The organism is Nocardia otitidiscaviarum (assembly GCF_007362295.1).
Classification (GTDB): Bacteria; Actinomycetota; Actinomycetes; order Mycobacteriales; family Mycobacteriaceae; genus Nocardia; species Nocardia otitidiscaviarum.
This window is the reverse complement of the sequence record NZ_CP041695.1, coordinates 744,609-802,279: the sequence shown is the minus strand read 5'-3', so window position 1 is coordinate 802,279 and position 57,671 is coordinate 744,609. Positions and strand designations below refer to the sequence as shown.

The 57,671-nt window shown below is 70.5% G+C and carries 41 protein-coding genes, 1 tRNA gene and 2 pseudogenes (2 of these 44 cut by a window edge); 22 read left to right on the top strand and 22 right to left on the bottom strand.

Annotated elements, in window-relative coordinates; translation table 11 throughout:
• Positions 1-31, bottom strand: the 5' portion of a protein-coding gene (locus FOH10_RS03515) for a carboxylesterase/lipase family protein (protein ID WP_143983837.1). 1,511 nt of this gene lie to the left of the window's left edge; 31 of the gene's 1,542 nt are visible here — the first part of the coding sequence; the start codon lies at positions 29-31; the stop codon falls past the left edge of the window.
• Positions 32-160: 129 nt separating this feature from the next.
• Between FOH10_RS03515 and FOH10_RS03510 the strand changes: the two genes are divergently transcribed.
• Positions 161-385: an FmdB family zinc ribbon protein gene (locus FOH10_RS03510; protein WP_143979605.1), complete on the top strand. Its 225-nt coding sequence runs from the start codon at positions 161-163 to the stop codon at positions 383-385.
• A gap of 103 nt (positions 386-488) precedes the next feature.
• On the opposite strand, the gene FOH10_RS03505 is transcribed toward FOH10_RS03510, so the two are convergent.
• Entirely contained in the window at positions 489-776 is a 288-nt protein-coding gene (locus tag FOH10_RS03505; RefSeq protein WP_143979604.1) for an Rdx family protein, read from the bottom strand.
• Positions 777-879: 103 nt separating this feature from the next.
• Here FOH10_RS03505 and FOH10_RS03500 point away from each other — a divergent pair, with 103 nt between their 5' ends.
• From FOH10_RS03500 to FOH10_RS03480, 5 genes are all read left to right on the top strand, one after another.
• Positions 880-3,762, top strand: coding sequence for a DUF5691 domain-containing protein (locus tag FOH10_RS03500; protein ID WP_143979603.1), 2,883 nt, complete (start codon positions 880-882; stop codon positions 3,760-3,762).
• The gene (locus tag FOH10_RS03495) at positions 3,759-4,859 is read left to right on the top strand and encodes an ATP-binding protein (RefSeq protein ID WP_143979602.1); all 1,101 of its coding nucleotides are present in this window, start codon (positions 3,759-3,761) and stop codon (positions 4,857-4,859) included. The genes FOH10_RS03500 and FOH10_RS03495 overlap by 4 nt, the downstream gene beginning before the upstream one ends.
• Positions 4,856-7,219 (top strand): DUF5682 family protein, encoded by a 2,364-nt coding sequence (locus FOH10_RS03490; RefSeq protein ID WP_143979601.1) that lies wholly within the window; start codon positions 4,856-4,858, stop codon positions 7,217-7,219. Before FOH10_RS03495 ends, FOH10_RS03490 begins: the two co-directional genes overlap by 4 nt.
• Before the next feature lie 231 nt (positions 7,220-7,450).
• Entirely contained in the window at positions 7,451-8,623 is a 1,173-nt protein-coding gene (locus tag FOH10_RS03485; protein WP_143979600.1) for a vWA domain-containing protein, read from the top strand.
• 94 nt (positions 8,624-8,717) lie between these two features.
• Positions 8,718-10,205, top strand: a complete 1,488-nt coding sequence (locus tag FOH10_RS03480; RefSeq protein ID WP_143979599.1) for a serine/threonine-protein kinase — start codon at positions 8,718-8,720, stop codon at positions 10,203-10,205.
• 54 nt (positions 10,206-10,259) lie between these two features.
• On the opposite strand, the gene FOH10_RS03475 is transcribed toward FOH10_RS03480, so the two are convergent.
• The 3 genes and pseudogenes from FOH10_RS03475 to FOH10_RS03465 form a co-directional block, all read right to left on the bottom strand.
• Positions 10,260-12,776: an ABC transporter permease gene (locus FOH10_RS03475; RefSeq protein WP_143979598.1), complete on the bottom strand. Its 2,517-nt coding sequence runs from the start codon at positions 12,774-12,776 to the stop codon at positions 10,260-10,262.
• A gap of 14 nt (positions 12,777-12,790) precedes the next feature.
• Positions 12,791-13,566: pseudogene (locus FOH10_RS03470) on the bottom strand (ABC transporter ATP-binding protein).
• A gap of 121 nt (positions 13,567-13,687) precedes the next feature.
• On the bottom strand, positions 13,688-15,472 hold the full coding sequence (locus tag FOH10_RS03465; RefSeq protein WP_143979597.1) for a serine/threonine-protein kinase: 1,785 nt from the start codon (positions 15,470-15,472) through the stop codon (positions 13,688-13,690).
• 229 nt (positions 15,473-15,701) lie between these two features.
• Here FOH10_RS03465 and FOH10_RS03460 point away from each other — a divergent pair, with 229 nt between their 5' ends.
• Positions 15,702-16,472 carry a deoxyribonuclease IV gene (locus FOH10_RS03460; protein WP_143979596.1) on the top strand — a complete coding sequence of 257 codons (771 nt, stop codon included), beginning with the start codon at positions 15,702-15,704 and terminating at the stop codon, positions 16,470-16,472.
• Between the two features lie 116 nt (positions 16,473-16,588).
• On the opposite strand, the gene FOH10_RS03455 is transcribed toward FOH10_RS03460, so the two are convergent.
• Positions 16,589-17,908 (bottom strand): FAD-dependent oxidoreductase, encoded by a 1,320-nt coding sequence (locus FOH10_RS03455; RefSeq protein ID WP_221937921.1) that lies wholly within the window; start codon positions 17,906-17,908, stop codon positions 16,589-16,591.
• 45 nt (positions 17,909-17,953) lie between these two features.
• Between FOH10_RS03455 and FOH10_RS03450 the strand changes: the two genes are divergently transcribed.
• Genes FOH10_RS03450 through FOH10_RS03440 form a run of 3 tightly spaced genes read left to right on the top strand, consistent with a single transcriptional unit; the run spans position 17,954 to position 20,773 of the window.
• Entirely contained in the window at positions 17,954-18,574 is a 621-nt protein-coding gene (locus FOH10_RS03450; RefSeq protein ID WP_143979595.1) for a TetR/AcrR family transcriptional regulator, read from the top strand.
• Between the two features lie 58 nt (positions 18,575-18,632).
• Positions 18,633-19,844, top strand: a complete 1,212-nt coding sequence (locus FOH10_RS03445) for a CaiB/BaiF CoA transferase family protein (RefSeq protein WP_143983835.1) — start codon at positions 18,633-18,635, stop codon at positions 19,842-19,844.
• Positions 19,841-20,773, top strand: a complete 933-nt coding sequence (locus FOH10_RS03440) for a beta/alpha barrel domain-containing protein (protein WP_143979594.1) — start codon at positions 19,841-19,843, stop codon at positions 20,771-20,773. The genes FOH10_RS03445 and FOH10_RS03440 overlap by 4 nt, the downstream gene beginning before the upstream one ends.
• Here FOH10_RS03440 and FOH10_RS03435 read toward each other — a convergent pair.
• On the bottom strand, positions 20,760-21,020 hold the full coding sequence (locus FOH10_RS03435; protein ID WP_143979593.1) for a hypothetical protein: 261 nt from the start codon (positions 21,018-21,020) through the stop codon (positions 20,760-20,762). The two genes, FOH10_RS03440 and FOH10_RS03435, sit on opposite strands and share 14 nt — an antisense overlap.
• A 314-nt stretch (positions 21,021-21,334) precedes the next feature.
• Between FOH10_RS03435 and FOH10_RS03430 the strand changes: the two genes are divergently transcribed.
• Positions 21,335-21,874, top strand: a complete 540-nt coding sequence (locus FOH10_RS03430) for a hypothetical protein (protein ID WP_186000700.1) — start codon at positions 21,335-21,337, stop codon at positions 21,872-21,874.
• A gap of 324 nt (positions 21,875-22,198) precedes the next feature.
• Here FOH10_RS03430 and FOH10_RS03425 read toward each other — a convergent pair whose 3' ends face one another.
• Entirely contained in the window at positions 22,199-23,320 is a 1,122-nt protein-coding gene (locus FOH10_RS03425) for an acyl-CoA dehydrogenase family protein (RefSeq protein ID WP_143979592.1), read from the bottom strand.
• A 9-nt stretch (positions 23,321-23,329) separates the two neighbouring features.
• Positions 23,330-24,499 (bottom strand): acyl-CoA dehydrogenase family protein, encoded by a 1,170-nt coding sequence (locus FOH10_RS03420; RefSeq protein ID WP_143979591.1) that lies wholly within the window; start codon positions 24,497-24,499, stop codon positions 23,330-23,332.
• 232 nt (positions 24,500-24,731) lie between these two features.
• On the opposite strand from FOH10_RS03420, the gene FOH10_RS03415 reads away from it, so the two are divergent.
• On the top strand, positions 24,732-25,487 hold the full coding sequence (locus tag FOH10_RS03415) for a hypothetical protein (protein ID WP_143979590.1): 756 nt from the start codon (positions 24,732-24,734) through the stop codon (positions 25,485-25,487).
• Positions 25,488-25,867: 380 nt separating this feature from the next.
• Here FOH10_RS03415 and FOH10_RS03410 read toward each other — a convergent pair whose 3' ends face one another.
• Complete coding sequence (locus tag FOH10_RS03410; RefSeq protein WP_029931532.1) at positions 25,868-27,643, bottom strand: DEAD/DEAH box helicase; 1,776 nt, start codon at positions 27,641-27,643, stop codon at positions 25,868-25,870.
• Between the two features lie 732 nt (positions 27,644-28,375).
• On the opposite strand from FOH10_RS03410, the gene FOH10_RS03405 reads away from it, so the two are divergent.
• Entirely contained in the window at positions 28,376-29,248 is an 873-nt protein-coding gene (locus FOH10_RS03405) for a carbon-nitrogen hydrolase family protein (RefSeq protein WP_143979589.1), read from the top strand.
• A 304-nt stretch (positions 29,249-29,552) separates the two neighbouring features.
• Positions 29,553-30,197 carry a phosphoribosyltransferase gene (locus tag FOH10_RS03400; RefSeq protein ID WP_143979588.1) on the top strand — a complete coding sequence of 215 codons (645 nt, stop codon included), beginning with the start codon at positions 29,553-29,555 and terminating at the stop codon, positions 30,195-30,197.
• Between the two features lie 42 nt (positions 30,198-30,239).
• On the opposite strand, the gene FOH10_RS03395 is transcribed toward FOH10_RS03400, so the two are convergent.
• The 3 genes and pseudogenes from FOH10_RS03395 to FOH10_RS03385 form a co-directional block, all read right to left on the bottom strand.
• Positions 30,240-30,773, bottom strand: a complete 534-nt coding sequence (locus tag FOH10_RS03395; RefSeq protein ID WP_143979587.1) for a gamma carbonic anhydrase family protein — start codon at positions 30,771-30,773, stop codon at positions 30,240-30,242.
• 431 nt (positions 30,774-31,204) lie between these two features.
• A complete protein-coding gene (locus tag FOH10_RS35410) occupies positions 31,205-31,717 on the bottom strand; it encodes an alpha/beta hydrolase (RefSeq protein ID WP_244962037.1) in 513 nt (170 codons plus the stop codon).
• 342 nt (positions 31,718-32,059) lie between these two features.
• Positions 32,060-32,287: pseudogene (locus FOH10_RS03385) on the bottom strand (serine aminopeptidase domain-containing protein); the annotation flags it as partial.
• Positions 32,288-32,664: 377 nt separating this feature from the next.
• Here FOH10_RS03385 and FOH10_RS03380 point away from each other — a divergent pair.
• Entirely contained in the window at positions 32,665-36,636 is a 3,972-nt protein-coding gene (locus tag FOH10_RS03380) for an AAA domain-containing protein (RefSeq protein ID WP_244961571.1), read from the top strand.
• On the opposite strand, the gene FOH10_RS03375 is transcribed toward FOH10_RS03380, so the two are convergent.
• Together FOH10_RS03375 and FOH10_RS03370 are read right to left on the bottom strand one after the other, a co-directional pair.
• On the bottom strand, positions 36,633-37,808 hold the full coding sequence (locus FOH10_RS03375; protein ID WP_425326128.1) for an amino acid deaminase/aldolase: 1,176 nt from the start codon (positions 37,806-37,808) through the stop codon (positions 36,633-36,635). The two genes, FOH10_RS03380 and FOH10_RS03375, sit on opposite strands and share 4 nt — an antisense overlap.
• 117 nt (positions 37,809-37,925) lie before the next feature.
• Positions 37,926-38,363 carry a TetR family transcriptional regulator gene (locus tag FOH10_RS03370; RefSeq protein WP_081592674.1) on the bottom strand — a complete coding sequence of 146 codons (438 nt, stop codon included), beginning with the start codon at positions 38,361-38,363 and terminating at the stop codon, positions 37,926-37,928.
• Between the two features lie 470 nt (positions 38,364-38,833).
• Here FOH10_RS03370 and FOH10_RS03365 point away from each other — a divergent pair, with 470 nt between their 5' ends.
• On the top strand, positions 38,834-39,568 hold the full coding sequence (locus FOH10_RS03365; RefSeq protein ID WP_143979585.1) for a tyrosine-protein phosphatase: 735 nt from the start codon (positions 38,834-38,836) through the stop codon (positions 39,566-39,568).
• A 1-nt stretch (position 39,569) separates the two neighbouring features.
• Here FOH10_RS03365 and FOH10_RS03360 read toward each other — a convergent pair.
• The 3 genes from FOH10_RS03360 to FOH10_RS03350 all read right to left on the bottom strand — a co-directional run bounded on the left by FOH10_RS03360 (position 39,570) and on the right by FOH10_RS03350 (position 41,918).
• Positions 39,570-39,641 (bottom strand) — tRNA-Gln (locus FOH10_RS03360).
• 123 nt (positions 39,642-39,764) lie between these two features.
• Positions 39,765-41,009 (bottom strand): class I adenylate-forming enzyme family protein, encoded by a 1,245-nt coding sequence (locus FOH10_RS03355; RefSeq protein WP_143979584.1) that lies wholly within the window; start codon positions 41,007-41,009, stop codon positions 39,765-39,767.
• 114 nt (positions 41,010-41,123) lie between these two features.
• The gene (locus tag FOH10_RS03350) at positions 41,124-41,918 is read right to left on the bottom strand and encodes an enoyl-CoA hydratase/isomerase family protein (protein ID WP_143979583.1); all 795 of its coding nucleotides are present in this window, start codon (positions 41,916-41,918) and stop codon (positions 41,124-41,126) included.
• A 98-nt stretch (positions 41,919-42,016) separates the two neighbouring features.
• On the opposite strand from FOH10_RS03350, the gene FOH10_RS03345 reads away from it, so the two are divergent.
• Entirely contained in the window at positions 42,017-43,051 is a 1,035-nt protein-coding gene (locus FOH10_RS03345) for a glutathione S-transferase family protein (protein ID WP_143979582.1), read from the top strand.
• A gap of 173 nt (positions 43,052-43,224) precedes the next feature.
• On the opposite strand, the gene FOH10_RS03340 is transcribed toward FOH10_RS03345, so the two are convergent.
• A complete protein-coding gene (locus tag FOH10_RS03340; protein ID WP_186000880.1) occupies positions 43,225-43,605 on the bottom strand; it encodes a VOC family protein in 381 nt (126 codons plus the stop codon).
• A 115-nt stretch (positions 43,606-43,720) separates the two neighbouring features.
• Entirely contained in the window at positions 43,721-44,572 is an 852-nt protein-coding gene (locus FOH10_RS03335; protein WP_143979580.1) for a helix-turn-helix domain-containing protein, read from the bottom strand.
• A 358-nt stretch (positions 44,573-44,930) separates the two neighbouring features.
• Here FOH10_RS03335 and FOH10_RS03330 point away from each other — a divergent pair, with 358 nt between their 5' ends.
• From FOH10_RS03330 to FOH10_RS03305, 5 genes are all read left to right on the top strand, one after another.
• On the top strand, positions 44,931-45,644 hold the full coding sequence (locus tag FOH10_RS03330) for a hypothetical protein (RefSeq protein ID WP_143983833.1): 714 nt from the start codon (positions 44,931-44,933) through the stop codon (positions 45,642-45,644).
• On the top strand, positions 45,641-46,582 hold the full coding sequence (locus FOH10_RS03325; protein ID WP_143979579.1) for an ATP-binding cassette domain-containing protein: 942 nt from the start codon (positions 45,641-45,643) through the stop codon (positions 46,580-46,582). Before FOH10_RS03330 ends, FOH10_RS03325 begins: the two co-directional genes overlap by 4 nt.
• 41 nt (positions 46,583-46,623) lie before the next feature.
• Complete coding sequence (locus tag FOH10_RS03320; RefSeq protein ID WP_143979578.1) at positions 46,624-47,415, top strand: ABC transporter permease; 792 nt, start codon at positions 46,624-46,626, stop codon at positions 47,413-47,415.
• 368 nt (positions 47,416-47,783) lie between these two features.
• On the top strand, positions 47,784-51,974 hold the full coding sequence (locus tag FOH10_RS35405; protein WP_244961569.1) for an ABC transporter ATP-binding protein: 4,191 nt from the start codon (positions 47,784-47,786) through the stop codon (positions 51,972-51,974).
• Positions 51,975-52,088: 114 nt separating this feature from the next.
• Entirely contained in the window at positions 52,089-55,844 is a 3,756-nt protein-coding gene (locus tag FOH10_RS03305; RefSeq protein ID WP_143979577.1) for a multifunctional oxoglutarate decarboxylase/oxoglutarate dehydrogenase thiamine pyrophosphate-binding subunit/dihydrolipoyllysine-residue succinyltransferase subunit, read from the top strand.
• A 78-nt stretch (positions 55,845-55,922) separates the two neighbouring features.
• Here the strand turns inward: FOH10_RS03305 and FOH10_RS03300 are convergent, their stop codons facing one another.
• Complete coding sequence (locus FOH10_RS03300) at positions 55,923-56,549, bottom strand: Uma2 family endonuclease (RefSeq protein ID WP_143979576.1); 627 nt, start codon at positions 56,547-56,549, stop codon at positions 55,923-55,925.
• Between the two features lie 57 nt (positions 56,550-56,606).
• On the bottom strand, positions 56,607-57,671 hold the 3' portion of the coding sequence (locus tag FOH10_RS03295; RefSeq protein WP_228812457.1) for a GGDEF domain-containing protein. It continues 96 nt past the right edge of the window; 1,065 of the gene's 1,161 nt are visible here — the last part of the coding sequence; the start codon falls outside the window, past its right edge — the gene reads right to left on this strand; it ends in the stop codon at positions 56,607-56,609.

Genomic DNA, 57,671 nt, shown 5'->3' with positions numbered 1-57,671 from the left:
CGGCCACCGGGCCGTTCGCGAGAACGTCCACCTCGGGGGCATCGAAGGATTCCGCAGCGCTCACACCAGACCTCCTCGTACTCCGTATTCGAGGGTACTGGCTGATACGACCGCGCTATCGACACCGCCGACCAGCGTGCCGTTGGTCTACCCTGACGTCGTGCCGAGTTATGCGTACCGTTGCCGCGGCTGCGGCGACACCTTCGAACTGACGCGCCCCATGGCCGAGGCGTCCGCCCCGGCCACCTGCCCGCACGGGCACGCCGACACCGTGAAACTGCTGACCACCTTCGCGGCGGTCACCCGCGGCGGCGGCAACCCGGCCCCCGCCGCTCCCAGCGCCCCCGCCGGTGGCGGGTGCTGCGGAGGCGGCTGCTGCGGCTGAGGCCGCGGCACTGGACGGGCGGAGCACGCGGCGGCGACCTCCGCGAGCGCGCTGCGGCTGACGTGCCCACGGCCCGAGCGGCGGGCCGGTGGGACGGTCGCGGTCAGTCCGCGCTCTCCTGACGTTTGTCGGTGTGGCCCAGGGAGCGACCCGGGGCCACCTTGTCGCGGACGCGTTGTTTGAGCACGGCTATGTCGGGAAAGCCGCCGTCGGCCTTGCGTTCCCAGATCTGATCGCCGTCGACGCTGATCCGGAAGATGCCACCCGCACCCGGGATGAGCGCCACCTCGGAGAGGTCGGTGCCGAAGGTGCTCAGCAGTTCCTGCGCCATCCACCCGGCACGCAGCAGCCAGCGGCATTGCGTGCAGTACTCGATCGCGACGCGGGACATGGTGCGCACCCTACCGGTCCGGCGCAGAACGCCGATCGTGCGGGCGACCGCACATGTCGGTGGTCTGCGATAGAACTCGGGGCGACAGTGGAAGGGGGAAACAATGCGTACGCGAGAGACCGCGGCGGTGCCCGGTGCCCCGTCAGCGGTGGCCGGACGGCGGTCGGCGGCGGACACGCGGCATGCGCGGGTGAGCGCGGGGTTGGCGGAGTTGGATATGTGGCTGGCCGATCAGGTGCGGACCGGCCTGGCTCAGATGGATCGGTCACACCAGGTGTTCGAGGCGGTGGCGGCGCGGATGGTCGACGCGCAGGCGCCCGGTGTGGCGCGGGCGCTGCGTGAACTCGCGCGCGTCGGCACGCGGGCCGACTGGCCGCAGCGACTGCTGCGGGAATTCGGCCGCCTGCATCTGCTGATCGCCGCCCACCAGCGCCTCGACCACCTCTCCCCCGCCCTCCGCGCCAGCGTGCGAACCCACATCGGCTACCCCACCCCCGTGGATTCGGTGCGCGAACAACCCGCGGTGCGCGACATCTGGCAGGTGCTCGCCACCCGCACCACCGTCGAAGACGGCCTGTACTCCCGCCGAACCTGGTTGCGCGGCACCACGACCGCCCGCTGGGCACTCCTGCTCGACCACCACTACGGCAGCCCCACCTTCCCCCAGGACACCCCCGCCCCCGGCGTCCACATCGACGCCGACCTGCACTACTACCCCACCGCCGCACCACTGCGCGCGATCTGGGGCGAGCGCTACGGCGAACCCGCCTCCCACACCGAACGACCGAACGCCGACATCTCCTCGGCCGCACCACCACCTGCCCCGCTCCCCGCCCCCGAACTAGGCACGGCCGACACTCGGCCACCCGGCACCACCACCGTGGTCGAACACCGCGATCCGAACACCACTCCGGACTTCACCAGCACCACAGCACCTCCGCCCGACCCCGCCGCCACCGCTCATTCGGCCGCCACCGCAGCCGGACTCGCAACCTCCGCGGCACCATCTGCCGCCGCGAGCGCGGGGACCGGGCGCGATTCGGTCACCGGGCCACCGGGCTCCATCGACGCGGCCGGACTCGGCATTTTCGCCGCGCTGGGCGCGCATGCCGCGGCGGTGGGTGCGGATCCGTTCCTGCGCTCGTGGCCGATGATGCTGGTCGATGTGGTGCCGGTGCGGTCCGAAAGTGGTTGGTATGTGGTCGAAGCCACGGGGGATTCGCTTCCGGTCACCGTCGAGGACGGCGAACCGTGGCGCATGTTGGGCGTATCCGGCGGCCATCCGGTGACCGTGGTCGGCGAGTGGACCACGGACGGGCTGGTGCCGCTCGCCGTGCACGCCGCGGGGACGGTCGTGGCTGCCGTGGCGGCGGACGGGATTTCGGTCGCCACGCCGCCGGTCGCCAGTGCCCTGGGTGGCCGGCCGGGTACCGCGGCCGACGCCGAGCCGGGTATCGCGGAGCTCGTCTCCACGGCCCTGGTCGGAACGGCTAGGCGGACCGTCGATACTGCCGCGCTTCCGGCACCCGTCGCGGCGGCGTCCCGGTCCGGCGCGGCGGCGTCCCGGTCCGGCGCGGATCCGGCCGTCGCCCTGCTCGAAGCCATTGCCCTGCAGGACTGTTTCGTGCGCGGGGCGGTATCGCCGAGTGCGGCGGAGAAGTCAGATACCGCCGAAGACGATCCGCGCCCGCTGCTGCCGCCCGCCGCCGCGGCACGGCTGGGAAGCCTGCTGACCGGTACCTCGTCCTTCCTGGCGGAGTGGTTCGCGGCGGCCGAGCCGTTCGACTACCGCGCCCCGGACCCCATGTGCAGCCGACTGCTGGAGCGCGCCAAATCGGTTGCCGTCCATCGGGAAGCCCTGCTGCGCCTGGCCGGTGCGCGTGGTCGCTGGCTGGCGGCGCGGCATCCCGGCTGGCGCGGTCTGATCCGCGCCGCCGCGGACGACGACTCGGTGTGGTCGCACGGCCGCCCGGCGGAGCGCCGGGCCTGGCTGGCCCGGCTGCGGCGCACCGATCCCGGCGCGGCGCGCACCGCACTCGCGGCCTCCTGGCCCACCGAATCCGGACCGGGCAAGGTGGAGCTGCTGGCGGTACTGGCCGACGCCCTGTCGACGGCCGACGCACCGCTGCTGGAATCCGGCCTGGACGATCGCCGGGCCGAGGTCCGCAGACTGGCCGCGGATCTACTGGCCCGCCTGCCTGATTCGGCTTTCGCCGGGCGGATGGCGCGGCGCGCGAGCGCATGGCTCACCATGGGCGCGCACCCCGACGGTCCGCGCCTGACCACCACCGGTCCGGGTGTGCTCGACGACGCCGCCCGCCGCGACGGCGTCGCGGATCCGTTCCCCTTCACCGCCTACCGGGCCGACGGCGCACCGGACCTGGCCGCCGAATGGCTGCACCGGGTGGTGGCCGCGACCCCGCTGCGGCACTGGGAACCGCTGGGCCCGCCCGAGGAGGCGGTGCGGGTGCCCATGGCCGAGGGACTGCGCGGCCCGATGCTGCACGGCTGGGCCGATGCCGCCCTGGCACAACGTGATCCGGCCTGGGCGCGAGCGCTGTTCGCGATCATCGCCGCACCGGCGGCGGGCGATCCGGATATGGAGCAGCTGCGCGAACTGTTCGCCATGCAGCCGCTCGACGATCAGGTGCGGCATCTGCGCCGCCTGGACAGCAGTTGGCTGGCCGAGATCGAATCGCTGCTGCGGGCGCTCCCACATCCCTGGCCGGAACCGGTGGCCGAGCACGTGCTGCGCCTGCTCCTGGAGCGGGCGCGGCTGAGCGCGGACCGGCCGGGCGCGCCCAGTCTGGTGCCGGGGTCGTACCGGACGCTGTTCCGGGCGGCCGCCACCCATTTCCCGGTGACGACCGCGCCCGCCGTCACCACCACCGCCCGACACTGCGGAGAACCGTACTGGGAGCAGGCATTCGACCAGCTCGCCGCGGATCTCGTGGAACGTCGGACCATGCTCGAGGAGTTGCAGTGACCAGCACCGCGGATCGGGACGCCCTGCTGCGCCCGCACGCCGAACAGTCCTATGCCGACGAATTGGCCGCCCTGGCCGCCGCCGACGACCGCCCGCGGCCACCGTCGTGGCGGCTCTCGCCGTGGGCGGTGGTCACCTATCTGCTCGGCGGCACACTGGCCGACGGCACCGTCATCACACCCAAGTACGTGGGGCCGCGACGGCTCATGGAGGTCGCGGTCGCCACCCTGGCCACCGATCGCGCACTGCTGCTGCTCGGCGTGCCCGGCACCGCCAAAACCTGGGTGTCGGAACATCTCTCGGCCGCCATCTCGGGTGCGTCGACCCTGCTGGTGCAGGGCACCTCGGGGACGACGGAGGAGGCGGTGCGCTACGGCTGGAACTACGCCCGCCTGCTGGCGGAGGGGCCGAGCGCGGCGGCGCTGGTGCCGTCGCCGGTCATGACGGCCATGCGGACCGGGTCCGTCGCCCGCATCGAGGAACTCACCCGCATCCCCTCGGATGTGCAGGATGCGCTGATCACCGTGCTGTCGGAGAAGACGCTGCCGATACCGGAACTGGGCATGGAGGTGCAGGCGGCCAAGGGCTTCACGGTGATCGCGACGGCCAACGACCGCGACCGCGGCGTCAACGAGCTGTCCTCGGCGCTGCGGCGACGCTTCAATACCGTGGTGCTGCCGCTGCCCGCCGGCGAGGACGACGAGGTGGCCATTGTGACCCGGCGGGTCGAACAGCTCGGCGCGGCACTGGAATTGCCCGCCGTGCCCGCCGCCGCGGAGGAGATCCGGCGGGTGGTCCGGGTCTTCCGGGAGCTGCGTTCGGGGATGACGGTGGACGGGCGCACCAAGCTCAAGTCGCCGTCGGGCACACTGTCCACCGCCGAGGCCATCTCGGTGATCACCAGTGGGCTGGCGCTGGCCGCGCATTTCGGTGACGGCGTGCTGCGCGCCGAGGATGTGGCGGGTGCGGTGCAGGGCGCGATCATCAAGGATCCGGTCGCCGACGCCGTGGTGTGGACCGAATATCTGGAAGCCGTGGTGCGCGGACGCCAGGACTGGGCCGACTTCTACCGTGCCTGCCGCGAGGTGCACACGTGAGTGCCCCCGCCCTGTCGTCGGAGGCCGACTCCGAGCCGCGGACCAGGATCTTCGGTATCCGCCACCACGGGCCCGGATCGGCGCGTTCGCTGCGCTCGGCCCTGGAGCGGTTTCGGCCGGACGTGATTCTCATCGAGGGTCCGGCCGACGCCGACGGCCTGGTCCGCTACGTGGCCGCCGAGGCGATGGCACCGCCGGTGGCGCTGCTCGCCTATCGACCGGAGGAGCCGTCGACGGCGGCGTTCTGGCCCTACGCCGAGTTCTCCCCCGAATGGCAGGCGCTGCGGTACGGAGTGGAACACGGTGTGCGGGTGGGGTTCTGCGATCTGCCCGCCGCCACCGCGCTCGCGGCGGCGGAGGAACCCGGTGACCGCACCGACCCGCTGAGCCTGCTGGCCGCCGCCGGTGGCTACGACGACGCCGAACGCTGGTGGGACGCCGTCATCGAATCCAGCCCGGACGCGTACATCTTCGATGCCGTGCACGAGGCCATGGCCGCCTTGCGCGAGGCGGCGGCCCCCGCGAACACCACCTCGGACAACGAAGACGCCGCCCCACCCCCGACCGAGGGCAGCGCCGCGGCACCAATGGCCCCGGCCGATGGGGGCGAGGCGGGGGAGGCGGCGAGCGCCGATATCGAGGTGCGGCGGCGGGTCGCGGCCGAGATCGTGGTCGACGCGCACACCCTGCGCCGGGAGGCGCATATGCGGCAGGTCATGCGCAAGGCGTTGAAGGACGGGGCGCGGCGGCTGGCCGTGGTGTGCGGTGCCTGGCACGCGCCCGCACTGAGCGGGTCGCTGCCCCCGGCGGTGGCGGACGCGCGGCTGCTGAAGGGCATGCCGAAGGTGAAGACCACACTCACCTGGGTGCCGTGGACGCATTCGCGACTGTCGAGTTCATCCGGGTACGGCGCGGGCATCACCTCGCCGGGCTGGTACCGGCACCTGTTCGCCGAGACCGAGCAGCCGATCGCGCGCTGGCTGACCCGGGTGGCGGGGATGCTGCGGCGGCACGACCTGCCGGTGTCGAGTGCGCACATCATCGAGGCCGTCCGGCTCGCGGAGACCCTCGCCACCCTGCGCGGACGGCCGCTGGCCGGCTTGTCCGAGGTCACCGAGGCCACCCGGTCGGTGCTGTGCGACGGCGACGAGACCATGCTGGACCTGGTCACCCGCGAGTTGGTGATCGGCGAGGCGTTGGGGACCGTGCCCGAGGACACGCCGACCGTCCCGCTGGAGGCGGATCTGCGGGCGCGAATCAGAACCCTGCGGCTGCGGCAGGAGGCCGCGGAACGCACCGTGGAGCTGGATCTGCGCACCGAGCGCGATATGGCGAAATCCCAACTGCTGCACCGCCTGGAGTTGCTCGGCATCGACTGGGGGCGGCGCACCCGCGACGGGGTGCGCGGCACCGGCACCTTCCGCGAGACCTGGACGCTGCGATGGCGGCCCGAACTGGTGATGGCGGTGGTGGAGGCGTCACGCTGGGGCACCACCCTGGCGACGGCCGCCACGGCGCGGATCCTCGACCGCGTGCACGCGCCCGATACCGGCCTGCCCGAGGTGGCCGCCGCCCTCGACGCCGCCCTGCTGGCCGATCTGGGCGACGCCGTCGACGGATTGGTCAGCCGACTGGAGTCGGTGGCCGCGCTGGACCACGACATCACCCACCTGCTGGCCGCGCTGCCCGAACTGCTGCGCACCCTGCGCTACGGCGATGTGCGCGGCACCGATACCGCCGCGCTGGCCCGGGTGGCCGACGGCCTGCTGGTGCGGGTGTGCGCGGGCCTGCCGAGCGCGGTCACCGGCCTGGACGCCGACGCCGCGGCGCACCTGCGCGCCCGGCTCGATGCCGTCCATCTGGCGCTGGCCACCCGCGCCGACGACTGGGCCACGAACGCCTGGCTCACCACCCTGCGCGGGCTGGCCGACCGCGACGATGTGCACGGTGGTCTCGTCGGCCGCGCCGTGCGACTGCTCCGCGACGCCGAGGTCATCGACGCCGCCGAGTCGGCCCGGCGCTTCTCCGCCGCGTTGTCGGTGGGGCGCACCGCCACCGACAAGGCCGCCTGGATCGACGGTTTCCTCGGCGGCCGCGGCCTGCTGCTCGTCCACGACCGCAACCTGCTGGCACTCGTCAACTCCTGGCTGGTCGGCCTGGCGGAGCCGGATTTCGTCGCCGTCCTGCCCCTGCTGCGCCGCACCTTCGGCGATTTCGACAGCGGCGAGCGGCGATCCATCGCCGAGGCGATCCGCCACGGCGCACCCACCGGCGCGGCCGGGACGACAGCGCCTGCCGACCATGACCGAGGCGCGATGGCATTGCGCGCCGCCCGCGAAATCCTGGGAGTGGACGCATGAACGGCCGACGCGGAGACTCGCGACGCGGCACTGCGCTTCCGAGCACCAGGACCGTCCCGCGTGGATTCGGCGGGCACACCGGCTCGCTGTTCGGGCCGACGCCCGGCCGCGACCGGGTAGCGGGAGGTCCGGCGGCCATCTATCCGCGCGGAGCAGCCGTCGTGGCGTCCGCCCCACGCCGGCACGCGCACGCCGCACCCGCGACCTCCACTCGAACCACAAGGCTGGCCGATGCACGACGATGACGAAACCCGTTCCCGACGTTGGCGATTGGTATTGGGGGCGGCGGGCGAGGCGGAGCTGGGCGGTGTGGGCAGCGCCGAGGACGCCGCCATGGACCGGGCGCTGTCGGCGCTGTACGACTCCGACGCCCGCACCGGGCAGGGTGGTCGGCGCTCCGGCGGGCTGGGCGGTTCGGCGCCGAATGTGGCGCGCTGGCTGGGTGATATCCGCTCGTACTTCCCGACCACGGTGGTCGAGGTGATGCAGCGGGACGCGGTGCGGCGGCTGAATCTCACCGAACTGCTGGTGGAACCGGAACTCTTGGACGCGGTCGAACCGGACGTCCATCTGGTCGGCACCCTGCTCGGCCTGAACAAGGTGATGCCGGAGACCACCAGGGCCACCGCCCGCATGGTGGTGGAGCGGGTGGTGCGCGACATCGAGCGGCGCATCGCCGCCCGCACCGTCGCCGCGGTGGGCGGCGCGCTGAACAGGGCGGCGCGGGTGGCGCGGCCGAAACCGCGGGATATCGATTGGGACCGCACCATTCGCCGTAATCTCGGCACCTATCTGCCCGAGTACCGGACCGTCGTGCCGGAGCGGTTGGTCGGCTACGGCCGCAAGGCGCAGGCGGTGCGGCGCGATGTGGTGCTGGCCATCGATCAATCCGGTTCCATGGCGTCGAGCGTGGTGTACGCGTCGGTGTTCGGGGCGGTGCTGGCGACCATGCGGTCGCTGCGGACCTCGCTGATCGTGTTCGACACCGCGGTCGTGGATCTCACCGATCGGCTCGCCGATCCGGTGGACGTGCTGTTCGGCACCCAACTCGGCGGTGGCACCGATATCAATCGCGCCCTCGCCTACGCGCAGTCGCTCATCACCCGCCCCGCCGACTCCCTGTTCGTGCTCATCTCCGACCTGTACGAGGGTGGAGTCCGCGCCGATATGCTGCGGCGGGTGCGCGCCATGACCGAGGCGGGCGTTCAGGTCGTGGTGCTGCTGGCGCTGTCCGACGACGGCGCGCCCGCCTACGACCGCGAGAACGCCGCCGCCCTGGACGCCCTCGGCGTCCCCGCCTTCGCGTGCACCCCCGACCGCTTCCCGGAGCTGCTGGCGGTCGCACTGGACCGGGGCGATGTGCGCCGGTGGGCCGAGCTGCACACCGGGCGGTCCGCCCCCTGACCCGGGTGCGCGGCGGGGCGCGTCCGCGGAATCGGCGCACGCAAACACTGCTAGGCTGCCTGGCGATTCGACTCGTGGAAACGGGGGCTCTCGGTTGCTGAACTCTGGTGAAGATTTCGCCGGTTACGTCATCGAGCGCGAACTGGGCCGCGGCGGTATGGGTTCGGTCTACCTGGCCAAGCATCCGCGGCTGCCGCGCATGACGGCCTTGAAACTGCTCAATCAGGAGATGTTCTCCGATGACGAGATCCGCGCCCGGTTCATCCGGGAAGCCGATCTGGTCGCCCAGCTCGATCATCCGAATATCGTGACGGTCTACGACCGCGGCGCGGTGGACGAGCAGCTGTGGATCTCCATGCAGTACATCGACGGGGTGAACGCCGCCGCCGTCGATCCGGGCAAGCTGCCGCCGCTGCGCGCGGTGCAGATCATCACCGAGACCGCCAAGGCCCTCGACTACGCGCACGGCATCGGCGTCCTGCACCGCGATGTGAAGCCCGCCAATATCCTGCTGGCCCGCTCGGGTCGTGCGGGGGCGGGTGGTGAACGGGTGTATCTCACCGATTTCGGCATCGCCCGGCTGCGCGACGACACCGGTCATCTCACCCAGACCGGCACCGTGACCGCCACCCTGGCCTACGCCTCACCGGAGCAGTTGACCGGCGCGACGTTGGACGGCCGCTCCGATCAGTACTCGCTGGCCTGCACGCTGTTCCAATTGCTCACCGGCAGTGTGCCGTTCGAGGGCACCAGTCCGGCGGCGGTGATCCGCGGCCATCTGCAGGAGCGCCCCCGCCTGCCCAGCACACTGCGCGCGGACCTACCGCCCGCCGTCGACGGGGTGCTGGCCCGCGCGCTGTCCAAGCGCCCACAGGACCGCTACCACTCCTGCACCGAGTTCGCGAACGCGGCCGAACGTGCCTTCGCCATCTCCCGCACCGCACCCCCGCAGCCGGTACAGCCGCCGCGCCCGCCGACTCCGGCCCGACCGCAGCCGGTCGTACCGCACACCCCGTCGTCGCCGCGCCCGCTCGTCGGTCAGCAGGGGCCGATGGGGCAGTCGGCACCGCACAGTCCGCCACCGGGTCAGGTCGGCCCCCAATCCTCGCCCCGCAACCCGCAAGCGGGCCAGCCGAACCCGCAATCCACGCCGTACCACCCGCAGGCGGGTCAGGTCGGCCCGCAGTCCGCGCCCTACACCCCGCAGGCGGGCCAGGTCGGCCCGCAGTCCGCGCCCTACACCCCGCAGGCGGGCCAGGTCGGCCCGCAGTCCGCGCCGTTCAACCCGCAGGCGGGTTCGCCGAATCCGCAGTCCGCGCCGCACAATCCACTGGCGAGCCACCCGAATCCGCCGTCGGTGTACAACCCGAGCCAGTCCATGCCCCGCCCGGCTCCCTACGCGCAGTCCGCGCCGTTCGCCCCGCAGGGCACTCCACCCCAGCCGTACGGATATCAGGCTCCGCCCCCGAACTACGCCCCGCCCCAACAGGGTTCCGGCTCCAACACCGGCATCATCCTCGGCATCGTGGCGGCCGTGATCATCGCGGTGATCGCGGTGATCGTCATCGTGGCCCTGGCCTGATTCGCGCCCCCGCGCCGATCGGCGCGGGGGCGGAAGGCATTCGCGCGGAACCGCTTACAAATCCGCGATGGCCGCCAGCGGTGGGGTGCGGGCGGCACGCACCGCGGGCCACAGCGCCGCCAGCACGCCGACCACGCCCGAGGCGATGAGCATGCCCACGATCTGCCCCCACGGCACCGCGATGGTCCCGAGGCCGAGATCCTGCAGGGTGCGCAGGAATCCGATGCCGAGTCCCAGGCCGAGGATGACGCCGACCACCGCACCGAAGATGGCGATCAGCATGGACTCCAGGTAGATGGAGCGCCGCACCTGCGGTCGCTGCATGCCCACCGCGCGCAGCATGCCGATCTCGCGGCGGCGTTCCACCACCGACAGCGCCAGGGTGTTGACGATGCCGAGAATGGCGATCACCACCGCCAGGGCGAGCAGCCCGTAGAGGATGGCCAACATGGTGTCGATCTGACGCCCCTGCACGCCCTTGAAGTCCTCGCGGTCCATCACCTGGACGTTGCCGTACTTCTCGGTGGCCTGCTCCAGATCGGTGCGCAGCGTGGCGAGGTCGGTGCCCGGCGCGGCATCGACCGCCACCATGAAACTGCTCCGGAAGCTGGTCGGCACCGTCTGCTCGTAGAGCGACATGGGGGCGACGAGGGCTTGCAGCAGCTGGGTGTCCGCGTAGATGCCCGCCACCTCGACCTGGTACTTCTTGCCGTCCACGCCGGCTACCTCGACGGTCTGCCCGACCTGCCAACCATTGTCGGAGGCAAGGGTTTCCGAGGCGAGAATCTGATCGTCCCCGACCGAACCGCTGCCCTGCTGGATCTCGTAGGACAGCACGCGGTCCAACGGGCCCTCCGGCACGGTGCCGAAGACCTGGTCACCGCCGACCTTCAGGGCGACACCGTGGAAGGCCACGGCTTCCTCCACACCGGGCACCGCCTTCACCTCGTCGGTGGCCTGCAGTGGAACGCCGATGAGGGCGCCGGGCGGACCCGACAGCATGTAGTCGGCCCGCACGCCCTTGTCCACGAGTTCCCCGACGCTGGCCTTGGCCGAGGCGCCGAGCATGCCGATGGCCGACACCAGCATGAGTCCCAGGGTGAGCGCGAAGGCGGTGGCGGCGGTGCGGCGCGGATTGCGGATGGCGTTGTTGCGCGCCATCCGGCCGACGGGACCGAACGGCCGCACCAGCACACCGAGCCCGGCCAGCACCGGGCGCGACAGTGCGGGCGAGGCGAACAGCACCGCGAGAATCAGTGCGGCCGCCCCGATTCCGACGGTGGCGGCGGCATTGCCGCCGGTGTTCTGCGCGCCCAGCACCACCAGCGCCACACCGATCACGGCCAGCACCGCACCGGCGATGGTGCGCAGCCGCAGCGATTCGGAGTGCGAGGCGAATTCTTCCCGCATGGCCTCCACCGGTGGTACCCGGGCGGCGCGACTGGCGGGCGCGTAGGCGCTCACCACGGTCACGACCACGCCGAGCACCAGCGCCACCGCCACCGTGCGCGGCAGGACGGCCATGGATCCGGTGGGCAGCCCCAGGTCGAAGGCGTTGAGCAGCGCCGCCAGGCCGTAGGCCAGACCGATACCGGCGGCGAGACCCAGTGCGCTGCCGACCAATCCGACGATCAGCGCCTCCCCGACCACCGAGCGGCCGACCTGTCCGCGGCTCGCGCCCACCGCGCGCAGCAGCGCCAGTTCCCGCAGCCGCTGGGCGACGAGCATGGAGAAGGTGTTGTAGATGATGAAGGTGCCGACGATCAGTGCGATGGCGCCGAAGGCGAGCAGGAAGTAGTTGATGAACTTGAGCGCGTCACCGAGCTGCTGCTTCATGTCCTCGCGGACCTCGTCACCGCTCTGCACCTTGTAATCCGGTAAGGCCGTGACGATTTCGGAGCGCAGTTGGTCCGGGTCGGTGCCGGGCTGTGCCGCGATGTCCAGGTAGGCGACGTGCTTGCCGTCGGTGAACAGCCGCATGGCCTCGTCGTAGTCGAATTGCAGGCCGATGAAGCCGCCGGTCGCACCGCCGCCGTCGAGCTGGTAGATACCCGAGATGGTGGCGGCCACATTGCCTTTCGCGGGCGTGACCACCGTGACCGGATCGCCGACCCGGAGTCCGGCCCGGTCCGCGCCGCCCTGGTTGATGGCGACCTGCCCGGGTTCGGAGGGCGGCGACCCGTCGACGAACCGCTGCGGTTCGGCCACCGCACGCTCCGGTGGCAGGTACGCCTCGCCGATGGTCGGCGCGCCGCCGGTCTGGACGACCTTGCCGTCCTTCAGCAGGGTGACCGGGCCGTTGGCGCCCGGAGCCACGGTGCGCACCCCGTCCATGGCGGTGACCTGGTCGACCAGGGTGAGCGGTACCCCGATGGACTGCTGCTCCTCCGGGCTGATCCGGACGTCCACGCCCCTGGCCTGGTTGGCGAAGATATTGTCGAAGGTGCGCTGCAGCGTGTCGGTGAAGACGAACGAACCCGCGATGAAGGCGGTCCCGAGCACCACCGACAGCACGGTGAGCACCAGGCGCACCTTGTGCGCGGCGAGATTGCGCAAGGCGACCTTGCGCATCGGGCTTCCGGACATCAGATCGTCTCCAGGGACTTGATCTTGTCGAGGACGGAATCGGCGGTGGGGTCGCGCAATTCGTCGACGATCCGGCCGTCGGCCAGGAACACCACGCGGTCGGCGAAGGAGGCGGTGCGCGGATCGTGGGTGACGATCACGACGGTCTGATCGAATTCGTCCACCGCCGCCCGCAGGATCGACAGCACCTCACCCGAGGAGTGCGAATCCAGGTTGCCGGTCGGCTCGTCGCCGAAGATGATGTCCGGCTTGCCCGCCAGCGCGCGGGCACACGCCACGCGCGCTGCTGGCCGCCCGACAGCTCGGCGGGCCGATGCCCGAGGCGATCGGTGAGGCCGAGACGCTTGACCACCGTGGCGATCCACTCCTCATCGCCCTTGCGGCCCGCGATATCCAGGGGCAGGGTGATGTTCTCCATGGCGGTGAGGGTGGGCACCAGGTTGAATGCCTGGAAGACGAAGCCGATACGGTCGCGGCGCAGACTGGTCATCTGCTTGTCGGACAGGGTGGTGAGGTCGGTGTCACCGATGTGCACGGTGCCCGCCGTGGCCGAGTCGAGACCGGCCAGGCAGTGCATGAGGGTGGACTTGCCCGAACCGGACGGGCCCATGATGGCTGTGAATTCCCCCCTGGCGAACTCCGCGGACACTCCGTCGAGCGCCTTGACCTGCGTATCACCGGAACCGTAGAGCTTCACCAGATCGGTCGCGCGGGCGGCGACCGAGGCGGGGGCCGACTTGTCGAGGGCGACGGAAGCCGAGGCGTCTGAAGTCATGGTGTCCAGTGTGTCGAGGATCGCGAGCTGACGCCATCGGGGAACACCCGGAAACACGCACCCTCAGGAAATTCACAAAAGCCCACGACAACGGGTGAATCGCGGGCTTTCGCGCAAGCCGTCAGTTCAGGGGGGCCGACCGCCACCAGGTCAGCACCTCGTCCAATGTGCCCACGATGCCGTCGGTGTACATGAGGTACTGGGTGCGGTTGTCGTCACCGGTGAACACCGTGACCATGCGCGGCCGGTCGCCGCCGAACTGGTAGTTGGTGTAGGTCTTGCCGCCGTTGGTGTCGGTGGTCCGCTGGTCCGGCGCCAGCGCGGCGACCACGGCCTGCGCCTCGGCCGCCGTCGAGTAGGCGTAGAGACGGTAGAACGGGTCGGCGTTGTCGGCGCCGCCGAAGCAGCGCCACTGCACCGCCCACGTCTTGAAGTCGGGTTCACCCTCGGTCTTGTCCGGCGGGCTGTTCGGATCGGCCAGGTAGCAGCTGGCCCCGTTGTAGCCCACATCGGCGGAGGTGCTGGCGGGCACCATGTTCGGGAATTCGGCGATCAGGGACTGTGCGTCGACCGGTCGGTCGGCCACCACCGCGGTGGTCGTCGCGGTCGTGGTCGTGGTGCCGCCCGAGGTGGTGGTCGTGCCGCTGTCGCTCGCCGCGACGATCACCACCACGGCGACGACCAGCAGCAGGACCACACCCACGATGGCGGCGATGATCAGCCCGGCATTGGACTTGCCCGGCGGCGGATGCCCATGGAAGCCCTGGGGTGGCGGTCCCGATGGCGGCGCCCCGCTACCCGCGAACTGCTGCGCGGGGAAGGAGGGCGGCGGGGTGTACCCCGGCTGCGTGTACTGATTGGTCTGGCGGGGCGCGGTGTAGTTCGGCTGCGCCGGCGGAGTCAGGGTGCCCGCAGCGGTACCGGTGTGCTGGTACGGGGTGGGCGCGGTGCCGGTCTGCTGGAACGGCGTGGGCGCGGCCGTCGCGGTGGGTGATTGCGTGGGCGGCCGCAACTGCTGCAGCAGCTGCGGAGGCGCGGTGTTCGCATTCGCCGGCGGCACCGCGGACGCGCTCGGCGCGGCCAGGGCGCGGCGGGCGGCGGTGGCGAACTCGGCGCAGCTGTCGAAGCGGTCTTCGGGACGCTTGGCCATGGCCTTGTGCAGCACCATGTCCAGGGCGGGCGGCAGGCCGGGGCGCGCGGTGCTCAGCGGCGGCGGCGAATTCTGCAGATGCCCCTGGATGACGGCGGCGGGATTGGTCGCCGCGAACGGGCCCGCGCCGGTGAGCAGCCAGAACAGGCTGCACGCCAGCGAGTACTGGTCGGAACGGCCGTCCAGCGCGGAACCGGTCAGCTGTTCCGGGGACGCGTAGGCCAGGGTCGCGGTGAACGTTCCGGTCTGCGTGAGATGGCCGGTGTCGTCGCGCAGTCGGGCGATGCCGAAGTCGGTGAGGTAGACCCGCTCGCCCTTACCGCCGGTGGCGCGGGCGAGCAGGATGTTCGCCGGTTTCACATCGCGGTGCAGGACGCCGTTGCGGTGCGCGTAGTCGAGCGCGTCGGCGGTCTCGGCCACGATCTGCACGGCCCGCTCCGGGGGCAGGGTGCGGGCGTCCACGCTCGCGGCGTCCGGGCCGTCGATGTACTGCATGGAGATCCAGAGCTGGCCGTCCTCCATGCCCCGGTCGTAGACGGTGACGATATTGGGGTGGTCGAGCTGGGCGACCAGATCGGCCTCGCGCTCGAAGCGGGTGCGGATCTCCTTGTCGAACACCATGTCCCGGTTCAACAGCTTGAGCGCGGTCAGCCGGGGCAGGCGCGGATGTTTGGCCAGGTACACCGAGCCCATGCCCCCGCGGCCCAGCTGGCGCTCGATGACATAGCCGGCGAAAACGTCACCGCTGGACAGCATGGCTAATCCCACTTCCCACGGCACCCACCGGGACCCACCGGTGTGCGCCGTACCGCAAACGATCGGCATGATCGCGCTCGGCCGATCCGAAATCACCGAAACCATAGCAGGAGCGGCGAATCTCCCGAGCGTTCGAAAGGTCTACGGACTTATCTTCGCTCGGGCCGCTTACGCAACAGTTATGGATCGCTTGGCATGGTTGTCGGTGGGGGTCGATACGCTGACCACCATGCGTCTAGGAGCACACGTGCGGATGGACAGCGACCCCATCGGCTTCGGGGAGAAGCTCGGGGCCGATGTCATCCAGATGTTCGTGGTCGACCCGCAGAGCTGGGAGAAGCCGACACCGCATCCGCGCACCGATGAGATCAGGGCCAGCCCGATCGAGGTGGTGGTGCACTCCTCGTACCAGATCAATGTGGCCAGCGTGAACAACCGGCTACGCATGCCGTCGCGCAACGCGGTGGCGCAGCAGGCGAAGGCGGCGGCGGAACTCGGCGCGTTCGGGCTGGTGGTGCACGGCGGCCACGTGCGCTCCGATGCCGAGATGGCCGAGGGGATCGTGAACTGGCGCAAACTGTTCCAGCGCCAAGAGGACAAGGGCGGCTTCGCCGTGCCGATCCTCATCGAGAACACCGCGGGCGGCAATCACGCCATGGCCCGGCATTTCGACAATATCGCGCGGCTGTGGGAGGCCGTCGGCGACTACGACGCGGGCTTCTGCCTGGACACCTGCCACGCCTGGGCCGGCGGCGAGGAACTGCTCGGCATCGTGGACCGGATCAAGGCCATCACCGGCCGCATCGACCTGGTACACCTCAACTCCTCCCGCGACGCCTTCGACTCCGGAGCCGACCGGCACGCCAACCTCGCCGACGGCACCATCGACCCGCAACTCCTGGTGGAGGTGTGCAAGGCCGTGGACGCACCGATCGTGCTGGAAACCCCGGCCGAAGGCGTCGCCGACGACCTGGCCTACCTGCGCGAACAGGTCGGCTAGCACTCGGTCCGCAGATCACGCGGGCGGCCCGCAGCGGATGCGGGTCGACGCGGTGACCACGGGCCGGGGCGCGCACGAGCCGATCCGCCGGTGTGGCATCCGGACCGGCGGGCGAGTCAGGCCGCTGCCAGGTCGAGTACGTTCCCGCGCCGCGAACGCGCCCAGGGGACGGCGCGCAGCAGCGCCCATCGCAGCAGTGGGTTGCGGGTCGTCGCGCGGGCCATCATCCTCTTAGCGTCCGCGACCTCCGCAAACGCGTAGTCGAGCAGCTCTCGCTGATAGTCCTCGACCGCGTTGACCAGAGGCATGCCCCGCTCCGCCGCGTCGCGCAGTCGCTCACCGAGCAGTGCGGCGTCGCGCAGCGCGGTATTGCCGCCGTGCGCGTTGAACGGAGGCATGAGGTGCACGGCGTCGCCCAGCAGGGTGGCCCGCGAGCCCGACCAGTCGGTGGGGCGGACGGCCGCACGCATCGGCACCTCGAGCGTGTCCTCGATATCGGCGCGTTCCACCAGCCGGCGCAGCACCGGGTGGTAGTCACCGACCGCCGCGAGCGCCATGGCGTGCAGTTCCGCGCTGTCTCCGCGGCGGTCTGCGGGGAATGCCGACCCGGGCAGATTGACCGCCCACATCACGTAGTCGTCATCCACGGGTGCCTCGCGGTCGGAGCCGAACCTGGCGAACGCCTCCCGCGGCGATCGCGGGAACCGCATGGTGGTGAAGAAGAACGAGGATCCCGGCGCGTCCCCCAGTGCCAGCACACCGCTGTTCACCAGCGACTCGGGCACGAGTGCACGACCGTCGTGCACCAGCCGCGAGCGGCCGTAGATGGCGGTGAGCCCCAAGCGCTCCGGCTCGCAGTCGGGCAGCAATCGCTGGCGCAGTGGTGAATTCGCGCCGTCCGCGCCGACCACCAGCGCGGCGGTCACCGCGGCGCCGTCGGTGAAACGCAGCGTCGCGCTGTCGGCCGCCACGTCCACGCCCGCCGCCGCCTTGCCGAAGTGCACGCGGTCGCCCAATCCGGACAGCAGCAGCGCGCGCAGCGTCTGCCGGTCGGCCTGACGCGGCGTGCGCAGGTCCGTGCCGCCGGGACCGCCCTCGAAGGTGAGGGTGAAGACCGATCCCATCCGCTGGTTCACGAATCGGAAGTAACCCGTACCGCTGGGATCACTGGCGGTGGCCAGATAGAGCTCGAACAGGTGCGGCGGCAGACTGCGGCGCAGTGCGTCGATGCCGTACTCGTCGGTGGTGATGCGGTACCCCTGACGGCGACTGTGCGCGGATGCGTCGCGCTCGTAGACGTGCACGTCGAAGCCCGAGCGCAGCAGTGATTGAGCCAGGCAGAGCCCGCCCAGGCCGGCTCCTGCGATGGCCACGGAGATCTGTTCGGACATGGCGACTTCCTCGATATCGGTTCTCGATGACGCTCGAATAATCATCCATTTGGATGATAGTGTCAACCATCAGTACAGTAAATGACCGTCATGACGGACCGAACATCGAACGAGAGCAGCGGACGCCGCTCCCCCGCGCCGGAGGAGCGCCAACGCGATGCCGAACGCACCCGCCGCCGCCTGCTGGCCGCCGCCCTGGACGTCTTCGCGGAGCAGGGTTTCGCGGGTGCGCGTGTGCAGCGGATCGCCGACCGCGCGGGCGTGAACAAGCAGCTCATCACCTACTACTTCGGCGGCAAGGACGGCCTGTACCGCGCCCTCCAGGAACAGTGGCTGCGGCGCGAGGAAGAGTTCGCCAGCCCCGATCTCCCGCTGGACGAACTGCTCGCCGCCTATCTGCGCTCCGGTTTCGAGGATCCGCGCCTGGGCCGTCTGCTGGCCTGGGAGGGGCTGACCGAGTCGGCGGGCACGTCGCCCGCCGATCATCCCCCCGAAGATCTCTCCGACCTGCACCGTCGACAGGAGGACGGGCAACTGCCCGCCGACCTCGACGTCGGCGCGTTCCTGCTGGCGTTCATGGGCGCGGCCATGGTTCCGACGGTGCTGCCGCAGGTGGTGCGCCGGGTGACCGGACTCGCCCCGGATTCCCCGGAGTTCGAGCGGTTCTACACCGATCAGTTGCGGCGGATCATTCGCCATCTCGGCCGATGATCAGGAGCCGACCGGGGGCGGGCAGGGGGTCGCGAGCTCTAGAGTTCACGGTGTGACGATGGAGATTCGACCGCTCGACGGGGTGCGGGTGCTGGAGTTGGGGAACTACGTCGCGGCGCCGACCGCCGGGCGGATCCTCGGGGACTTCGGGGCCGAGGTGATCAAGGTCGAGCGCCCCAAGACCGGGGACGAGCTGCGGAATTGGCGGCTGTACGGCGGCGATACCTCGATGCTGTACCGGACCGTCAACCGGAACAAGAAGTCCATCACCTTGGATCTGCGCACCGAGGCGGGGCGGCGGATCGTGCTCGAACTCATCGAGCGGTGCGATGTGCTGCTGGAGAACTTCCGGCCCGGCATGCTGGAGAAGTGGGGGCTGGGGCCGGAGGTGCTGTCGGCGGCCAATCCGAAGCTGGTGATCACGCGGATCTCGGCCTACGGGCAGACCGGTCCGCTCGCGCAGCGCCCGGGTTTCGCCGCCGTCGCCGAGGCGGTGGGCGGTCTGCGCGAACTCGTCGGCGATCCGGATCGTCCGCCGGTGCGGGTGGGCGTCTCCATCGGCGACTCCATCGCGGGCATCTACGCGGCCTTCGGCACCGTGATGGCGCTGTTCCAGCGCGAGCGGGTGGAGCGGGTTCCCCTGGAGCAGCGCATCATCGACGTCGCGCTCAACGAGTCGATCCTGTCGGTGATGGAATCGCTGGTGCCGGACTATCTCGCCTACGGCATCACACGCGAACGCGTCGGCGGTCGCATGGAGGGCATCGCGCCCAGCAATGCCTACCCGTGCGCCGACGGCACCAGCATCATCATCGGCGGCAACGGGGACGCCATCTTCCAGCGCTATATGCGAGTCATCGACCGGCCGGACCTCGCCGCCGACCCGGAACTCCAGGACAATGCGGGACGCTGGCAGCATCGCGAACGCCTCGACGCCGCCATCGCCGAGTGGACACGCCGACACACCCGCGACGAGGCGCTGAAGGTGCTCGAGGAGGCGGCCATCCCGTGCGGCCCCATCTACACCGCCGCCGACCTGGTCGCCGACGAACAGTTGAAGGCACGCAATATGATCCAGCCCTTCCGCGTGGACGTCGGCGAGCCCGAACCCAAGGAGGTCGGCTTCACCGGCATCGTGCCCGTGATCGGCGGTGCGTCGCTGCCCATCCGGTCGGTCGGCCCCGACCTGGGTGAACACACCCGCGAGGTGCTGTCGGGCCTGCTCGGCATGACCGACGACGCGATCGAGGCGCTGGAGGCGGACCGATGAACCGGAACGGCGGCGCGGTGCCCCTGCTCCGTGATGTGACCCTGCGCGACGGTCTGCAACTCACCGGCAAAGTCCTTTCCACCGAACACAAGGTGGAGATCGTGCGGCGGCTGCTCGTACTCGGTGTGCCGGAGTTGGAGATCGGCTCCCTCGCCCGGCCGGACCTGGTGCCGCCCATGGCCAACAGCCTGGAGGTGGTGGCCGCGCTGAGTCCGGAGGAGTTGCGGCGGTGCTGGCTCTGGGTCGCCACTCCGCGGCATGTGGAGAAGGCCGCCGCGGCGGGAGCGCGTAATTTCCAGTACTGCTTCTCGGTCTCCGATGCCCACAACCGGGCCAATATCGGCCGTGCGACGGAGGACAGTGTGGCCGCCATGCCCGCCGCCGTCGAACTGGCGCGCGCGGTGGGCGGGCGGATTCAACTCTGTCTCGCCACGGCTTTCACCTGCCCGTTCGACGGGCCGGTGGATCCCGAGCGGGTACTGGCCATCGCCGCGGATCCCCGCACCGCGGGCGCGGACGACATCGTGCTCGCCGATACGCTCGGCCAAGCGCACCCCGGGCAGGTGGCCGCCCTGGTCGCGGCCGTGCGCGCCCGCGATCCACAGCGGCGCATCGTCTTCCACGGCCACGACACCTGGGGTCTGGGTGTGGCGAACTCCCTGGCGGCGGCCGCGGCCGGGGCCGATGTGGTGGACGGGTCGCTCGGCGGGCTGGGTGGATGCCCGTTCGCGCCGGGGGCGAGCGGCAACACCTCGAGTGAGGATCTGCTGTTCGCGACCCGGCCGGACTGGTTCACCCCGCCGGTGCTCGGTGAGCTGGTGCGAATGTCCGAAGCATTGCTGACCGAACTCGGCGAGCCGAATCGGTCCCGGACGGTCGAGGGTGCGCGGTCGAAAGCGCAGGCGTTCGAATGGGTTATCCGCGGCTGAAGTCCGCGCGTAGCCGTAACAGCACCAAACCCGCGGTGCACGCCAGAATCAATCCGGCGACGGTGATTTCGACATGTAGTCCGGCGATTCCGAATCCGGCGCCCACCAGGCCGCCGAGGAATATGAACCAGGCGAGCGCCCGGGCCAGGATCTCGGTCACCCGCCGCGGCCGGTCCGCCGCGGAATCCAGGGATTCCACGGGCTGCGCGGCCGTGCGCAGCGGGGATGTCGAGGAAGCTCCCATCATCCACTCCTAGATGACGCCCCTCGAGTTCGGCGCTCACGACTTCGTGAACCTGCGCGCGTCCCTCAGCTAATTCCGGGCGTCTCACATGTAACTTTGGTCACACATTACGGGTAGGCAACGGAATGTCCATGCGACACGGACGCGCAACACGCAGAGTTGACCAATTCGATATGTGAATTACTGCTGTTTGAGATTGTCTTGTGACGGCGGAACCCACCGCGCGGGACGGGATTCGAACCGACCGCCCGCCTGGCCCCGTCCGGCGGCCTCCATTAGGGTGAGCCCCACTCGAAACGAATGAGGAGAGCTCACCGATGGACGGCAGCAACAGCCGCGCGGACGATCACGACGAGCACCGCTCGCGACGACTGCCCGCCCCCATGATGGGCGCGGTCGCCGCCGCCGGAGCGGTCTCCCTCGGACTCGTCCTCATCGGCTCCTGCGGCCTCGACGGCGAAGACACCTACGTCGCGCCCCCTCCCCTCAACGCCGACCTCCAAGCCGCACCCACCGGCTACGCCCGCTCCAGCACCACCACCCCGGTCATCGTCATCCCGCCCTCCCCCACCTGGCGCGTCGCCGCCGACCGCCCCCCGCGCCGCACCACCACGACCACGACCACGACCACCACCGTCGCGGTCGAGCGCGACGAGGACCGCGAGTACTCCGACACCGAGACCACCACCCGCACCACCCGCCCGACCACCCCGCGCACAACGCGCCCCACCCCCAGCACCACCACCGAGCGCACCGAAACGCTCACCCGGCCTCCCACCGAAGAGCCGCCGACCACCACCGAGGATCTGCCCACCACCGTGGTTCCGACCTTCCCGGACGAAGAGAGCGGGGAGTAGCACCCGGACCGTCCCCGGCCGACCCGGCTCAACTCACCGCGCAACACTTCCCGAGGCGCACACGCACATTCAGCCGCACCGCTGCGCCGGAGAGTCCGCGCCAGGAGTGCAAGGTGGACGAGCGCAGCACACCAGGACAGGCGCGCTGATCCGACACCGACTCCTGGGAACCCCACCTCGGCAACCGGCAGCACACCCCGGCCGAAGACTCGGCGGTAGGGGCGGGGCACGACGCGGGTCGGCGGTGCGGGCGTGGAGGTCCGGCGGAAACGACTGTGGCCCCTTCGATTTCGGAGGGGCCACAGTCGTTCGCGTGGAATCCGGTCAGATTTCGACCAGGCCGTAGTCGGCGACGCGGTCGGTGAGGACCCGGAGGTGTTCCAGGTCGCCGCCGAGGGTGCGGCCGATGGCGGTCAGGCGGGCGACGTAGTGGCTGACCGGGTATTCGGTGGTGATGCCGATGCCGCCGTGCATCTGCACGGCCTCCTGGCCGATGTGCCGCGCCCCGCGCGCGACCTGGAGGCGGGCGCGGGAGGCGATCACCGGATCCACGGTGCCGTCGGCGAGGGCGGCGGTGGCGTAGTAGCTCATGCTGCGGGCCAGTTCCAGCGAGACGTACATATCCGCGGCCCGCTGCGACAGGGTCTGGAACTTCGACAGCGTGACCCCGAACTGCTTGCGGGTCTTCAGGTATTCGGTGGTGAGTCGCAGCGATTCCGCCATCGCGCCCAGGGATTCCGCGCACAGGGCGGCCTGCGCCTGAACCAACGCCGCGTCGATGGCGGACCGGGCGTCACCGCCGGTGCCGAGCACTTCGGCGGGGGTGGAATCGAATTCGAGCTGTGCGCCGCGCCGTCCGTCGAAGGTGCGGAAGGGTTTGCGCGCCACCGTATCCGCGGCGACCAGGAACAGTCCGGTGCCGCCGTCGGGCAGCGCCGCGCTGACCACCAGGGTGTCGGCGCAATCGCCGTGCGGAACCGGGTTCTTCACGCCGGTCAGCACATACGAATCCCCCTGTGCCGCAGCGGTGGTGGACAGCTCCGTGGACGGCCACCGCAGCCCGGGCTCCTCGTGCGCGAAGGCCAGCAGCCGCTGTCCGCCGACCACCTCGGGCAGCACCCGCTGCCGCTGTTCGGCGGTGCCCACGCTCGCCACCAGCGAGCCGGGCAGCAGCACCGCGTCCAGCAGCGGTTCGGGCGCGAGGCAGCGGCCGATCTCCTCGAGCACCACCATGGTCTCGACGGGGCCCGCGTCCATACCGCCGTCCGCTTCACTGAAAGCCAGTCCCAGCACGCCCAATTCGGCGAGCTGCCCCCACACGTCGCGGCTCCAGCCCAGATCGGTGTCGGTGATCTTCAGCCGCGACTCCGGATCGTAGGTGCGCGCCAGCACCTCGCGCACCGTGTCGCGCAGCATGATCTGTTCATCGGTGAGTTCGAAATCCATGGCGGCGCCTCACAATCCGAGGATGGTGGAGGCGATGATGGTGCGCTGCACCTCGTTCGACCCTCCGTAGATGCTGGTCTTGCGGTAGTTGAGGTAGGTGGGGCCGGTGATCTGCGCCCACTCCGGGGAGGCGATGTCGGCGGCGTGCACCGGCAGCGCGTCGGGTCCGGCGATATCCATGAGCAGTTCGGTGGCGGCCTGCTGCAATTCGGTGCCGCGCAGTTTCAGCACCGACGACGCCGGATTCGGCTTGCCGTCCAGCGGCTGGGAGACCACGCGCATGAGGGTCAGCTCCAGCGCCAGCAGTTCGTTCTCCAGTTCGGCGACCCGGGCGGCGAAGACCGGATCGTCCATGAGCGTGCCGCCACCCGACTTGGTCTGGGCCGCATACTCTTTCGCCAAACCCAGCTTGACCTTGGTGCGGCCGACGCCGGTGATGCCGGTGCGCTCGTTGCCGAGCAGGAACTTCGCGTAGGTCCAGCCCATGTTCTCCTCGCCGACCAGCTGATCGGCGGGCACCCGGACGTTCTCGAAGAAGACCTCGTTCACCTCGTGGTGGCCGTCGATGAGCTTGATCGGGCGGATGGTGACGCCCGGGGTGTTCACATCGAACAGCAGCATCGAGATACCCGCCTGCTTCTTGGCGTTCGGGTCGGTGCGCACCAGGCAGAAGATCCAGTCGGCGTACTGCGCCAGGGTGGTCCAGATCTTCTGGCCGTTGACGATGTAGGAGTCGCCGTCGCGCACGGCGGTGGTGCGCAGCGAGGCCAGATCGGAGCCGGCGTCGGGTTCGGAGAAGCCCTGGCACCACCAGATGTCGAGATTGGCGGTCGGCGGCAGGAAGCGCTGCTTGAGCTCCTCGGAGCCGAACTGGGCGATCACCGGGCCGATCATCTGGGCGTTGAAGGTGAGCGGTTCGGGGACCGAGGCCAGCTGCATCTCGTCCTCCCAGATGTGCAGCTGCATGGGCGACCAGTCCTGCCCGCCCCACTGCACCGGCCACTTCGGCACCGCGAGACCGTGCTCGTTGAGGATCCGATGGGTGGTGACGATGTCCTCGCGGGAGAGTTCGCGGCCGTACTTCACGCGGTCGCGGATCTCGGCCGGGATCTTGGTCCGGTAGAACTCGCGCAGTTCGTCCCGGAATGTCACCTCATCGGGTGAGAGAGCTAGCTTCATCGCGTCTCCAGGCGTTCGCCGTATGTGTTCCGCGTCTCGGTCTTAAAAGACACGGCCAAGTGGGTGTCTCAAAGCTACCACTGGGTAATGGTCGGTCTGTCACTCGCATCACACCGGCGGCGCGGGCTCATCCCCCACGCCGGGCACGCGGCTGGTAATTTGCGGGGGGATCAGCGCGCCCCGGAAAGGCATCCGGCGGCCGCGCCCATCGAAATCTCGAGGAGCAATACGAGTGAACGGCAGGACCCTCCGCCGCGCCGCGTCCGCGACCGCCATCGCGGCCACGGTGGCGCTAGGCACGACCGCAGTCGCCCACGCCGAACCCGCGGAGCCGCAGCCCTCACCCGTCGACACGGCCATCCAGCAGCTCACCGACACCGCCGACGGCAATGCCGACGCCGAGGCCGCGGTGCGCTCCACCGCCAAGGCCGCACAGCTCATCACCGCCGCCAAGCTGGGCAATGTGGCGTTCGCGCCATTCGCCTACATGGCACCCACCATCGGCTGCGGCACCACTATGCCGCTCAGCCTGACCGCGGCCTCCGCCATCGCGGGCGGCACCCCCGACAGCCTCGGCGCCGCCCCCGGCACCATCCGCTTCCAGGCCGTCGCCCAGCACTCCGGCATGCCGCTGGCCTCCGGCCTCAGCGTGGTCTGGCTGAACGTGAACAACGGCCGCAGCGGAATCAATATGCTCGACGACGTCTCCGAGTACAACCTCCCCAGCCTCTCCAAGACCGTCGACTCCGGCCCCGGCAACATCATCGCCTCCCTCTGGGGCACCATCGACTACCCCGGCGCCCGCTGCGTGGTCACCCCCACCGTCGGCCTCTTCACCGTCCCCGACCTCCCGCCCCCGGCCCCGGAAACTCCCGCCGACCCGGCAGCCCCGGCCCCGGCAGCCCCGGCCCCAGCCGACGCCGGCTCAGCGGGCGCCCCCGAACAGCCCGCCCCCGCGGCCCCGGCCGACACCCCCGCGCCGAACTAACCACGCCCCCAACCGAACCGGCTCAGAGCCCGCCACAACCCTGCGGGCTCGCCCGCTACGGCATCACCCCACCACCACCCGAGCCCGCCCGAACCGGCAGGCTCGCGCCCGGTCCGCGATCCCATACGGGACCGTTCCGCTCAGCCGCGCCTAGGACCGGCCCCACGGCGCACGTCCTTTCGCCGAGGGGGAACTGGTGGCGGACCGCTCTCGCACAATGCCGCCACAGATTCCCCCTCACCCCCAGCGGGGCGCTGGGTGGTCGGGCGCGGGGGTATCGAGCGCTGCTCGCGCACCTGGGCGGTCGTTCTAGGGAAGAACCGGGACCTTCAGCGCCGCGAATCCGCCCGGAGCGCAGCGGAGGGCAAGTCGAACCCAGCTCAAGCGCGGGGTTTGCGGCGGTCGAAGCGCTTACCGCCGTCGCGGCGGGGGGCGCGGCTCAGGGGCCGGTGTCCGGGCGGGCCGGAGTCGAGCTGGAGTTGGATGAGCTGGCCGCTGATGCGGGTGCGGCGCAGCGCGTCCAGGGTCTCCGAGGACAGGTCGGCGGGGAGTTCGACCAGGCTGTGGTCGGGGCGGATGCTGATGTGGCCGAAATCGCTGCGGCGCAGGCCGCCCTCATTGGCGATGGCACCGACGATGGCGCCGGGCACCACCTTGTGGCGCTTGCCGACCGAGATGCGGTAGGTGGCCATTTCGGCACCGGTCGCGCGGTGGCGGGACGGGCCCTCGCGGCGCGGGCGGTCACCCTCGAAGGAGCGGGAGCCGCGTTCGCGGGGGCGGCGTTCGGGCTCCGGATCGGGTTCCATGAAGAAGTTGTCGCCGTCGTGCGAGCCGACGGCCAGCGCGGCGGCGATATCCACCAGCGGGATGTTGTGCTCGCGCTCGTAGTCCTCGATGAGTTTGCGGAACAGCGCCAGGTTCGCCGCGGACAGGTTCTCGGTGATCATGTCGCCGAATTTGGCGACGCGCTGCGCGTTCACATCCTCCACGCTGGGCAGCTGCATCTCGGTGAGCGGCTGGCGGGTGGCGCGTTCGATGGAGTCGAGCAGGCGGCGTTCGCGCGGCGCGACGAACAGCAGCGCTTCACCGCTGCGGCCGGCGCGGCCGGTGCGGCCGATGCGGTGCACGTAGGACTCGGTGTCGTGCGGGATGTCGTAGTTGACGACGTGCGAGATGCGCTCCACGTCGAGGCCGCGGGCGGCGACGTCGGTGGCGACGAGGATGTCCAGCGCGCCCGATTTGAGCTGTCCGATGGTGCGCTCACGCTGCGCCTGCACGATGTCGCCGTTGATGGCGGCGGCGGAATACCCTCGGGCGCGCAGCTTCTCGGCCAGCTCCTCGGTGGCCTGCTTGGTGCGCACGAAGATGATCATGGCCTCGAAGGGTTCGACCTCGAGGATGCGGGTCAGCGCGTCGAGCTTGCGCTGATAGGACACCTGCACCCAGCGCTGGGTGATGTTGGTGTTGGTGGCCGTCTTGGCCTTGACCGTGATCTCCACCGGGTCGTGCAGGTACTGCTTGGAGATCTTGCGGATGGCGGTCGGCATGGTCGCCGAGAACAGCGCCACCTGCTTGGACTCGGGCGTGTCGCGCAGGATGCGCTCCACGTCGTCCTGGAAGCCCATCTTCAGCATCTCGTCGGCCTCGTCGAGCACGAGGTACTGGAGCTGGGTCAGGTCCAGGGTGCCGCGTTCCAGGTGGTCGATCACGCGACCGGGCGTGCCGACCACGACCTGCGCGCCGCGGCGCAGCCCGGACAGCTGGACGGCGTAGTTCTGGCCGCCGTAGATGGGCAGCACATGCAGGTCGGGCATGTGCGCGGAGTAGCGCTCGAACGCCTCGGCCACCTGGATGGCCAGCTCGCGGGTCGGGGCCAGGACCAGCGCCCGCGGCGATTTGCCGGAGACTTGCAGGCCCATGAGGATCGGAATCGCGAACGCGGCGGTCTTGCCGGTGCCGGTCTGCGCGAGCCCCACCACGTCCGCGCCGTCGAGCAGCGGCGGGATGGTCGCCGCCTGGATGGGCGACGGCGACTCGTAGCCGACATCGGCGATGGCCCGCAGAATGCGGTCATCGATGCCCAGATCGGCGAAGGACGGGCCGGTCGCGTCCCTCTCGTCGTCGATCGAAACGCTGTCGGCCGGTGAGGTGCTCATTGGCCGCAAGTTTACTGCTTGGCAGTGGTCGCCCCGACCATCGGGCCGACCGGGTGAGACCCAGATAACCGAACGGTCGGCATCGCATACCTCGGCACCACCCGAATCCCCAGCCCCGGCAGCCGTTTCCACCACCACCCCGAATCCCCACCCCAGCCGCCCCGCCGACCCGCCGCACCCGAGCACACCGCAGCCTCCACCACCCCGCCGCCCGCACCTCTTGCGGCAGCCCGCCACGACGCTCGGACACGCCCTGACATTCCACGCACTGCGGCCCGCGCGGCATCCGGGCCACACCTCAGCCCGCACGTGACGAGGTGTCGGCCTGGCGGGCACCTCCACGGCGCTGAGTGCGATGTTGGCCGCCGCCTACATCACCTGGGACACCGCCGCCACCGGACTCGCCCACCTCCGTACACACCACGACCTTCGTACACACCGCAGCATCCCGACACACCGCCGTCCGTACACGTACAGCCCCTCGCCGCCCGTCCACACCCAGACATCACGCCACACCGCAGCCTCTACACCACGGCATCCCGCAGCGCCTGCACGCCACAGCATCACGTCTGGCCGTCCGTAGACGCCGCGGTGTTTCACCGCCGCCGCGGACGCCCCGACGCGCCACCAATGCCGCGGGTGGGTTCAGCAGCGACCTTTCGGGGCGTCGAGCCGGTGTCGCGCGTATGTTCCCGGTGTCGCTGGACGCCGGAATCGGGTACTTCTGTGTGCATGAGCGCCTTCGCCCACGAACCGGCCGCCGCCGTGCACCCGGCCGACGAATCCCCCGCCGGGACCACCGTGGATATCGCGGTGATCCAATTCGGGCCCGGCACCGATGTCGAGGCCAATCTCGCGGCGCTGCGGGAGGAGGTGCGGGCGGCGGCGGAGCTGGGGGCCAAGCTCGTGGTCGCGCCTGAGTACTCCATGTACTCGGTGCAGCGGCTGGATGAGCGGGTGGTGGCGATAGCGGAACCGCTGACCGGACCGTTCGTGAGCGGATTACGGGGTATCGCAGCGGAATTCGGGGTGCACCTGGTGGCGGGTGTGGCGGAGGCGCCGGGCGGTGACCTGCCCGCCGACCGCATCTTCAACACCCTGGTCGCCGCCACGCCCGAGGCGGAGTTCGCCGCGATCTACCGCAAGGTGCACCTCTACGACGCCTTCGGGTTCCGCGAGTCCGAGGTGGTGCTGCCCGGACCGCTCGACCCGCCGCGGACCTTCACCGTCGACGGTGTGGTGTTCGGGATGCAAACCTGCTTCGACCTGCGTTTCCCCGAAGGCTGCCGCCGCATCGCCGCGGCCGGGGCGCAGGTGCTGCTGCTGCCCGCGCAGTGGATTCCCGGACCGGGCAAGGTCGATCAGTGGACCACCCTGCTGCGCGCCCGCGCCATCGAGAACACCCTGTACGTGGCCGCCGCCGACCAGTGCGCGCCCAAGGGCGCGGGTTCCTCCATGATCATCGACCCCACCGGCGGCGTGGTCGCCGAACTCGGCGAGCACGCGGGCATCGCCACGGCCCGCATCGACGTGGAATACCTGGAGAGCGTGCGCGCCACCAACCCGAGCCTGTCGCTGCGCAGGTTCACCATCGGTACCGACTGAACCCGCCCTCGCCACCACCCACGAATACCGGGTGAACGTCCCGCCCCAGCACATCGCCCCGACCCGCCCCGCACACCGACGACTCACCGGCCGCCGACCCCTGTACATCGAGCCGCCCACACGACTGAATCCCGCACGCCAATTCAGTCAGCCCCCGCCCGCCGACAACGCGGTACCCGGACAACCGCCCGGAGGGCACGGCGCATTTCTGTGCGCGCGGTGAGCCGGACCTGCCTCGGTCCGAGCCGAATCCAATGGTCTAGGAACCCTGCTGGTGGCGGGGAGCACGCCTAGACTGGGGGCGATGATCTATCCGGATCGAGTCGCCGCCGGTCGCGCGCTGGGTGGATCGCTTCGGCACCTGCGCGCGATGAATCCGCTGGTGCTGGGGCTGCCCCGGGGCGGGGTCCCGGTGGCCGCCGCCGTGCGCGACGAGATCGGCGGGGACCTCGATGTGCTGCTGGTCCGCAAGCTCGGGGTGCCATGGCAGCCCGAGCTGGCCATGGGGGCGATCGGCGAGGACGGGGTGCGGGTTCTCAATGACGACGTGGTGCGGCACACCGGTGTCACCGACGCGCAGATCGCCGAGGTCGAGCGGATCGAGCGCGCGGAACTGGAGCGGCGCCGTGAACTGCTGCGCGGCACGGTTCCGCCCCTGCCGTTGCGGGACCGGGTGGTCGTGATCGTCGACGACGGTATGGCGACCGGCGCCACAGTGGCCGTGGCCTGCGAGATCGCCGGACTGCACGGTCCACGCCGCCTGATCGTGGCCGTGCCGGTGTCCTCCGCCGAGGCGCTGCACCGCATCCGCGCCCGCGCCGACGACGTGGTCTGCCCGCTGGTGCCGCGCCACCTCGGCGGGGTCGGCGGAGCCTACGAGGATTTCCATCAGCTCACCGACGAGGAGGTCGTGGAGTTGCTCGGGCCGCGGTCTCGGCCGGGGAGGTGAGGGCGGCCAGGATGCCCGGCGAAGGCCGCACGGTGACGGCGCTCAGTCGGCGGCTATCTCGGTGACGCCGGTGCGGTGCCGCTGCGCCAGCTCCGCGTAGTAGGACGGATTGAGCTTGACCCAGCCCTCGGCGGCGGTACCCGCGATGGGCCGCTTGACCTGCGCGGGCGACCCGGCGGCGAGCACTCCGTCGGGAATCTCGGTGCCCGGAGTGACCAGCGAGTGGGCGGCGATCATGGACCCCGCGCCGATCGTCGCCATATCCAGCACGGTGGTGCCGTTGCCGACAATGGAATCCGATGCCACCGTCGCGCCGTGGAACACCACGCTGTGCGCGATGGTCGCGCCCGCCCCGATCTCCACGGTCACCTCCGGCGGGGCGTGCACGACCGCATTGTCCTGCACATTCGCCCGCTCCCGCACGATGATCGGGCCGCAGTCCCCGCGCAGCACCGCGCCGTACCAGATGGAGGCTCCCGCCTCGACCCGCACATCACCGATGAGGCTCGCGGTGGGCGCGACGAAGGCGGTCGGATCGACCACCGGCCGCTTTCCCTCGAATTCGAAGAGTGGCACGTCGTACAACGTAACCCCATCGCCAGAAAGCCGACCGCCCGGATCGAAAATCCCTGCGGCTCGCCGTGTTCGGGGCGCGCGGCACAGTCGAAGCGCGGGCCGCACAAGCGGGGCGCACGCCACACCAGCCGGGCGCAGGCCACACAGTCGGAACGCGGGCCACACAGTCGAACGCAGGCCACACCAGCCGGGCGCAGGCCACACCAGCCGGGCGCAGGCCACACCAGCCGGGCGCAAGCCACACCAGCCGGGCGCAAGCCACACCAGCCGGGCGCAAGCCACACCAGCCGGGCGCAAGCCACACCAGCCGGGCGCAAGCCACACCAGCCGGGCGCGGGCCACACAGTATCGTTCCGCCGTCCCCCGGGCAACAGCCGGAGCAGCCTGCACCGACGCGGACAGTGCCACCGACGCGGTCGAGCATCCGATGCTCACCCGGTGCCGCAGTGCGCGGCCACCCATTCCGCGATATCCGCGGTGACCTCGGCGTGCACCGGCTCGTGCAGTAGGTCGTGCCCGGCATCGGGGTACGCGCGGAAGTCGACGGAAGCCGTGCGCGCCCACCCGCGCACCCGGTCGATCGGTGCGCGCCGATCATCGACACCATGCACCACGAGCACCGGAAGCCCCTCCGGCAGCAGCGGGGCGGCGCCGCGACCGGCCACCCCCGCATCGGCCGGTCTCACACCGTGCCCGGCGTACGGCGTGCCACCGGCACCGCGCACGGAACGGGGATGCGGCGCGTCACCGGCCCCACGCGCCGACCGCGGCGGTCTGCCGTCGAATACGGCTGCCGGGGTGCCGCACAGAATCAGGCCCGCGAGCGGAGTATCAGCGACGAGCGCGAGCGCGGTGGCCGCGCCGAGTGAATGCCCCATCAGGAACAGCGGTTCCGAGCGCTGGGGTAGACGCCCGGCGGCGGACGGGACGGCCGGTCCGGGCATAGCCGCATCGGATCGCGGCGGTGTCCGCACGGATCGCGGCGCGCCCGGCGTCGACGGCAGAACCGGCGGCGCGGACTTCGGAGCACCGTGCGCGGATCCCGGACCCGACAGCTCGGTTCGCGGGGAGCCCGGAACAGCGCCCGAACCCGACGACGGAGGTCCAGAAGCACCCGGCACGGATTCCGAACCCGACGATGCGGACCACGGAACACCCGGCGCGGATTCCGAAACCGTCGACGCGGATCGCTGAGCGGTCGGTGCCGTTCGCGGGACCGGCGGCGTCGAGTTGAGCGTCGTTCGGATCTCGGTGAGAAAGGCGAGTGCGTCCGCAGCCAGTTCCGGGAGCGTGCCGGGGCGTTCGGGATCGCCTTCGCTGAGCCCGTGGCCGGAGGTGTCGAGACACCACAGCGATATCCCGGAACTCACCAGACCGGCGGCGAACCGGTGATAGTGGCCACTGTGCTGACCACTCCCCGGAAGGAGCGCAAGCGCACCAACGGACGGTTCGGCCGGCCGGTGCCGATAGTGCAATCGCCCCCGGGGCCCCACGAAGTACGGCACAGCGCCCATCCTCCCAGAGGCATTCACCATCGAGGGGGAACTGGTGGCGGGGCCTTCTCGCACGATGCCGCCACGGATTCCCGCTCGCGGCAGGCGCGGGGACGCGCGAGGTGCGACACGCCGACGTGGTGGGCGGGGTTGCGGGGTTGTGGGCGGGGCGGGAGCGGGGGTGAGGCGGGGTGGGGGGACGAGTCGTGTTGTCGCGCAACGTCGCCCGGGAGGGGTTGCCGACGGGGGGATGGAAAGGGACGGGGTGGGGGGTGAAGTGGCCGCTACCTCGTAACACACCGGTCCGCTTCCACTTACTACGCTGTTGCGCGACTCGGCACGCAAGGGTGCGTGGACCGGGTGCGGGTGTCGGCGAGGAAGGCACAGGAGGGCCGCGCTTGATTCTGTTCGGTGATCGTGTCGTGTGCAGCACCGGTGACCTGGTGGAGGCGGCGCGCTGCGAGTTCGCGCTGCTGCGCGCGCTCGACGCCGAACTGGGGCTGGTGGGACCGGTGGAGTACCGCGCACCGGGCGTCGCGCCGCGCCCGGCGGACGCCGAGCGCGACCACCGCCTCGCGGACCTGCGCGACCGCTACGGCAGCGGCCTGGTGCGCATCCGCACGGAGTACGACCACCGGATGACGTTCGAGGGTAGGCCGACGACGGCGCGTCGTGATCCGGCGGATACGGGGGCCGGGCATGCGGATCCGGGACGGGTTGTCGCGGCGCTCGCCGCCGCGCACGAGGCCACCGTGGCGGCGCTGCGGGCGGATGCCGAGGTGGTCGCGAGCCCGGTGCTGTTCGAGGGGGACTTCGCTGTCGGGTGCGACTTCCTGCTGCGCGACGGCGCTCCCGAGGCACACGACTATCTGACCGCCGGGGTCGCCAGCCGCCGGACGCGAATCGGCACCCTGCTGGAACATGCCGCCTGTGCGGATGCTTTGCAGCGCAACGGCTTCCGACCCGCGCCGCATACCAGGCTCTGGCTCGGCGGGGTGGCGAGCACGCACACACTGGCCGATATCGCCGTCGTGTACCGGGCGCGGCGGGCGCGGTTGACATTGATCCTCGACGCCAAGCTGAACGAATTGCTGCCGGTGCAGTGGGGCGATCGGCGATTCCTCGCCTGCGGGCAGTGCACCACCTGCACGGCCGAATTGGAGGCGCGGCGGGATCTGCTGCTGGTGGCCGGGATGCGACCGGCGGTGCGGGCGCAGTTGCGGGATGCGGGCATCACGACGGTGGATCGGCTGGCCGCGTCGGACGGGGCGGTGACGGGGGTGCCCGCGCCCACCTTCACGGCGCTGCGCCGCCAGGCCGAACTCCAGTTGCACCGGGAGCATACGGGCCACCCGATCTACACCGTGCTGGATGCCGACGCGCTGGGTGGGCTGCCCGCACCTACCGCCGGTGACCTGTTCGTCTCGGTCACCGCGCCGGAGACGGGGACCGCCACGGATCTGCTGGTGACCATCGGTTCCGGGGAACCGGAGAACGTCTTCCGCACCTTCGTGATCCACGACCGCGCCGACGAGCCCCGCGGCCCCTATCCGGCCGACGATGCCGCGGCCCTGCTGGACTTCCTCGCGGAATGGCAGTGGAATCATCCCGGACTGCGCATCCACCACTACCGCGGCGGCCTGCGACCGCTGCTGGCCGGACTGGCCGACCAGCACCCGGACGGCGAGGACATCGTCGCCGCCCTGCTGCCCCTCCTGTTCGACCTCTACCCCGTCGTGCGCGCGGCGCTGCTGGTCGGCGAACGCTCCTACGGCCTGCACCATCTGCCCCCGAACCTCTTCGGCCCCAACGACTTCGACGACCTCCCCGAAACCACCCCCGGCCCACCGGAACCCGACCACGGCCCACCGATCACCCACGGCCACCACCGCGCGCACGCCGCGGTGGCCATGCTGGACCGCACCGCACGCGCCGACGTCGGCAACACTCGCGTCCTGACCGAAGCGGCCTCGGTGGACGCGACACCGGTGGTTGCGACGCTGGCGAGCACGGCGACGACCGACACGACAATCCCGACGACCGCGGACACGGCCGCTACGGCAACGGCGCCGACCGATACGGGTACCGCCGCATCGGAATCGGGAGCGGCGACGACATCGACCGCAGCCGCACGGACCGGCATCGCGCGCGCCGACGCAGTGCCCGCCGACGTCTCACATACCCACGACGGGCTCGTCGATACGTCCCGGGTCGACGAGTTCGTCTCGGTCGCCGAACCGGCCGACTCGGTATGGGCGGAGGCGGCTTTCGCGGGTGCGGGACTCACCGAGTCCCTGCTGCCCGCGGCGGCGCTGACCGAGCTGGAGCACGCCGCGCTCGCGCACCTCGATTCCGATTGCGCGGCCGCGGCGGATGGTGCCGGTGACTGGGTTGCCGTGGCGCGGCTGCGTGACTGGCTGCTGGAGTTGGCCGAGGGGTACGCCGTTCATCCTCGGGGGCGTCCCGACGAGATGGTGGCCGAGCCGGTGCCCGCCGCGGTGGAGGCCGCGCTGCGGGAGTTCGCGACCGGCCCGGCCCGCGGCGATGCGGCGCGATCGGGTGGCGGGGCGGCGTACGACGTGGACGGGCAGCGGGACGACGCCCGGCTGGCGGCCGCGCTGACCGCCGCCGCCCTGGGCTACCACCGTCGTGAGCGTCGCCCGCTGCGCTGGGCGCACGCGGACCGCCTCGACCATCCGGTGGAGGAATGGGCCGACACCCCGGGCGTGCTCATCGCCGACTGGGGCACGGTGGACACCAACTGGCACCGCACCGGCCAGCATCCCATGCGCCGCTATCTCACCCTGACCGGACGGCTCGGCACCGGTCACGCTCCCCCGCCCGGTACCCCGGTCGTCACCCTGTACGACCGTGCGGCACCGGATATCCCGGCTCGCCCCGGCCGCCGCCCGCTGGCTCGCGCGACCGTGCTGGGCTGTGCGCTGGACGCCAATTTCGACGATGTGGTGCGGGTGGTGGAACTGCTGCCCGCGGGCTGCGAACCCTTCGACGAACTGCCCGCCGCCATCGCCCCGTGCCCGCCCGCGCGCGCGGACCGGCTGGAGGACGCCATCGAGGATGTGGCGCACGATCTGCTGGTGACCCTGCCGGAGGTGCCGCCGACGGCGACCTTCGACCTGCTGTGCCGCCGCCCGCCGCGTCTGCTGTCGGGTGGGGCGCTGCCGGAGGTGTTCGGCGACCATGCGGCCGCCATCACCGCGGCCGTCCTGGATCTCGCGGATTCCTATGTGGCGGTGCAGGGTCCGCCCGGCACCGGGAAGACCGACACCACCGCCCGCGCGGTGGAACGCCTGGTGACCCGGTACCGATGGCGGGTCGGCGTGGTGGCGCGCTCCCATGTGGCGGTGGAACATCTGCTGGACGCGGTGGTCCGGGTCGGGGTGTTGCCGGAACTGGTGGCCAAGGCGGACGCGCAGACGGTGGCCCCGGAGTGGTTGGGCATCGACGCCGACCGCTATGCACGCTTCCTCGACAATGCCGTCAACGGCTGCGTGGTCGGTGGCCTGCCCGACGATTTCACCGATACCGAACGGATTCCGCGCGACAGCCTGGATCTGCTGGTGATCGCCGACGCCGGTCGCTTCCCCCTGGCCGATACCGTCGCGGTGGCGGTGAGCGCCCGAAACCTGCTGCTGGTGGGCGATCCCGCACCACGCGCCGGGCACGGCGCGCATCCGGAACCGGTGGACGAGGCGGTGCTGGGCTGGCTGATCGGACCGCATCGGACGCTGCCTGCCGAGTACGGCTACTTCCTGGACCGCACCTGGCGCATGCATCCGCGCATGTGCGGCCCGGTGTCGCGGCTGCGCTACGACAATCGGCTGCGGGCCAATGAAACCGTCACGCTGGCAAGGGAACTCGACGGTGTCGCGCCCGGCATCCGCACCGTGACGGTCGAACATCACGGCAATGCCGCCGAATCCGCCGAGGAGGCCCGGGAAATCGTGCGCCAGGTGCGCACCCTGCTCGGGCTGCCCTGGCATACCGGGGCCGTCACGCGTCGCCTGCATCCGCACGACATTCTGGTGGTCGCGCCGTATCACGCGCAGGTGGCCCGGATTCGAACCTCGTTGTCCCGCGCCCGAATCGAGGATGTACTCGTCGGCACCCCCGATCACTTCCAGGGTCGCGAGGCCGCGGTGGTGCTGGTCTCCATGACCACCTCGGCCCCCAAGGACGCCCCGCACGGTGTCGCGCCGCTGCTCTCCCGACACTGGCTGACCAGCGCTATCTCCCGCGCCATGTGGGCGGCGGTCATCGTGCGTTCACCGCTGCTGACCGAGTATCTGCCCAGCGGCACGGCGGAGCTGTCGGATCTGGCGGCGTTCCTGCAGCTGGATCGGGTCTAGCCGAAGCACTTCCCCTCGCCGCGGTAGGTGGGCACGGTGGTGCGAATGCCGTTCTCCACCAGGTGAACTTCGGTGAATCGCTCGCAGAGTTCACCGGCCTTGGCGTGGCGGAACCAGACGCGGTCGCCGATGCGCAGTCCACCCGCGCCGGTGAGCGGGGTCTGCACCTCACCCGCGCCCTCGGTGCCGATCAGCTTCAATCCCAAGGGCCACACCGGCTTCGGCACCCGTGACGCACCCGCCGGGCCGGACGCGATGAACCCACCGGAGAAGACGGTGGCGATGCCCGGAGCCGGGCGGCGCAGCACGGGCAGGGCGAAGTGCATGGCCGGGCGCCGGGCCAGATTGCGGTAGCCGTCGAAGAGGGTGGGCAGGTAGAGCCCGGAACCGGCGGTCACCTCGGTGACGTCCGGGTCGGCGATGCTCACCTCGATGGAGCCGGTGCCGCCGCTGTTGACGATCTCGAGTTCACCGACCTCGGCGCGCACCGCCTCCAGCACCGTGCGGCGACGCCGCAGGATTTCCGCCGCGGACATCTTCTTCACCAGGCGCACAGCGGGATTCGTATCGGGCAGGCCCGCGATCTGCGCCTCGTAGGTCATCACGCCGACCACTTCGAAGCCGCGCCGGACGGCCGCGGCGGCCAGGGCGGCGGCCTGCTCCGGGGTGCGGACGGGCGAGCGGCGCACCCCCAGGTGCAGCGGGCCGATCCGCAGCGAAGCGTCCACGTCGAGGCAGACGCGCGGGTGCACATGCTCGGTGCCGACGGCGGCACGAATGAAGTCCAGCTGATCGACATCGTCGACCATGAGGGTGATGGCCGCGCGCAGGGTGTCGTCGGCGGCCAGTTCGGCCAGGGCGGCGCGGTCGGCGGTGGGGTAGCCGAGCAGGATGTCGCGGGCGCCCTCGCGCACCAGCCAGATGGCCTCGCGCAGGGAGTAGCCCATGATGCCGGCGAAGCCGCCGTCGGCGGTGAGGTCCTTGCCGAGCACTTCCTCCAGCACGGCCCGGCACCGCACCGATTTGCTCGCCACCCGGATCGGTACGCCGTTCGCGCGGCGTACCAGGTCGTTCGCATTGGCCCGCAGGGCGGCGAGGTCGACGGCGGCCAGCGGCGGATCCAGATCGGCGGTGGCCGCGTGCAGCCCGCTGATCAGCGACGAATCGGTCACATAGGCCACTCAACCATGAAACTGGTCATCCGTCCAGCATTCCGGACGTGCCGAACCCGCGCACTCCAGGATTACCCCGACCGACGCGCCCGCTGCCACCGGGCGCACCGCTTCGGCTCAACCGCGATCGAGCGCCTTGGTCGACAGGCTCGAGACCAGGTCGTCCAGCACCACCAGGGCGGTTTCGTCATCGCAGTCGGCCAGCCAGCGCAGCACGATGCCCTGCATGACCGCGACCAGGTAGGCGGCGATGGCCTCGACCGGCTCCAGCCATTCGGTGCCCGAACGCTCGGCGCACAGATGCAGGAAGGACACGACATCGGCGTCCATCTGCCGGTACATGGCCGACGCCACCGGATCCGGGGTGCAGACCGACTGGTTCTCCCAGCGGCGGCGCAACACCGCCAGGGTGGATTCGTACGCCTCGATCTGCCGGTCCGGCGTGGCCTTGATGATCGGCCACAGCGCGCTGATCCCGGCGTGCAGCAGTACGCGCAGCGCCCGGGTACCGGTGAAATCGAGTGAGGCGGCGGCCTTCTCGATCGACTCGGTCATGGCGGGCCGCACTCCGATGTGAATTGTTTCTCCAGCGCTCAACGACGACTCCCTCAGCGAAAGAACTCGCGCACTTCGCACTGCGCGGCTCGCTCAGCGGGTTGCCAGATCGACACTGATCCCCCCAAGGCTTCCACCCCGGATGCAACCGCTCAACGGGTACCGATGGTAAAGGTTTTTCTGGGTGCTCGACCAGCTTTGATAGCCATTTTCGTACCTGAAGACGGTTTTGTTACCTAATCGGAACAGTGGCGCGATCGAACGGGAATGTTCGGAATTAGGCTGGCGACCTGGTAAACGCCGACTTTGGCGACCGAACGGTATTTTATGGATTCGATTCGGGACAATGCCACATACTGTGCCATATGACACAGGTGTAAGCCGTAAAGCCCCCTGGTCGTAGCAGGAATTCGTCCCATCGATCCGACATCGACACCCACGGTATACCGCCGTACCGATAGCCTGGGTCGGTGACTTCAGCGGGCTCCGATCAGTTCCTCATCCCCGGCACCTTCAACTACCGCGACGTCGCGGGCGCACGCACCGGAGGCGGCGCGAAGGTCCGCTCGGGGATCCTCATGCGGTCGGCCGAACTCAGCCGCCTCGACGGCGACGGCCACGCCACCCTGCTCGAACTCGGCATCACCGACGTGCACGACCTGCGCGGCCACGCCGAGATCGACTACATCGGTCACGACTCGCTACCCGAGGGCGTGCGGCTCAACGTCACCCCGTTCGATCCGCGCATGGGCGAGGCCCCGCCGCACGAGGCCCGCCGCCACAGCACCGCGTCCGCGCACATGCTCGAGGTCTACCGCCGGTTCCCCGCCCTGCCCGAAGCGCACACCGCCATCGCCGCCCTGGCCGACTCGATCCTGGCGGGCAGCGCGCTGGTGCACTGCGCGGCGGGCAAGGACCGCACCGGCTGGGCCGTCGCCACCGTACTGCGCGCCGTCGACGTCACCGAGGACGACATCTTCGCCGACTACCTGCGCAGCAACGACGCCGTCCCCACGCTGCGCGCGATCATCGCCGCCGGCAGCGACGAGGAACTCTCCGACGATCTGCTCGGCGTACGCGCCGACTACCTCGCCGCAGGCACCGCCTCCATGGTGGAGATGTACGGCGGCGTCGACGGCTACCTCGTCGAGATCGGCATCACCCCCGACCGCCGCGAGGCCCTGCGCGCCCGCCTGCTGGAGTGAGCTCGCCCGCCAGGACTCGAACCTGGACAGCGAGAACCAAAATCTCGCGTGCTGCCGATTACACCACGGGCGAAAGCTGGTGCGGGAGATCGATCCTCGCCGATCCAGACGGTTTCCGACAAACTGTTTACGGCAACGCCCACGTATCGGTGCCCGAACGCACATCCGGAGTCCGCGCGAGAGCGGAACGCGCCGTCTACCGGTCGGCGCGGCGGACGAGGCCGTCGGCGTCGATGCTGACCTGATTCCCGGTGTGGAACCAGGTTCCGGTGAAACGGGATTCGGTGGTCTGCGGGTCGTTCCAGTAGCGCCGGGTGACATTGGGGCCACGGCAGAGAAGTTCGCCGTGGCCGGTGTCGGCGCGCGGGCCCCAGAGCGCGAGTTCGGTTCCGCCGAAGGCGAATCCGAGCGCGTCCCGGGTGGCGGTGTCGTCGCGGGCCAGTCCGATGCCGCTGGTCTCCGTCGCACCCCACACCGACCACTGGCGAGCCTCGGGGAAGATGTCGCGCAGGGCGGCGGCGACCGTATCGGCGGTCCCGGGTTCGGCGGCGGCGAGTTCGGCGCGATGACCGGCGCTGCACACCCGCCCGACCCGGTCCAGGCGCAGCCCCGCCAGTTCGGGCACCAGCCCGGCGAACACCCGCGGTGTGGCCGAGACCATGTCGATGCGTTCGGACACCAGCGCTGCCGCGACCGCCTCCGGATCGGGGGCCAGCACCACGGTGCCGCCCACCGCGAAGGTCGGCAGCAGCTGGTCCACGCAGCCGCTGGCGTGGGACAGTGGCAGCAGCAGCAGATTTCGCAGCCCGTCGGTGGGCAGATCCAGCGCGCCCACCACGGAGCGGATGGCCGAGAGCAGATTCTCGTTGGTCAGCTCCACGCCCTTGGGGTCCGCGCCGTGGGCGGGGCTGGTGTAGCAGAGCAGGGCCAACTCGGTCAGCGAGGCGCCGTCGTCGATGAACGCCGCGCCGTCGGGCAGCGCCTCGCGGAATCCGGCCGCACTGCCGCCGCCGTCCAGGATGTAGTCCGCGCAGCTGTCGTGGATCACCCGCTCCGCCAGCGCATCCGGGAGGCCCTCGTGCACCAGTACCGGCACCGCACCGGAGAGCAGTGCCCCCAGGAACGCCTGCACCCAGCGCGCCCCGACCGGCATGCGCACCGCCACCCGGTCGCCGTAGCCGATGCCGTGCTCCTGCAACCCGCCCGCGATGCGGGAGGCCGAGTACCAGAGCTCGCGGTAGGTGAGGCGGGGGCCGCCGATCTCGACCACCGCCTCCCGCGCCGCGAAGGTGTGCACCTGGATGTCCAGCAGCTCGGTGAGCGCCGGATTCAGGTTGCCGTACCGCAGCACGCCGTCGGCACCGCGCGCAAGGGGGTTGTCGCTCCAGGCTTTTCGCGATTCGCACGACGCCTGGGGATATTCGACCAGTAACTGCGACATCCGTCCCTCCGAGTGCCTCCGAGCCATCAGGCACCAGTGACTATATGATGCACGTCACATTCTAGGGTGGATTGTCGGCAAACGTCTTTCAGCCGTCACCCGGCTGAAACCGACTCACTGACCGGAATAGGTGGCCTTACCTGGGCCGACCTCGAGGAAGCTACGAACCGCGCCCTGCAGATCGGCGGTGTCGAACAACGCGCCGGAGACGGCCGGGGTCACCGAATCGGCGTGGGCGACACCGCCGGAGCGCCACGCCTCGATGATCTGCTTGGTGGCGGCGTGCGCCTTGGTGGGACCGTCGGCGAGGCGGGCCAGCAGCGCGCGGGCGGCGGCGTCGACGTCCTCGTGGACGGCGTTGACCACACCCCAGTCGGCCATGGTGGCGGCGTCGTAGAGGTCGCCGGTCATGACGAATTCGCGGGCGCGGCCGGATCCGGCACGCTCGGCCAGCCGCTGTGGGCCGCCCATGGACGGCGTCAGCCCGACCACGGTCTCCACCAAACCGAACTTGGCCCTGGGCGCGGCCAGAATGACATCGCAGGCCAGCGCGACCTCGAAGGCGGCGGTCAGGGTGAGGCCGTGCGCGGCGAACACGACCGGGCAGGGCAGCGCCTCCACCGGGTGGATGATGCGCGCGAACAGGGTCCGCCACAGTTCCGCGCCCTGATCGGGGGTGAGGCCGTCGAAGATGTGCACGTCCACGCCGCCCGACACCAGCTTGCCCTCGGCGCGCAGCAGCAGCGCCCGCGGCGGGGTGGCCGTCAGCTCGGCGATATCGGCCGCCAGGGCCTCCATCAGCGCCTTGTCGAAGAGGTTCAGCGGCGGATGCGCGATGGTGATGACGGCGGCCCGCGCGCCACCCTCGGTGGTGACGTATTCGAGACGGGTCGGCTTGGTGTCGGTCATGAGGGCGAATCTAGGCGCTGGCGCGACCGGGCGACAGCCCTGCCCACTGACGGTGTCACGCCCTACTGGGAGCGCGCGCCTTCTGACAGACTGGCCGGGTGACTACTTCGGCTTCGGACACTTCGCAGCGCGGCAGCTACGTCGAACCCGGCGAGTTCACGCGGGACACCAACTACATCACCACCCGGATCACCGCCGACGGGCGCGACGGCTACCCGGTGGAGCCCGGCCGCTACCGACTGGTCGCGGCGCGCGCCTGCCCGTGGGCCAATCGCACGCTCATCGTGCGGCGACTGCTCGGCCTGGAACCGGTGCTGTCGCTGGGCCTCTGCGGGCCCACACACGACAAGCGCAGCTGGACCTTCGATCTCGACCCGGGCGGCGTGGATCCCGTACTCGGCATCCACTTCCTGGCCGACGCGTACTTCGCGCGCTTCCCCGACTACCCGCGCGGCATCACCGTCCCCGCCGTCGTGGACGAACGCACCGGGCAGGTCGTCACCAACGACTACGCCCGGATGACACTCGACTTCGCCACGGAGTGGACCGAATACCACCGCGCGGGCGCGCCGCGGCTGTATCCGGAGGAGCTGCACGCCGAGATCGACTCGGTGAACCGGCGGGTCTACACCGAGGTCAACAACGGCGTCTACCGCTGCGGATTCGCGGGCTCCCAGGACGCCTACGACGCCGCCTACGATCGGCTGTTCACGGCGCTGGACTGGCTCTCCGAACGGCTCGCCGGGCAGCGCTACCTGGTGGGCGACACCATTACCGAGGCCGATGTGCGGCTGTTCACCACGCTGGTGCGATTCGACGCCGTGTACCACGGGCACTTCAAATGCAATCGCGAGAAGCTGACGGAACTGCCGGTGCTGTGGGCCTACGCCCGCGACCTGTTCCAGACGCCCGGCTTCGGGGACACCGTCGACTTCACGCAGATCAAACAGCACTACTACATCGTCCACCGGGACATCAACCCGACGGGGATCGTGCCCAAGGGGCCGGAACTGTCCAATTGGCTCACCCCACACGGACGGGAAGCGCTGGGCGGCAAGCCGTTCGGCGACGGCACCCCGCCCCCGCCGCCGGTGGAGTCCGAGCGCGTACCGGCCGAACACGGGGCGGCGTAGCGGGACAAGCCGGGGCACAGTCCGATCATCAGGGCGGGCAGCGGCACCCGGCCCCCAGGGAGGCGGTGGCACCCGACCTCCCGGGTGACCCTCGCCCCGGCCACGCGGGCGCGAAAGACGGACCGCCCCAGCACCGGTGGGTCGCGGTTCCGCTTCCGGTGTCGGCGGCGTCGTCAGGACTCTCCGTGCCCCCGATAGGTGCCGAAACTCCAGTACACGCCCTCGGGGTCGCGGACGGTGAAGCCGCGGGACTCGTAGCCCTCCTCCTCCCGCAGCTCCCGGGTGACCCTCGCCCCGGCCGCGCGGGCGCGGTCGTGCAGGGCGTCCACGTCGTCGAGGGCGATGTAGACGCAGCCCGCGCCGGGCGGCAGCTCCCTGGCGGCCATATCCTCCCGCCAGGAGCCGAGCATGACCCCGCCACCGCCGGGCCACGCCAGCTCGGCGTGGTGCACCACCTGTCCCTCGGCGTAGCAGGCGCGGGTCTCGAATCCGAAGGCCCGCTCCAGGAAGTCGATGGCGGCGCGGGCATCACGGTAGGTCAGGCACGGCCAGATCGCCGTGCCGGTGGGCGCGGTGGGCGCGGTGGGCGTCGACGCGGCGGCGGTCGGTACAGCGGCGGCCGATTCAGCGGCGGTCGGTACAACGGCGGTCGATTCAGCGGCGGTCGATTCAGTCATGGGACGAGGATCCCGCCGCGTACGGGAGTTGGTCTTGGACGAATGGGAACACCTCGCGCTCCCGCCACACCGACGGCGGCAGACCGGCGAATTCGCGCCATTCCCGGGCCATGTGCGCCTGGTCGTAGTATCCGGTGCGGGCGGCGACCTCCGCGAGCGCGGGCACGTCCGGCAACCGCAGCAGTCGGTGCGAGCGCTCGAAGCGGGCGATGCGGGCGGCGTCCTTCGGCGAGATGCCGAATTCGGCGGTGAACCGGTTGACCAGATGCCTGCGGCTCCAACCGATATCGGCGGCCACGTCGCCGACCCGCACCCAGGGGCCGGGCCCGGAGAGCAGATCCCAGGCCCGCGTGAGCTCGTCGGCCCAGGGCACCGGCCGCACCTCGCGCAGCAGGATGTCGTCCAGCACGGCGAACCGCTCCGACCAGGCGGGCGTCGCCGAGATCCGGTCCCGCAACTCCACCGCCCGCGCGCCCAGCAGGTCACCGAGATCCACCACCCACGAACCCAGCGCCGCGGTGGGAACACCCAGCAGCGCGCGTGCCCCGCGCGGGGTCAAACCCAACTGGATGCCGTGCTGGAAACCGTCGTGCGCGACCAGGGCCGGGCGCACCGTCAATCCGCTGGCCAACATGTCCCAGCGCCCGCCCGCCTGCGCCGGATGCGAGGACACCGGCACGTCCACCGGTTCGTCGATGGTGACCAGCATGGTCAGCGTGGTCGCGGGCATGCCCACATGTGTCCCCGGCGCGAAGCCGCGCAACAGGTAGCCCTCGTAGGAGAGGACATACGGTCGCAGACGCGGATCGGGCAGGCCCCGAGCGCCCTCGGACACTCCGGTCACCTGATCACGGTAAGCCCGCGCACCGACAGCCACCACCCCGCCGCGCGAAGCTCCCGGGGCCCACCATCGCTACCGCGACATCCGTAGGCCGCCACCCGACCACAGCGAGCGTCACGGTCCACCGCCACCAGCAGCACGCGGTGCGTCACCGCCTTGCCCGTACGGAGCGTCGCGTCCGCCACGCGGCGCGGGTGAGCGGGAGGCCGCATTCTGGGTATTGCACAGGTGTCCGCCGGTACGGCGGCGGGCGCTCGCCCGGGTACAGCCGGTGATCGACCCGGAACCGCCGTACATCGCGGATCGTTGTCTTCGTGCCATAGAGTTCTGGTCAGCGGACCGGAGGAGAGGGGTGTTGTCGATGTTCAAGGGCGGACTGGAGAAGACGGTCGTCTCGCTGCTCGACAACGGATCACAGGTGCAAGCGCCTGCCGTCGCCAAATACGTGGAACGGCTGCGCAAGGCCCATCCGGACGGATCCCCGGCGCAGATCATCACGCGACTGGAGAAGCTGTACCTGACCACGGTGACCGGCAGTGGCACCGCCGTCGGCGCGGCCGCCGCTGTGCCCGGCGTCGGCACCGTCGCCTCGGTGGCGGCCATCTCCGCGGAGACCGCGTTCTTCCTGGAGGCCTCCGCGGTGTTCACCCTCGCCGTCGCCGCCGTGCACGGTGTCGCACCCGAGGACAAGGAGCGCCGCCGCGCGCTGGTGCTCGCCGTGGTGCTGGGCGAGAGCGGTATGGAGATCGTGCAGAAGAGCGTCGGTCACTCCGCCAAGAACTGGGGCACCCTGCTGGCCAACAAGATTCCCGGCATCAGCAGCATGAACGATTCGCTGCTCAAGCGATTCCTGGTGCAGTTCATCACCAAACGCAGCGCGCTCATGTTCGGCAAGGTGCTGCCCGCCGGAATCGGCGCCGCCGTCGGCGGTTTCGGCAATCGGGCGCTGGGCCACCGGCTCATCGACAACTCCCGGCAGGCGTTCGGCACCCCGCCGCGCACCTGGCCGCAACCACACGTCATCGACGCCGACCCGCTGCCCGCCCTGGACGCGGCAGACAAGCAGGCGCGATGAGCCCGGCGCGGCCGCTCGCCTTCGCCGTCGCGGGCCTGCACAAGACCTTCGATACCGCGCCCGTGGTCCGCGATGTGAGTTTCGTGGTGCCGGCCGGAACCGTCGCCGCACTCGTCGGCCCGCCGGGGGCGGGCAAATCCGCCGTGCTGCGCATGCTGCTCGGCCTGCTGCCACCCACCTCCGGCACCGTGCACATCGGCGGCCCCGGTTCGGGCGTGCGTCCGGGAGGGCGCGCGGTGGGCGCCGCGCTCACCCCGCGCGGACTGCACCCCGCCCGCGCCGCCCGCGATCAGCTGCGGGTATTCGCCGGTGCCGCAGGGGTTTCCGATGCTCGGGTGGAGGAACTGCTCGCCCTGGTACGCCTGGATACCGTGGGCGGTCAGCGCATCCAGTCCTTTACACCGGGTATGAGCACCCGGCTGGCCCTGGCCGCCGCACTCCTCGGCGATCCGCCGCTGCTGGTGCTCGACGAGCCGACCCTGGGCCTGGACCCCGGGGAAACGGCGTGGCTCACCGAGTTCCTGCGAGCGCATGCCAGGCGCGGCGGCACCGTCGTGTTCACCGCGCGCACCCTCAGCGCGGCGCTGCCGATGGCCGACGAGTTGATCGTGCTGGACCGTGGGGCCATCACCTACCAGGGCAGTCCGGCGCGACTGCGCCGCAGCCACCCGGATCGGCTGCTGGTCAAGTCCTCCAGCCAGATCGCGCTGGCCACCACGCTCGCCGCCCACGGCTTCACGGACGCGGTGATGCGGCCGGACGGTCGGCTCGCCGTCGCCGAGGTGACCATCGCCCAGTTGGAGACGGCCGCCGCGGCGGCGCGGGTGCAGCTCACCGAGGTCAGTGCCGAACACGTCCACCCGGATCAGGTGCTCGCCACCCTCACCCGGGGCACGCCCGCCCCGCCGTCCCCGGCGTTGTACGCGATGCCGCGGTGACATCCGCCGTGCCGCACAGGTTTCCGACCGGAAGGTAGTCGATGATCCGCACCGTGCCGCCCGCAATACTCCAGGCGGGCACCTCCGAGGTCCGCAAGGTCACCTCGCTGCGCATGAACCGGACCATGGCCGGGGCGCTGGTGCTGGTCGGGGCGATCGTGTTCACCGTCGCCGGACTCACGGTGGAGACCGCCATCGCCAGCGACGGCATCTCGCACACCATGGCGGCCGGGTCGGCGCTGCTCGCCGTGGGGGCGACGCTGGCGGCGGCCATCGTGCTGGCCGGAATATTCGGCGCGATCGGTTCCGGGGCCGAGTACCGGTACCACACGCTGCCGGTGAGCGCGCTGCTCACCCCGGACCGAAATCTGCTGTTCGGCTCCAAATTGGCTGTGACAGCGGCCTTCGCGGTCGGCACGGTGCTGCTCACCGAGGTGCTCGGCCTCGGGGCCTTCCTGCTGTTCGGCAGCGAGCGGCTGCAACTGCACGCCTGGTTCTTCGGACTGCTCGGCGGCGTGCTGCTGAGCGCGCTGTGCTGGGCGCTGCTGGGTGCGGCACTGGGGTACCTGCTGCGCTCACCCGTCCAAGCCGTCGCGGTCATCGTCGGGTGGACGCTGCTGGAACCGCTGGTGTGGCTGGTCGCGCAGGGGGCGGGCATTCCGGGCTTCGCCACCGTGCTGCCGGTCTCGGCCACCCTCGCCACCGCCACCGCGGGCGCGTTCGCCGATGCCGCGTTCATCGCGCACACCCCGGCGGCCATCGTGGTGCTGCTGCTGTGGACCGTCGGCACGGTGACCGCGGCCTGGTGGTTCCTACGGGTGCGCGACCTCTAGTCGGTGACGATCGAAAGCCGCTGCCACCCGGTGTGATCCGTGGCGGGCCACCCGGAGTGTCGGTCCCGTACACGGCGATCTCGGCGGCCAGGTCCAGCGGGCGGGTCGGCGCGCGCAGTTCCCGCTCCACCGCGGCATCCGAAACCAGCCAGCGGACTTGGCGGAACACCCGGCCCGGGAAGCCGCCCATCCGCCGGAAGCCGAGCACCGCTCCGCGGAACGCGGCCGAGCGCTCCGGTCGGGGTCGAACAGAACGGCGTGATCGAAGCGCTGAATCGGCGGGGCTCCGACCAGCACGGCGCACAAGCAAGCGTCCCGATCCGGCGGGAACAAAATCACGTCGGTGCGGGTAGATACCGTCGATACGGATGACTGCGATCGAGACTGATGAGCCGAGGAACCGACCGGCGGCGGGCGCCGCGCGCGGTGGGTGGATTCGGCGCTTGTGGGCGCGCTGCCGGGAGCATCCGTGGGTGCTGCTCGGCATCACCGCGGCCCTGCTCGCGGGGGCCGTGGTCGAGGTGACCGGGCCGCTGCTGGCCAAACGCGCGTTGGACGGGGCGACGGCGGGCGACACCGCGATCATCGCGGTGATGGCCGGATTCATGGCCGCGCTGGCGGTGGGACGGTTCGCGGCCACCTTCACCCGGCGCTGGCTGGCGGGGCGGCTGGCGCTGGACGTGCAGCACGAACTGCGGCTGGATCTGCTGGCGGCACTGCAGCGGCTGGACGGGCGGGGGCAGGACGCACTGCGTACCGGGCAGGTGGTCTCACGCTCGATCACCGATCTGCAACTCGTACAGGGACTGCTGGCCATGGCGCCCTGGTCGACCATGGCGGCCCTGCAATTCGTGCTGGCGGCCGCGGTGATGCTGTGGCTGTCGCCGCCGCTGGCCCTGACCGCACTGCTGGTGGTGCCCGCCATCGCCGTGGTGGTGTATCGGATCCGGCCGCGGCTGTACGCGGCCACCTGGTCGGCGCAGCAGCGGGCGGCCGATCTCGCCCAGCATGTGGAGGAGACCGTCACCGGAGTCCGGGTGGTGAAGGGCTTCGGGCAGGAGTCCCGCATGGTCGGCGTGCTGGAGGGGCACGGCAGGCGGCTGTTCGCCGAACGCATGCGGGCGGCGCGACTCGATGCCCGATTCGCGCCGACGCTGGCGGCCATCCCGCAGGCCGGGCTGGTCGGCGTGATCGCGGTCGGCGGGCTGCTGGCGCTGCGTGGATCGATCGGCGTCGGCACCTTCCTGGCGTTCACGGCCTATGTGGCGACCATGACCGCGGCGGCCCGCACCATCTCCTCGGTGCTGGTGATGGCGCAGCTGACCCGCGCCGCCGCCGAACGTGTGCACCAGGTGATCGACAGCGCACCGCACCGGACCGATCCGGAGCATCCGGTCGCCCTGCCCAGCGGGCCGCTGGGCATCGAGATCGACGGGCTGAGCTTCGGATTCGATCCGGAGCAGCCCATCCTGCGCGATTTCACGCTGACGGTGGAACCGGGCGAGACGGTGGCGATCATCGGTCCCGCGGGGTCGGGAAAGTCCACCCTCGCGCTGCTGCTGCCCCGGTTCTACCCGCCCGACGCCGGTCGAATCATGCTGCGCGGCGGTGACTCCCGGGCCGATCTCGCCGAATTGCGGGCCGCCGACCTGCGTTCGGCCATCGGTGTGGTGTTCGACGAGCCGTTTCTGTTCTCCGACACCATCGCCGCCAATATCGCTCTCGGCCGCCCCGAAGCCACCGCGGCCGAGATCCGCGCCGCCGCCGACATCGCCGCGGCCGCCGAATTCATCGAGGCGCTGCCCGAGGGCTACGACACGGTGGTCGGCGAGCGCGGGCTCACCCTCTCCGGCGGTCAGCGCCAGCGCATCGCCCTGGCCCGCGCCCTGCTCACCGATCCGCGCATCCTGGTCCTCGACGACGCCACCTCCGCCGTCGACGCCGTCACCGAGGCCGCCATCTTCGACGCCCTCCCACACCGCGCGGGCCGCACCACCATCATCCTCGCCCACCGCGAATCCACCCTGGCCCGCGCCGACCGCGTCATCCGCCTCCCCGGCCCGGACCTCACCGTGCCGACCGCCGACCCACGCGACCTCGCCAGGCCGACCGCCGACCTGCGCAACCCCACCGCACCTCTTTCCGACCCGCGCGACCTCGCCAGGCCAACTGCCGACGCGCACAACCTCACCGCGCCTCTCGCCGACGCGCGCGACCTCACCAGGCCAACCGCCGACGCGCGCGATCTCACCCAGCCGCCCGATCCGGCGACCATCGACACCGCGCGCACGCCCGGTACGACCGCGCCGTCAGGAATAGTCGCGGAACGTCATCAGGAACCCGGCAACGGCCACCACGAACAGCGTCGCGAACCCGAGCACCCGCAACCACACGACCGACCAGTCGCGCACCCACAGCCCGGCGAGCATGACGAACAGCAGCATGAGCACCCCGTAGAACGGGGTCCGCTGGGGATGTCGTCCCATACCTCCGGCGTACTCCCCGCACCGCCCACTCGCCAGCACACCCGGTCGGACCACCGATCGACAGGCAACGGCACAGACCACCACACGCCCACCGGCTCCCCGCACGACCAGCCCGCACTCGCATCGGATCGACCGGGCGCACGCGCGGAAACGACCGGCACCGCCGGGCCCGCGGACATAGATCCGGATACGCCGCCGGAGGTGCGGCGGTCGCTGCGGAAGCTGGCGCCGGCCACCGAGGCGCCCGGGGTTGATGAGCGGGGGTTGCGGGAGCCCGATCCCGGGTTCCGGTTGCGGCGGGCGCTGCGGCCGGTGCGGTGGCTGGTGGCGGCGACCGTGCTGCTGCTCGGGCTGGACGCACTGGTGAGCGTGGGATTCCCGTCCCTCGTGCGGTTCGCCATCGACCATGGTGTGAGTGCCGGGAACGGCGGGGCGCTGGGGTGGGCCGCCGGGGGTGGCGCGGTGCTGGTCGCCGTCGGGTGGGTGGTGGCCTCGGCGGCGCTGCTGTGGGGGTCGCGGGCCGGGGAGCGGGTGCTGTACGGGCTGCGGGTGCGCAGTTACGCGCATTTGCAGCGGCTGGGCCTGGACTACTACGAGCGCGAACTGTCCGGTCGGATCATGACCCGGATGACCACCGATATCGACGCGCTGTCGACCTTCCTGCAGACCGGCGTGCCCGAGGTCGTGGTCAGCCTGCTGACCGTGGTGGGCATCGCGGCGGCGCTGCTGCTGATCGACGCGCAGCTGGCACTGGTGATCATCGCCGCCATACCGCCGCTGGCGCTGGCCACCTGGCTGTTCCGCCGGGTGTCGAATTCGGCCTACAGTGCGGCGCGCGAGCACGCCGCCACCGTGAACGCCGACTTCCAGGAGAACGTGTCGGGGCTGCGGGTGGTGCAGGCGTACCGGCACGAGCCGCGGGCCGCGCGCCGCTTCGCCCGGTACTCCGACAACTACCGGGCCAGCCGGATGCGGGCGCAGCGCGCCATCGCGGTGTTCTTCTCCTTCGTCGGCGCGTGGACGGATCTGGCGCTGGCCGCCGTGGTGTTCGCCGGAGCCTGGCAGGTGGCCCGGGGCACCACCACGGCGGGCACGCTGGTGGCGTTCGTGCTGTACCTGGGCCTGCTGTTCGGCCCCATCCACCAGCTGTCCCAGCTCTTCGACGGCTATCAGCAGGCGCGGGTGGGCCTGCGGCGCATCGGCGAACTGCTGCGCACCGAATCGTCCATCGCACCCGATCCGGAGAACGCGGTCCCGATCGCGGGTGAATTGCGCGGCGAGGTGGTATTCGAGAATGTGCGATTCCGGTATCCGACCGCTTCGACCCCGGCCCTGGACGGGGTGAGTTTCCGCATCCCCGCCGGTGGCAGCCTCGCGCTCGTCGGTGCGACGGGTGCGGGCAAGTCGACGATCGTCAAACTGCTGGCCCGGCTCTACGACCTGCCCCGGGATCCGGATTCCGGCGGCGTCTTCGTCGACGGCGTCGACATCCGGGACTACCGGCTCACCGACTACCGCTCCCGATTGGGCGTGGTGCCGCAGGAAGCTCACCTCTTCACCGGCGACGTGGCGAGCAACATCTCATTTGGCAAACCTTTCGCCACCACCTCACAGATCGCGCGGGCAGCCGATGAAGTGGGAGCGCTCGACACCATCGCGGCCCTGCCGCGCGGGTTCGGGCAGCCGGTCGGCGAACGGGGACGGGGACTGTCGGCGGGCCAGCGGCAGCTCATCGCGCTGGCGCGGGCCGAGCTGGTGCACCCGGATCTGCTGCTGCTCGATGAGGCCACGGCCGTGCTCGACCCGGCGGCCGAGGCATCGGTGCTGGTCGCGAGCAGATCGGTGACGCGCGGGCGGACCGCGATCATTGTCGCGCACCGCCTGGCCACCGCCGCCCAGGCCGATCGGATCGCGGTCGTGGAGCACGGCCGCATCACCGAAATCGGCACCCACGACGAACTGCTGGCCGCCGCGGGCACGTACTCCCGCCTGTGGGCTGCGGCGGGTGCGGAGAAAGGAATATTCTCGGGCGGGGACGAGTCGTCACTAAGGGAGATGTCCACTCGGTGGTAGTCCACGCCCACGGGCGATCGGGCGGGGGCATATCCTCAGTGGGGGCGCATCGGCGCGCATCTTGCCGATTACCCGTGCCGGGCACGTCACAAACGTCGCAGCGCGAAGAACGAAATGAGGCGAACACCTGCTGTGAGCAGCTCAACAGACCAGTTCGGACAGAACCAGTGGCTCGTCGACGAGATGTACCAGAAGTACAAACAGGACCCGTCGTCTGTCGATGAGAGCTGGCACGAGTTCCTCGCCGACTACACACCGGAGAACAACGCCGACGGCAACAGCCAGGCCGCCGCCCCGGCCGCTGCCGCCGCCCCCGCTCCGGCTCCCGCCCCGCCGCGGCCCGCCGCTCCGAAGCCCGCCGCCGCGCCCGCCCCGGCACCGGCCAAGGCTCCCGCGCAGGCGCGCTCCCCGCAGACCACTCCCGCCCCCGCCTCCAACGCCGCCCCCACCGCAGGTGCGCCGAAGGCGGACGTGAGCGATGAGGCCAAGGTCCTACGCGGGCCCGCCGCGGCGGTCGTGAAGAACATGTCGGCGTCCCTGACCATCCCCACCGCCACCTCCGTGCGCGCCATCCCGGCGAAGCTGATGATCGACAACCGTCTGGTCATCAACAATCACCTGGCCCGCACCCGCGGCGGCAAGATCTCCTTCACCCACCTGCTCGGCTACGCCATCGTGCAGGCGGTCAAGTCCTTCCCGAACATGAACCGGCACTTCGCCGAGATCGACGGGAAGCCCAACGCGGTCACCCCGGCGCACACCAACCTGGGTCTGGCCATCGACCTGCCCGGCAAGGACGGCAACCGCTCCCTGGTCGTGGCGGCCATCAAGAACTGCGAGGGCATGACCTTCGCGCAGTTCCACAGCGCCTACGAGGACATCGTGCGCCGCGCTCGCGACGGCAAGCTGGGCATCGAGGACTTCTCGGGCGTCACCATCTCGCTGACCAACCCGGGCACCATCGGCACCAACCATTCGGTGCCGCGGCTCATGCCGGGTCAGGGCGCGATCATCGGTGCGGGCGCCATGGAGTACCCGGCCGAGTTCCAGGGCATGGGTGACGACCAGCTCGCCGAGATCGGTATCGGCAAGCTGATGACGCTCACCTCCACCTACGACCACCGCATCATCCAGGGCGCGGAGTCCGGCGACTTCCTGCGCACCATCCACCAGCTGCTGATCTCCGACGAGTTCTACGACGAGATCTTCCACGGCATGGGCGTGCCCTACGAGCCGGTGCGCTGGCGTCGCGACGTCACCGAGCGCGGCATCGACAAGAGCGTGCGCGTGCAGGAGCTCATCGCCGCGTACCGCAACCGCGGCCACCTGATGGCCGACACCGATCCCCTACGGCTGGTCAAGGACAAGTTCCGCTCGCATCCGGACCTGGACGTCACCGAGCACGGCCTGACCCTGTGGGATCTGGACCGCGAATTCAATGTGGCGGGCTTCCACGGCCAGGAGCGCATGAAGCTGCGCGACGTGCTGTCCATCCTGCGCGACGCCTACTGCCGCCACGTCGGCGTGGAGTACACCCACATCCTCGATCCCGAGCAGTTGCAGTGGATCCAGGACCGGGTCGAGCAGAAGCACGAGAAGCCGTCGGTCGCCGAGCAGAAGTACATTCTGTCGCGGCTGAACGCCGCCGAGGCGTTCGAGACCTTCCTGCAGACCAAGTACGTGGGTCAGAAGCGCTTCTCGCTGGAGGGCGCGGAGTCGGTCATCCCGATGATGGACTCGGTCATCAACCAGTGCGCCGAGCACGCCCTCGACGAGGTCGTCATCGGTATGCCGCACCGCGGCCGCCTGAACGTGCTGGCCAATATCGTCGGCAAGCCCTACTCGAAGATCTTCACCGAGTTCGAGGGCAATATGAACCCGGCCGCCACGCACGGCTCCGGTGACGTGAAGTACCACCTGGGCGCGCAGGGCACCTACATCCAGATGTTCGGCGACAACGACATCACGGTGTCGCTGACCGCCAACCCCTCGCACCTGGAGGCGGTGGACCCGGTGCTGGAGGGCCTGGTCCGCGCCAAGCAGGACCTGCTCACCAAGGAGGACCTGTCCACCAAGGGCGAGGAGGAGCGCAACTTCTCCGTCGTGCCGCTCATGCTGCACGGCGACGCGGCCTTCGCGGGCCAGGGCGTGGTGGCCGAGACCCTGAACCTGTCGGGTCTGCGCGGCTACCGCACCGGCGGCACCGTGCACATCGTGGTCAACAACCAGATCGGCTTCACCACCGCGCCGGAGTACTCGCGCTCCACCGAATACTCCACCGATATCGCGAAGTTCATCGGTGCGCCGATCTTCCACGTGAACGGTGACGATCCCGAAGCCTGCGTGTGGGTGGCCGAGCTGGCCGTCGACTACCGGCAGAAGTTCAACAAGGACGTCGTCATCGACCTCATCTGCTACCGCCGCCGCGGGCACAACGAGGGCGACGACCCGTCGATGACCCAGCCGCAGATGTACGACGTGATCGACACCAAGCGCTCGGTGCGCAAGATCTACACCGAGAGCCTGATCGGTCGTGGCGACATCTCCATGAAGGAAGCCGAAGACGCCCTGCGCGACTACCAGGGTCAGCTGGAGCGCGTCTTCAACGAGGTCCGCGAGCTGGAGAAGTACCGGCCGGAACCGTCGGAGTCGGTCGAGGACGACCAGCAGATTCCGCCGAATATGGTTACCGCCGTGGACAAGACGGTGCTGCAGCGCATCGGCGACGCGTTCGTGAACGTGCCCGAGGGCTTCAGTGTGCACCCGCGCGTCAAGCCGGTGCTGGAGCGCCGCCGCGAAATGGCCTACGAGGGCAAGGTGGACTGGGCGTTCGCCGAGCTGCTCGCCTTCGGCACCCTGATCGACGAGGGGCACGCGGTGCGCCTGACCGGTCAGGACTCCCGCCGCGGCACCTTCACCCAGCGCCACTCGGTGATCATCGACCGCAAGAGCGGCAGCGAGTACACCCCGCTGCACAACATCGGGTCGACGAACGCCGGCTGGTTCGCGGTGCACGATTCGGCGCTGAGCGAATTCGCCGCCGTCGGTTTCGAATACGGCTACTCGCTGGGCAACCCGGACGCGCTGGTGCTGTGGGAGGCGCAGTTCGGCGACTTCGTCAACGGCGCGCAGACCATCATCGACGAGTTCATCTCCTCCGGTGAGGCCAAGTGGGGTCAGCTCTCCGAGGTCGTGCTGCTGCTGCCGCACGGTCACGAGGGTCAGGGCCCGGACCACACCTCCGGCCGTATCGAGCGGTTCCTCCAGCTGTGCGCGGAGGGTTCGATGACGGTGGCGGTGCCGTCCACGCCGTCGAACTACTTCCACCTGCTGCGCCGCCACGCGCTGGACGGCATCCGCCGCCCGCTGGTGGTGTTCACGCCGAAGTCCATGCTGCGCAACAAGGCCGTCATCTCCGATATCGAGGACTTCACGGACAACAAGTTCCGCACCGTCCTGGAGGAGCCGACCTACGAGAGCGGCGACGGCGACCGGTCGAAGGTCAAGCGCGTGCTGCTCACCTCGGGCAAGCTCTACTACGAGCTGGTGGCGGAGAAGCAGAAGCGGGGCCGTGACGATGTCGCCATCGTGCGCGTCGAGCAGCTGTACCCGATTCCGAAGTTCCGCCTGAACGAGGCGCTGGAGGGCTACGCCGCCGCCACCGATCTGGTGTGGATCCAGGAGGAGCCCGCCAACCAGGGTGCGTGGCCGTTCTTCGGCCTGAACCTGCCGGAGATCCTCCCGGCCCGGTTCGGCAAGCTGCGCCGCATCTCGCGCCGCGCCATGTCGGCCCCGTCCTCGGGTTCGTCGAAGGTGCACGCGGTGGAGCAGCAGGAGATCATCGAAGAGGCGTTCGCGGCGACCTCGTAAGGTGAGCCCCCGCTACGGCGCCGGGTTGGATCCGTTCCCTCGGAACGGTTCGACTCGGCGTCGTAGGGGGCACTCGACTCAGCGCGTCAGCCCGCTGAGTCGATTCCAGTCGATGGTGATCGCGATGGGCAGTTCGACCACCGCCGACTGCCCCTGTGGTTCCAGCTTCCACTGCGGTCGGTACTGACCCAGTACGTGGTCCAGCACATGCACTTCGATCGACTCGACCCGATTGTCGCCCAGGGTGACAATCCAGTACCAGGCGATACCCGCGCGCGCGTACTCCGCCTTCTTCACGACAAGATCCACATTCTCGGTTCCCGGCGAGATGATCTCGACGACCAACCGCACCAACGAAGCGGGCAGTGGCCGAAGATCCTCTGGCGCACAATCGAATACCGCGATGTCGGGCCGCCGGATCGTAGTCCTCGGCATCTCCCACAGCAGCACATCGAAGTCGGTGTTCACATCGAGGCAGTCGCCGTGATAACGGTTCAGATGGGCGGCCACCCCCGCATCGAGAATGTCCGCCAGCCTGCGTTGCGCGGTCTGGTGTGGCCGGGTCGGAGACTCGGCCCGCACTGCCTGACCGTTCTCGACCTCTACCAAACGACAGAAGTCCTCCGGCAACTTCTTCCAGATCTCGACGGTAATCGGCTCGGGCTGCAAGTTCTCCTCCCGTGCCCAATCGAGCATCCCGGACATGACGCCCTCCTCACCCGGCCGACGGTAACGATTCGATCCTATCGTCGGCCACGCCGACTACGGTTGATCCGCATGCCGCCACTCGAGGTCGGCACCCGGTGGGAGAGGTGCGTCGGGCGCGGTGTGCGGAGCGGTCCGACAAGCCACGGATCCGGACGACACCACCGTATTGCCGCCCAGCTGTTTTGCCCGGTACATGGCGGCGTCGGCGCAGCGCAGCAGGTCGTCGGCGGTGGCGCCGTGTTCGAAGGCGGCGACGCCGACACTGGCGGTGACCGGGGTGTGCGGGCCGGTCATGGTGGCGATGGCGCGGCAGACGCGTTCGGCCGCGGCCTGTGCGGCGGCCGGGTCCAGGTGCGCGAGGACGGCGAATTCCTCACCGCCGCTTCGGGCTACGAGAGTGTCGCCGTCGGCGCAGGCGCGTAGTCGGGCCGCGGTGCGGACCAGGATGTCGTCGCCCGCCGAATGCCCGTAGGTGTCGTTGACCGCCTTGAAGTCGTCCAGGTCGATGACCATGGCGCAGACCGCGCGACCGTCGTCCACGCCGAACCGACCGGACAGGTAGTAGTCGAGGCCGCGGCGGTTCAGCAACGCGGTCAGCGCGTCGGTGAGGGCGTCGGTGCGCAGCACCCAGTAGCAGAAGTGCACGGTGGGCAGCACCACCACGATGGCCACGGCCATGATCAGGACGATGGCGACCGCCAGCGCGACGTCACCGGTCTCCCCCGCCAGCCGCGCCGCCAGCACGATCACCGACACCAGGGAGAACACCGCATGCGCGGTCAGTGCCCGCGGACTGTGGAAGACGCTCACGTAGCCGCCCGTGACCACCAGCAGCAGCGCCCCGATCGCGCCGTAGACCCGGTCCTGGTCCATCAGGCACGCCGACACCACCAGCAGGTCGGCCGCGCCGACCAGCAGCAGCGATTCGTTCTCCCCCGGCCACGGCCCCAACCACCAGCGCAGCGCCCACAGCGTCGCCCCGCCGGTCACGAACGCGAAGACGATATGCCCGGTCGTCCCGTGCGGCCCCGCCGGTGAGATCCAGGTGAGCACCGAGATCACCACCATGACGGCCCCGCCCGCGCCCACCACGATCCGCACCGGCCAGTCCGCCGAGCG

Coding starts and splice junctions, on each gene's coding strand:
- FOH10_RS03450 (WP_143979595.1), top strand. CDS start 17,954: ATGACGGACCGAACATCGAACGAGAGCAGCGGACGCCGCTCCCCCGCG.
- FOH10_RS03460 (WP_143979596.1), top strand. CDS start 15,702: ATGCGTCTAGGAGCACACGTGCGGATGGACAGCGACCCCATCGGCTTC.
- FOH10_RS35405 (WP_244961569.1), top strand. CDS start 47,784: ATGACTGCGATCGAGACTGATGAGCCGAGGAACCGACCGGCGGCGGGC.
- FOH10_RS03355 (WP_143979584.1), bottom strand. CDS start 41,009: ATGTCGCAGTTACTGGTCGAATATCCCCAGGCGTCGTGCGAATCGCGA.
- FOH10_RS03370 (WP_081592674.1), bottom strand. CDS start 38,363: ATGACCGAGTCGATCGAGAAGGCCGCCGCCTCACTCGATTTCACCGGT.
- FOH10_RS03425 (WP_143979592.1), bottom strand. CDS start 23,320: ATGGATTTCGAACTCACCGATGAACAGATCATGCTGCGCGACACGGTG.
- FOH10_RS03325 (WP_143979579.1), top strand. CDS start 45,641: ATGAGCCCGGCGCGGCCGCTCGCCTTCGCCGTCGCGGGCCTGCACAAG.
- FOH10_RS03435 (WP_143979593.1), bottom strand. CDS start 21,020: ATGATGGGAGCTTCCTCGACATCCCCGCTGCGCACGGCCGCGCAGCCC.
- FOH10_RS03500 (WP_143979603.1), top strand. CDS start 880: ATGCGTACGCGAGAGACCGCGGCGGTGCCCGGTGCCCCGTCAGCGGTG.
- FOH10_RS03505 (WP_143979604.1), bottom strand. CDS start 776: ATGTCCCGCGTCGCGATCGAGTACTGCACGCAATGCCGCTGGCTGCTG.
- FOH10_RS03420 (WP_143979591.1), bottom strand. CDS start 24,499: ATGAAGCTAGCTCTCTCACCCGATGAGGTGACATTCCGGGACGAACTG.
- FOH10_RS03300 (WP_143979576.1), bottom strand. CDS start 56,549: ATGTCCGGGATGCTCGATTGGGCACGGGAGGAGAACTTGCAGCCCGAG.
- FOH10_RS03410 (WP_029931532.1), bottom strand. CDS start 27,643: ATGAGCACCTCACCGGCCGACAGCGTTTCGATCGACGACGAGAGGGAC.
- FOH10_RS03400 (WP_143979588.1), top strand. CDS start 29,553: ATGATCTATCCGGATCGAGTCGCCGCCGGTCGCGCGCTGGGTGGATCG.
- FOH10_RS03430 (WP_186000700.1), top strand. CDS start 21,335: ATGGACGGCAGCAACAGCCGCGCGGACGATCACGACGAGCACCGCTCG.
- FOH10_RS03440 (WP_143979594.1), top strand. CDS start 19,841: ATGAACCGGAACGGCGGCGCGGTGCCCCTGCTCCGTGATGTGACCCTG.
- FOH10_RS03350 (WP_143979583.1), bottom strand. CDS start 41,918: ATGACCGACACCAAGCCGACCCGTCTCGAATACGTCACCACCGAGGGT.
- FOH10_RS03305 (WP_143979577.1), top strand. CDS start 52,089: ATGAGGCGAACACCTGCTGTGAGCAGCTCAACAGACCAGTTCGGACAG.
- FOH10_RS03465 (WP_143979597.1), bottom strand. CDS start 15,472: ATGCTGTCCAGCGGTGACGTTTTCGCCGGCTATGTCATCGAGCGCCAG.
- FOH10_RS03405 (WP_143979589.1), top strand. CDS start 28,376: ATGAGCGCCTTCGCCCACGAACCGGCCGCCGCCGTGCACCCGGCCGAC.
- FOH10_RS03445 (WP_143983835.1), top strand. CDS start 18,633: ATGGAGATTCGACCGCTCGACGGGGTGCGGGTGCTGGAGTTGGGGAAC.
- FOH10_RS03485 (WP_143979600.1), top strand. CDS start 7,451: ATGCACGACGATGACGAAACCCGTTCCCGACGTTGGCGATTGGTATTG.
- FOH10_RS03320 (WP_143979578.1), top strand. CDS start 46,624: ATGATCCGCACCGTGCCGCCCGCAATACTCCAGGCGGGCACCTCCGAG.
- FOH10_RS03475 (WP_143979598.1), bottom strand. CDS start 12,776: ATGCGCAAGGTCGCCTTGCGCAATCTCGCCGCGCACAAGGTGCGCCTG.
- FOH10_RS03330 (WP_143983833.1), top strand. CDS start 44,931: ATGTTCAAGGGCGGACTGGAGAAGACGGTCGTCTCGCTGCTCGACAAC.
- FOH10_RS35410 (WP_244962037.1), bottom strand. CDS start 31,717: ATGCCCGGACCGGCCGTCCCGTCCGCCGCCGGGCGTCTACCCCAGCGC.
- FOH10_RS03455 (WP_221937921.1), bottom strand. CDS start 17,908: ATGATTATTCGAGCGTCATCGAGAACCGATATCGAGGAAGTCGCCATG.